We start from the raw sequence: 55048 nt of genomic DNA, 5'->3' as shown, positions 1-55048 counted from the left end.
GTCGAGCCGGATCTTGTCGTAGAGCGCGACCAGGTCGGCGGGCAGGTCGGCGGCCAGCGGGCCCCGGGCCGAGCTCTTGAACTCCTGTTCCTTGGTGATTTCCCCGTACGCCTCGTCGCGGCGGCGCTCGGCCTCGTCGCGGCGCCCGACGGCGGCGTTGATCCGCTGCTGCACCTCGGCCAGGGCCGCGTCGGCGGTCTCCTTCTGCTCCATCAGCTCGAGCTCGGCGTCCTCCAGCTCGGACTGCCGGCGGTTGAGCGTGGCCAGCTCGTGCTGCAGGCCCTCGATCTCGCGCAGCGCGCCACCCGCGTCGAGCCGGGCCTGGTCGCGGCTCTTGCGGAGGCGGACCTGCTCGATGTCCTTCTCGAAGCGGCTGATGTCGCGCTCCAGGTCGTCCACGGCGACCTGGGCCCGCGCCCGCTCGTCCTCGAGCGCGGAGATCTCCCGCGCGACCGCGTCGATCTCGGCCAGCTCGGGCAGCGACTTACGCCGGTGTGCGAGCTGGGCCAGGGCGGTGTCGACGGCTTGCAGGTCGAGCAGTCGGCTCTGGGCTTCCGGCGAGGCCTTCACGGCAGGGGCTCCTTCTTTTCGGGGTCTTCCCTGGCGTGCACGGTCCAGGGGTCCGTGTCCCGATCGGACACGATGGCTTCGGCGCCGAACTCCTCGCGCAGCCAGGCCGCGACGCCGTCGAGCCAGGGCCGTTCGGTGGCCCAGTGTGCGACGTCGAGCAGCGCCGGGCCGCTCTCGGCGAGATGCTCGCTGGCCGGGTGGTGGCGCAGATCGGCGCAGAGGTACGCGTCGACACCGGCCCGCGTCGCGTCGGCCAGGAATGAGTCGCCCGCGCCGCCGCAGACGGCCACCGTGCGCAGCACGCGGGACGGGTCGCCGGCCGCCCGGACCCCGGCCGCCGTCGCGGGCAGGCGGGTGGCCGCGAAGCCGGTGAACTCGGCCAGATCCATCGGCTCGGCCAGCTCGCCGATGCGGCCGATGCCCCGGCCCGCGCCCTCGGCGGCGCCGGTGGCCGGCACGAGGGGGCGCAGGTCGCGCAGGCCCAGGCGGGCGGCGAGGGCGTCGGACACGCCGGGATTGGCCACGTCCGCGTTCGTGTGGGCGGAGTAGAGCGCCACGTCGTTGCGGATCAAGCGGTGGATGATGCGGCCCTTGTAGGTGTCGGGGGCGATCGACGACACCGGCTTGAGCAGCAGCGGGTGGTGGGCCACGATCAGGTCGGCCCGCTCGTCGAGCGCCTCCTCGACCGTCTCGGGCACGCAGTCGACGACGCAGAGGACGCGCCGGACAGGGTGCTCGAAGTCGCCGAGCACCAGGCCGACGCGATCCCACGACTCCGCCCAGGCGCGCGGGTAACGCCGGTCGAGGGCGCTCACCACGTCGAGGACGGTGGGTGCGGCAGCAGTGTCGGTCACGGCCGCCAACTCTATCGGGCTTCCGCCGATCGATCGGCGGGACCGCCTACGCTCGTTCCACCGGGCCGCTGCTGCTCATGGTCACCGGGTTGCTGACCGCCTGGAGCGCGCGCCGCCAGGGGAACTGGGCTCGAAACCGGTCGGTCTGTCCGGGGCCTCCCAGCCGGCAGACGTCCTCGCCGTAGAGCACGTGCACACCCCAGTCGCGCAGCCGGGACAGGCTCTCGTGCAGCGCGGGGTGCAGGGCCATGACCTTGTTCGTGTACGGGACCACGGCCGTGGGCACGCCGTAGCCGTAGCCCTCGACCAGCAGGCCGAGGACGAGGGTGTCGGTGATCCCGGCTGCCCACTTGTTAACGGTGTTGACCGTGGCCGGCGCGACGATCATCGCGTCCGCCGCGGGCAGCATGTCGGGGTCGCCGGGGCTCTTGTAGTAGGTGCGTACCGGATGACCGGTCTGGGCCTGGAGCGCCGCCACGTCGACGAACTTGCGCCCGTCGGGTGTCGTGATCACGCAGACGTCCCAGCCCTCCGACTGGGCCAGGTCGACCAGGATGCCGACGTCGCGGGCCATGGGCGAGCCACAGACCAGGACGTACAGGACACCGGGCGCGGGGTTACCGGTCGTCACGTGCTAACCCACCTCATACACCGACTCCCATCTGCTCGGCCAGCTCCGCTATGGGAGCCGGCGGAGTGCCCCGCGTCCGGCGGAGCACGTCGGAAAGAACCTCGTGCGCGAGCGGGCGGCAGCGGATCTCGGACGGGGCGAGCCGGTCGCCCTCGAGCAGCATCTCGCTGGCCTTCTCGACGTTGCCGATCTGGGTGTAGCCGCGCGCGATGTCGAGGAAGTGGTGCGCCCGGCGCTCCGGCAGCATCGCGTTGAAGCCGATGACGTCGATCTTCTCGTGCGTCTCGACCGCAGTACGGCCGTCGCCCAGCTCGACCGCCGTGGCGCAGCGGTGCAGCTGCACGTTGGTCGGGCCGAAGCTGGTCCAGTAGTGGTTGAAGTCGCCGCCCAGCTCGAGCGAGGCCTGCTCGGCGCCGCACAGCAGGTCGCGCACGGTCGCGCTGTCGCCGATCCGGGCCGCCGCCATCGCCCCGTTGAGCAGCAGCATGCCGTAGACCGACAGGCGCTCGCCCTTGTGCGCCGGCTCGTACGACGGCGCCAGCCGGTTCGCGATGTTGACGTTGACCTCGAGCGCGGGCCGGACCCGGCCCAGCGCCAGCAGCGCGCTGCCCACCCGATAGCTCGCCAGCCCGGCCAGGAGCTGGTCGCCGGCCCGCTGCGAGACGGCGATCGAGCGGTCGGCGGCCAGCCACGACAGCTCGTGCTCGCCGACCTTGCGCAGCGCTGACGACGCGATCTGATAGACCTGCCCGAGCAGGTGCGCGGCGTCCTTGGCCTCGGTGCCGGTCGCGTACGCGCTGTCGGCCGCCTGGGCGTCCCGCAGCAGCTTGGGCAGCATGCGGGCCAGCACGCCGTATTTGGCATGCTGATAGGTCAGCCAGGCGTGGCTGACGGCCTTGCGCATCTCGGTGAGCGGCGGCGAATGTGGCACCGCCTGGAAAAACGCGCTCATCTGGTCATAGCGCTCCAGAGCGGCACGAATCTCCTCGACCTCGACCTGGTCGATGCAGTTCTGTGTCTCCGGCCGGCGTTCCACGTCCTTGCCCAGCAGCAGCTGGACGTCGACCTGGAGAACGTCGGCGATCTCGTAGACGACGGAGAACTTGTCGAGCCGGCGGACCCCCCGCTCCACCTTGTCGACCCAGCTCTTGGACTTCCCCAGCCGGTCAGCAAAGACCTGCTGGGACATCTTGCGTCGACCGCGCCAATAGGCGACGCGGCGGCCGATCGGCAGCTCGTCCACGGTGCCTCCCCCGGCTCACCGGCGACCCCCGCCGGCAAGCCCTTGTGTCATCTGCAGTCTGGAACGCGCACGTCCGCGTACGTCGCACAACGTGTGTGATCGCCTGCCCACCGATGCTCGTAGTTTTTGTTGCAACTTGCAAAGGGTGGATCTGCCGGAACCAACGAGGTGTGTCGCGCTTGGATACGGCGCACCTGGCTGATATAGCACCGGACCACCTAGATCGGGGGATATCGAGCCATGCAGTGGACCGCTCGCCGGCCGTTCGTACCGCCGTCGATCCTCGATCGGCTCCGGTTGCGCCGGGCGGCGCTCCGCTTCGCGGCGCACGGCTGGGCGGTCACCCCGGGCGCACGCCTGACCGGCCACCGCTTCGCCTGTGGACGGCCCGGCTGCCCGATCATGACCGGTCACCCGGCGCTCGAGTCGTGGGAGGACACCGCGAGCGCCGATCCGGCCCAGGTGCGGGCGTGGTGGCGGCACGAGCCGCACAGCGTGCTGCTGGTCACCGGGCGCCGCTTCGACGCGATCGAGGTGCCGGCCACGCTCGGCCTGCGGGTGCTCGGCACCGTACGGCTCAACCGGCGCGCCGACGCCTGCGGGCCCGTCGCCGTCACGGGCGCCGGCCGCTGGACGTTCCTGGTCGAGCCCGGGGTGCCCCTGCGGTCCGAACTGGATCATCGGCTGGACGTCGTGCGGCACGGGCTCGGCTCGTGGATCCCGGTGGCGCCGAGCCGCACGCCCGAGGGCCCGGTGCGCTGGGCCGTCTCGCCCGACCAGGCACAATGGCGGCTGCCCGGGAGCGCGGCGGTGCAGGCGCTGATGACCGACGCGCTCGGCACTGTGCGAGCACCCCAGCTCACTGTGCCCCGGCAGTTGTCGACCGCCCGCCGGGGTGGATGACGCCCTGTCTTTCAGCATGTCGACTGACAAGGTAGTGCCCCGCAGCGTGACGGTCGAGTCACTCAAACGGATGAAGTCTTCTTCGGACGCGCCCGCACGTGGATCCGGGCGCCCTGCGCATCGAAGATCGACAGGAACTCGACCGGCCTGCCCTCGGCGCTGCCGAACCAGTGCGGCACCCGGGTGTCGAACTCGGCGGCCTCGCCGGCCGGCAGCACCAGGTCGTGCTCGCCGAGCACCAGCCGCAGCCGGCCGCTGAGCACGTAGAGCCACTCGTAGCCCTCATGCGTCTTGGGGTCGGGCGTCTGCCGGTCCCCGGCCGCGATGACGTGCTTGAACGCCTGCGGGCCGCCCGGGTTGCGGGTCAGCGGCAGGATCGTCTGACCGAACCGCTGGATCGGGCGGGTGTACACCCGCGGGTCGCCGGTCGGAGGCGCGCCGACCAGCTCGTCGAGCGGCACCCGATAGGCCTGGGCCAGCGGCATCAGCAGCTCGAGGGTCGCCTTGCGCTGCCCCGACTCGAGCCGCGACAGGGTGCTGACCGAGATGCCGGTCGTGTCGGCCAGCGCGGTCAGCGTGATGCCCGCGTCCTTCCGCAGCGCGCGCAGGCGGGGACCGACCTCCTGGAGGAAGTCTTTTGCTGTCATGGCAAAGAAGTTTCCCCCTTTCCGGAGGTCCCGGCCACCATGGGGACATGACTTACGACGTGATGGTGATCGGGGGCGGACCGGCCGGGCTCAGCGGCGCGGTGGCCCTGGGACGGGCGTTGCGCTCGGTGCTGGTGATCGACTCCGGGCAGGGCCGCAACGCCCCCGCCGAGGGCATCCACAACTTCCTGACCCGCGACGGGATGACCCCGGCCGAGTTCCGCGCGGCCGGCCGGGCCGAGGTCGAGCGGTACGGCGGCACGGTGCTCGAGGGCGAGGTCGTCTCGGCCGGGCCCGGCTTCGAGGTGACCCTGGCCGACGGCGGCGTGCACCGGGCGCGGCGGCTGCTGGTCACGACCGGGCTGACCGACCAGCTGCCCGACGTGCCCGGGCTGGCCGAGCGCTGGGGCACGACCGTGCTGCACTGCCCCTACTGCCACGGCTGGGAGGTGCGGGGCAAGGCGATCGGCGTGCTCGGGACGCCGGGCGACGACATGACCGAGCACCGGCTGCGGCTGTGGCAGCAGTGGAGCCCCGACGTGCGCCTGCTGCCGCTCGCGGAGATCACGGCGGTCGAGGCGGACGGCGTACGGCTGAAGGACGGCACCCTGGTCGAGCGGGAATACCTGGTCGTGGGCACGCGGATGGAGGCGCGGGCCGGGTTCCTGGACTCACTCGGGCTCAAGGCCGTCGAGCACCCGATGGGCATCGGCACCCACGTGCCGGCGATCGACCCGACCGGGCGTACGGAGGTGCCCGGGGTCTGGGTGGCCGGCAACGTCACCGACCCGATGGCTCAGGTGATCTCGTCGGCGGCCGCCGGGATGACGGCCGGGGCGATGATCAACGCTGACCTGCTGGGGATTGCTCCGCCGGCTCCCTCCTCCAGCTCGCGATAGGCGGTGATCACGGCGGCCGTCCGGTCGGCCAGCTCGGGACCCGCCTCCGCGGCCGGGGCACCGGGCTCGCCGGACAGACCGGCCAGCACGAGCTCGGCCCGCCGCGCGGCCTCACCGATCTCGCGCTCGCGCAGGAACGACTCGCCCGCCAGGGCCGCCTGGTCGAGGCTGCGCAGGATGCGGTTGGCCTGCTCGCCGGTCTCGCGCCAGAGCTCGCCGGCCCGGTCGCGCTGAGCCGCCAGGGCGAGCACGGCCGGGCTGTCGGCGGGCACGTCCCGCTCGCCCACGCCGTCGAGCCCGGCCCGCAGCCGGCGCAGCTCCTGCCGCCGCACCAGCAGCGCGGCCAGGTCGTCGAGGGCCCGGGTCAGCGAGCGGTCGGCCGGCTCCGGGTCGATCATGCCGGGCAGACCGGGCCACGTACGGCGGATCCGGCGCGCGACCGCGGCGGCGCGCGCGAACACGGCCCGCTCCTCCGCGCTGACCAGCACGCGGCCGCCCGCGGCGGTGGGCCGCTCGAAGCGGGTGACCTGCGCGGCCCGGGCCTGACGGCGCCAGACGGTGGTGACGGTCGCGACCGAGGCCGCGAACGGCAGCCACCAGGGCACGCCGGCCGCGAAGAGCAGGGCCGAGACGAAGATCAGGGGGAGGCTGAGGCGGGCGGCGAACGCCACGCGGGCCTCGCGGGTCACACCCGTCGGGGTGACCGGGACGACCTCGGTGACGGAGCCGGAGCGGTGCCGCGTCGCGCGGCCGGTGCGCAGCCTGAGGGCGTACGGGGAAAGGACGGTCTTCTCGTCGTCCATGCCGATGTGCAGCTCCGACGGCATCTGCCCGCCCTCCGATTCCGTTCGTGATGCCGTCGGCAGGGCGGGCCCGATCGCCGGGGGGATGCCGACCGGGGCCCGCCCGCCGGTGGGACATCCCGCCGGCAACAGTAGGAATCGGTGATCGCCGGGCCGGGTTGAGGGACGCACGGTTGCAGCCCGGGTGTGCCTGGGTTCAGTCGAGGACCGTGAGGACGAACCGCTCGTCCCAGCCCTTGCCCGCGTCGCCGGCCTCGATCGTCTCGAGCGCCGCCACGAAGGCCCGGAACGCGTCGTCGCCCAGCGCCAGGCGCACTGTCGCCGCGTTGGTCAGCGTCAGCCGCAGCGGCCGCGGGTCACCCGCGGTCAGCCGGGCCCGCAGCGACTCCAGATCCGGCCGGTACGCCGGGCCGTAGCCGAACGCGCCGGCCAGGCGGCGGTGCAGATCCGCCTCGTCCAGCACGAACCGGCCGTCGATGATCACTCGCATCGACCCCACCTCTCCCCCGCCATGCTTCCCCGCGCCTTGCTTCCCCGCGCCTTGCTTCCCCGCGCCTTGCTTCCCCGCGCCTTGCTTCCCCGCGCCTTGCTTCCCCCCGCCTTGCTTCCCCTTTATTGAAACGAATCAGCGTGGGCCCCGGCCCGGGCCGTCCCTCGACGGGTTTACGTAGGCTGCTGCGGGTGGACGCCGTACGCAGGGCCATCGCCGGGGAACGCCGCCGGGTCGCCGACCTCGTCGAGTCGCTGAGCCCGGACCAGCTCGCCACGCCCAGCCTGTGCGCCGGCTGGACGGTGCGCCAGGTCGCCGGGCACCTGGTGGCCGCCGTCGACGCGCCGGGCCGCCTGACGCTCTCGGCGCTGCTCCGCAGTGGATTCCGGATCCATCGGGCCAACGCCCGGCTCGCCGCCGAGATCGCCCGGCGCCCCGCGGCCGACCTGGCGGGCAGCCTGCGCCGGCATGCCGAGAACCCGTTCCGGCCGCCCGTCGTCGGCTATCCGGGGCAGCTCGCCGACCTGCAGGTGCACGGGCAGGACATGCGCCGCCCGCTCGGGCTGCCGCACGGTCTCGCGCTCGACCACCTGCGCCTCTCGCTCGACTTCCTGACCGGGGGCCGGGCGGTCGGTTTCACCCCGCGCCGGCGACTGGCCGGGCTGCGCTTCGAGAGCACCGATCTGGACTGGGCGTACGGGGAAGGCGCCCTGGTCAGCGGGCCGGCTGAGGCGTTGATGATGGCGCTGACGGGCCGGGCGGCCGGGCTCGGGGAGATCGACGGCCCGGGCGTACGGATCCTGGCCGCGCGGCTCGGCTGAGGCGCTCGCCCGCCGGCGCCGAAAACTGTCAGAGGGTCGCCCTAGGTTCGCTCCCATGAATGACACCGCCCTCCAGTCCTCCCCGATCACCCTCGACCGCCGCCTGCTGCTCGGCGAGATCGACTATCAAGTGACCGCCTTCCCGACCGACGACCACCGCATCGATCTCTGCATCGTGAGCAGCGACAGCGACGGTCACGTGGTGAGCGAGATCAGCGGCGGCATCGCGCCGGCCGACCTGCCCGCGCTCACCGACGTGCTCACCTCCACCCTGGCCGGCCTGATCGCGATGACCCAGGCCCGGCCGTCCCCGGCCCCCGCCGGGTTGCCGCCCGACCGGCGCGACCGCCACCCCAACCAGGGCGTCCGCTGGGCCCCGGGTGACGACGAGCGCCTCGTCGAGCGCTATCGGGCCGGCGCCCGCCAGCGCGACCTGATGGCCGAGTTCGGGCGCAGCAACGGGGGCATCCGCGCCCGCCTCGAGTTCCTGGGCGAGCTTCCGCCCGGTGGCCGCTGGCGGCCCCCGGCCGGCGCCGCCGAGCAGCCGGCGGCCGATCCGTCGGGCCCGGCCACGGGCGGGCCCACCGGCTGACGACGGAGTGGGGCCGAGCGCGTCCCGTGCGCCCGGCCCCACGACATCGCCACCGCGCCGGGAGCGGCCGCCGGCCAACGGCCGTTCCCGGTGGTGACACGCCGGGGGCGGGCCCGGTCGCGGGCGGGCGTGGTGCCCGCGACCGGTGCTCGCCTCCGGCGCCGTCCTCTGCCGCCTTTACGGCTCTGCCGCCTTCACGGCTGCGCCGCCTCTACGGCTGTGCCGCCTTTACGGGTGCGCCGTCAGCAGGCTCTGGCGCGGGCCGGCCAGGCAGGCCTCGACCCGCAGGATCTGCCCGTGGGTGAACATGAACATCGCCGCGTCGTCGGTGTAGTCCATGTAGTTCATGAACATGTCGCCGTTCGGCGCGTTGTTGCAGGTGATCGACGGGAAGGAGGGCGTGCCGAAGTTCTGGCCGGCCTGGTTGGGGGTGTCCGCCACGAAGTCGGTGCCGCTGCAGCCGGTGCCGTCGTCGCCGCCGATGTGGAACAGGTTGAGCCAGTGGCCGATCTCGTGGGTCGTGGTGCGCCCGAGGTTGAACGGGGCGGCCGCCGTGCCCGTCGTGCCGAAACCGGTGTAGGTGATCACCACGCCGTCGGTCTCGGCCGGCCCGCCCGGGAACTGCGCGTAGCCCAGCAGCCCGCCGGAGAGCCGGCAGACCCAGATGTTCAGGTAACGGTCGGCCGGCCAGGCGTCGGTGCCGCCCTGGGCGCTGAACTTGACCGCGTCGTTGTCCGAGAAGGAGGCCTTGCTGGTCCGCCGCCGGGTGACCCCGGTGGTCGGGTTGCCGTCCGGGTCGACGCTCGCCCGGCGAAACTCCAGCCGCGAGTCGGCGACCAGGCCCTGCCACACCGGGGGCACGTTCTTGACGTCGGCGTTGGTGGCCCGGAAGTCCTCGTTGAGCACGGCGAGCTGACCGTCGATCTGCTCCTCGGAGAGGTCCTGCTCGTCGGTGGAGTGCACGATGTGGACGACCACGTCGATGGTGGCCACCTCGGCCCGGGCGGGCTGCTCCTCGCCGGTGGCGAAGGCGAAGGCGAGGTTCTCGATGGCGGCCCGGTTCAGCCGGTAGTTCAGGCTCTCGTTCAGCATGCGACGGTGCACGTCCTCGGTGCCGCAGCGGCGCCGGGCCGGGGTCTCGACGATGTCGGCGTTGTCCATCGGGCCTCTTCTCTCGCGCTATTTACGGATTTTCAGCACCTGCGCGTCGTGCGCGACGATCCGCAGCACCCGGCTCCCGGCGCCCGCCCGCACCCGCACGCCGTCACCCTCCGCGGCCTCCCAACTGCCCCGGCTCGGCACGGCCCGGTCGGCCGGCCCCGCGGCGTATTCGAGATAGCCGCCGCCCGGCCGGAACTCCAGGCTGGGCCGCGGCGCCCGGCTGGGCGGGAACGGGAAGTCGCCGGGGCGGTAGACGGCCTGATCGTCGGTGTCCTCCTCGAAGGAGCGATACCAGCGCCGGAAAAGATCCGGGGAGATGTCGGGCATCGGAGCCTCTCGAGCGCCTCGCAGGATGCTGAAATTCGTGGTGGTGCCACGCAGACTGGCAGCGTCGGCGCAGGTGGGGAGCCTTGCGTCCTCGATCCGACAGCCCCGCCCGCCGAACGTCCGATGACGCTTGCCTACACAGCCGCGCAGGCTCGCACGATGAGCCCGCAGTTCCTCCTCAAGCGGCGCACCGCGAGCCGGTTGGCCGCAATAGACGCATATCGCTTCCCGGCGGCCGCCCGCCAACGCGTGGCCACCGCGAACGGCAGCCTCACCACATCCGGCCTCGACCAGGTCGAAGCCGCCGCCCGCCAGTGGTTCCGCCTCGCGGCCCGCCACCCCCGAGCCAAAACCACCATGCCGTCCCTGATCACCGCCACCCTCTGGCACGAGCTGGCCGACCAGTCCACCGAGTACGCCCAGTTCTGCACAACCGCCTTCGGCCACGTGCTGCCCCCACCCGCGCCCTTGCCCGCGAGTCCCGCCGCAGGCACACGAGGGCCCGCCGGCGTGGGAGGGGCGGTGGACTTGGGAGCGCCCTCCTCCGGGCCCGCCGGCTGGGCCCGCGCCGAGGTCGGCGGTGGCCCTCCCGGCGTCCCACCGTCGGCCCTGGCCGAGACGTTCCGCCTGGCCCGGCAGGACGAGAACTGCGCCCCCGGCGCGCTCCCGCTGCTGTTCCGAATAGACCAGCAGCTCGCCATCCCCGGCGGCTACCGCTACTTGGCTGACTGCGGCGGCCGCGGCCTCTGCCACGACCTCCCCGGCACCCTCTGCCTGATGCATCTGCAGGGCAACGGTCGCCTGATCCGCCGCCGCCCGCCTTTCGGCGGCCCGACCCACGCCGGCGAGGGCGAGATCGGCCCCGTGTGCGGCGCCGGCTGCGGAAGCGGGAGCCAGTAGACACAACCGAGAGCCCACAGCACGCTGCGCGCCCACAAACCCGACGGCCGGAGGCCGTACGAGAACGAAGCGCAAGCAGGCCGCCTGGGGCGCCCACCGTAACGTCGGGTTTTCGGGGGCTCGGCCCCGGAGCAGGCATCACGCGGCGAGGGTTGTCATGCCGCGTGCGGCCGAAGGCCGTACGGGAAACGAAGCGCAAGCAAGCCGCCGAGCGCGCCCACCGTAACGTGGGGTTTCAGGGGGCTCGGCCCCCTGAGCAGGCATGACGAGTCGGTCAGGTCCGCGCTTCTCAGCGGACACACGACGCCTCGACTCGTGGGCGCGGTAGGTTTCGAACCTACGACCCCTCGCTTGTAAGGCGAGTGCTCTCCCACTGAGCTACGCGCCCGGTGTGAACCGGAGACGCCATCCTACCTAAAGGTCGGTCAGCGCCGCCCGCCAGGCCTTCTGGTCGCGGGCCTCGCCGGGGCCGGTCATCTCGGCGAAGCGGATCACGCCGTCGCGGTCGATGAGGTATGTGCCGCGGTTGGCCATGCCGCCGGCCTCGTTGAAGACGCCGTAGGCCTGGGCGACCGCCCCGTGCGGCCAGAAGTCGGCCAGCAGGGGGAAGTCGAAGCCTTCCTGCACGGACCAGACCTTGTGGGCGTAGACGGAGTCGACGCTGACCGCCAGCACCTGCACGGCGTCGTTCTGGTAGTCGGGCAGGTTGTCGCGGATCTCGGTGAGCTCGCCCTGGCAGGTGCCCGTGAAGGTGAACGGGTAGAAGACCAGCAGGACCGCTTTGCGGCCGTGGAAGTCGGCCAGGCGGACATCCTGGTTGTTCTGGTCTTTGAGGGAGAACTCGGGCGCGGTGGCCCCGACCGGGATAGTCATGCGGACAACCCTAACCGGACCGGCACCCGAGGGGACGCCGGTCGGTCGGGGAGCACAGCGAGCTACTTCTTCTTGGCACCCCTGGGGGAGACCAACCGGGCGCCGGTCCAGTCCTTGCCCGCGTTGACCGTCGAGGTCTGCTGCAGGCCCGCGGTGGGGGCCGACTCGCTGATCTCGCTCGGTTCGACGTGGTTGTCCCGACCGGCTTTGGGGGTCAGCAGCCACACCACGCCGTTGTCGGCGAGGGGGCCCAGGGCGTCGGTGAGGATCTCGAAAAGGTCACCGTCTCCGTCGCGATACCACAGCAGCACCGCGTCCACGACTTCATCGGTGTCTTCGTCGACCAACTCGCCGACGCGTTCGGTCAGGGTGTCACGGAGGTCCTCGTCGACATCGTCGTCGTAGCCCATCTCCATGACCACCATGTTCGGCTCGAAGCCGAACCGGTCCGCCAGGCTGCGTACGCCGTCGGCCTGACCAGCGGTCGCGCTCACTGTCTAAGTCCTCCTAGCCGTCAAATCAAGTAGAAACCTGCGGGTTAGTCCACACACTCAGGGCGCTCGGCGCAAGTGGCGCACCGGGTGTGTGGCAATTTACCGCGCCAGCAGGGCGCGGGCACCCTGTGTGATGGCATCCTCCCCCACCAGCACATGCTGTGCTGCCGGACCCAGCGGAATCAGTGAATCGGCCGAGGCGATTCGCCTGGCCGCGCCCACAAAACCGCCGTCCACCAGGGCCGCGAGCACGCCTTCGCCGACGCCGCCGGAGCGCCGGGTCTCGTCGACGATCAGCACCCGGCCGGTCGCGCCGGCCTCGCGGACCAGATCGTTGACGGGAAGCGGATTCAACCAGCGGAGGTCCACCACTCGGGATCCGTAGCCCTGCTCGGCCAGCTGGGCGGCGACCCGCAGCGACATCCGGAGCCCGTTCCCGTACGTGATGATCGTCAGGTCCTGGGCGTTGCCGAGCGGGTAGGTGCGGGCGCGGCCGATCGGCACGTGCTCGGTGGTCCAGGCGCCGGGCCCGCTGTACGGGGCGAGCCACTCGTTGTCGCCCTGCTGGTAGAGGTCGCGCGTGTGGTAGAGCGCGATCGGCTCCAGGAACACGCAGACACTGCCGTCGGAGGCCGCGGAGGCCAGGCAGGAGCGCAGCATGGGCGCGGCGTCGCTGGGCCGGCTGGGCACGGCCAGCACCAGGCCGGGGATGTCGCGCAGCACTGCGACCGAGTTGTCGTTGTGGAAGTGGCCGCCGAACGCCTGCTGGTAGGCGAGCCCGGCGACCCGTACGACCATGGGGTTGCGATAGGCCCCGGACGAGAAGAACGACATCGTGGCCGCCTCGCCCCGCAGCTGGTCCTCGGCGTTGTGCAGGTACGCCAGGTATTGGATCTCGGGCACCGGAAGCAGGCCGTCGAGGCCGGCGCCGAGCGCGAGCCCGAGGATCGTGGTCTCGTCGAGCAGGGTGTCGAAGACCCGCTCGTCGCCGAAGCGCTCCTGCAGGTGCTTGGTGACGCCGTAGACGCCGCCCTTGCGGCCCACGTCCTCGCCGAAGACGAGCGCGCCGGGCTCGTAGGCCAGCGCGTCGGTGAGGGTGGCGTTGATGGTCTGTGCGAGCGTGAGCGGGCCGGTCTGCTCGGGCAGCTTGCCGCCGAAGGCCCGGGAGCGGGCGGCCGCGCCGGGACCGAGGGCCCGGGTGGCGACCTCGGTGATCTTGTGGGCGGCGCGCAGCGGCCGGCGCGGGGCCAGCGGCGCCACGACCTCGGCCACGTTGGCCAGCTTGGGCTCGCCCAGCACCTCCTCGGCCACCTTGCGGACCTGCCAGCCGACCTCGTCGTAGCGGCCGATCACCTCTTCCGGCCCGAGCAGGCCCGCCTCGACCAGCAGCCGGGCGGTGGCGATCAGCGGGTCGCGCTCGAGGTCGCGGTTGATCTCGTCGGCCGTCCGATAGGCCACCTCGGCGTCGGCGCCCGCGTGACCCATCAGGCGTACGGTCGACAGGTGCAGCACGGCGGGCCGGCGCTCGCGGCGCACATAGCCCACGGCCTCGATCGCCGCGTCGTAGGTGGCGGTCAGGTCGCAGCCGTCGGCCGCCGAATAGCGCAGGCCGGGCCGGGAGCGGAGCATGGCCGCGAGCCAGCCGTCGGGCGTGGGCACGCTGATGCCGAGCCCGTTGTCCTCGCAGATCAGCAGCAACGGCAGTGGTACGCCGGTGTGCTCGAACCAGCCGGCCGAGTTGAGCGCGGCCGTGGCCGCCGCGTGGTTGGCCGAGGCGTCGCCGAAGGAGGCCACGGCGATCGCGTCGCGCGGCCACCGGCCGTCGGCGCCCGGGCGGGCCAGCGCGAAGGCCAGCCCCACGGCCCGAGGCAGGTGGGAGCCCACGGTCGAGGTCGTCGGGACGATGTTGAGGTCGGCGCTGCCGAAGACCTTGTGCCGGCCGCCGGCGATGGGCTCGTGGGCCGAGGCGACCACGCCGCGCAGCACGTCACGGGCGGCGTCGGGCAGGCTCTTGGCGCGGGCGCTGAAGAACGCGGCCGACCGGTAGTGCAGCAGGGCCGGGTCGGTCGGCAGCAGCGCCGCGGCCACGGCGGCGTTGCCCTCGTGGCCGGACGACCCGATGGTGTAGAAGCCCTCGTTGAAGCTGCGCAGCCAGCGGGCCGCGAGGTCGAGGTGGCGGCTGGCCAGCTGGGCGTCGAACAACTCGAGGGCACGGGCGCCGGTCAGGGTGGTTCCGTCGCGGACGGCGTCGCCGGGTGCGCGACGGCCCTCCGGGAGAGGCAGGGCCGACACAGCGTTTCGGAAGCGCTCGTCGAGATTCTGCGGGGTGGTCACCGGACCAGCATTACCGACATGAGCGAGCCTCGCCATGGGAGGAAAGTCGCCCACCGGGCGGGACCTGCGCAAGGGCTGGCAGACTCGGCTCATGCGCACCGAAGTGATCTCGATCCGGACCGGCTCGCGTCCCGTGGTGCGGGACATCACTCGCGAGGCGGAGCGGTTCGTGGAGTCCGAAGGGGACGGGCTCCTGCACGTCTTCGTGCCGCACGCGACGGCCGGGCTGGCGATCCTGGAGACCGGCGCGGGCTCGGACGACGACCTGCTGGCCGCGATCGACCAGCTCCTGCCGGCCGAGGACAGGTGGCGCCACCGGCACGGCTCGACGGGGCACGGACGCGATCACGTGCTGCCGGCCTGGATCCCCCCGTACGCGTCGCTGCCCGTGATCGGCGGCCGGATAGCGCTGGGCACCTGGCAGTCGATCTGTCTTGTGGACACCAACGGGGACAACCCGGAACGCCAAGTAAGGTTCAGCTTTCTACAAGGCTAACGAAGTTACTGCTCAGTACGTGTGTCGCGAATCGCGTACCCGCACGGTAGGCGTGACGATGCGCACGGCGAAGGGGCAGGATGGAGCTATACCCGAGCGGCTCACACAATGGGCGCCCGGTTCCGACACCCGACCAAGAGGAATGCCTGTGGCCACGGAGCGCAAGCGCCCGGTGATCAGCGACGGCCTGCCGAGCCAGCTTCCGGACATCGACCCCGAAGAAACCAATGAGTGGGTCGAGTCGCTCGACGGAGTCATCGACGAACGCGGCGCCAAGAGAGCCCGTTACGTTATGTTGCGCCTGCTCGAGCGGGCCCGGGAGCGACAGGTCGGCGTCCCGCCCCTGACCTCCACGGACTACATCAACACGATCCCGCCCGAGCAGGAACCCTGGTTCCCCGGCGACGAGTTCGTGGAGCGCCGGATCCGGGCGTACATCCGCTGGAACGCCGCGATGCTGGTGCACCGCGCGCAGCGCCCCGAGATCGGCGTGGGCGGTCACATCTCGACGTACGCGTCGAGCGCCAGCCTCTACGAGGTCGGCATGAACCACTTCTTCCGGGGCAAGGACCACCCGGGCGGCGGCGACCACATCTTCTACCAGGGTCACGCCTCCCCCGGCATGTACGCCCGGGCGTTCCTCGAGGGCCGGCTCAGCGAGAACGACCTCGACGGCTTCCGCCAGGAGCTCTCGCACCCGGGCGGCGGCCTCCCGTCGTACCCGCACCCGCGGCTCATGCCGAACTTCTGGGAGTTCCCGACGGTCAGCATGGGTCTCGGCCCGCTGAACGCGATCTACCAGGCGCGCTACAACCGCTACCTGCACAACCGGGGCATCAAGGACACCAGCCAGCAGCACGTCTGGGCGTTCCTGGGCGACGGCGAGATGGACGAGGTGGAGTCGCTCGGCGCGATCGGCCTGGCCGCCCGCGAGGAGCTCGACAACCTCACCTTCGTGATCAACTGCAACCTGCAGCGCCTGGACGGCCCCGTACGGGGCAATGGCAAGGTCATCCAGGAGCTCGAGGCCTTCTTCCGGGGCGCCGGCTGGAACGTCATCAAGGTCGTCTGGGGCCGCGAGTGGGACCCGCTGCTCGCTGCGGACACCGACGGCGCGCTGGTCAACCTGATGAACGTCACGCCCGACGGCGACTACCAGACCTACAAGGGCGAGTCGGGGGCGTACGTCCGGGAGAACTTCTTCGGCCGTGACCCGCGCACCCGCAAGCTGGTCGAGGGCATGAGCGACGACGAGGTCTGGAACCTCAAGCGCGGCGGCCACGACTACAAGAAGCTCTACGCGGCCTACAAGTCGGCCACCGAGCACACCGGCCAGCCGACCGTGATCCTGGCCAAGACCATCAAGGGCTGGACGCTGGGCTCGCACTTCGAGGCCCGCAACGCCACGCACCAGATGAAGAAGCTGACGCTGGACGACCTCAAGGGCTTCCGCGACCGGCTCTACCTCGACATCAGCGACAAGCAGCTCGAGGACAACCCGTACCTCCCGCCGTATTTCCACCCCGGCGAGAAGTCCGACGAGATGCAGTACATGCTCGAGCGCCGCCGTGAGCTGGGCGGGTCCATCCCGGCCCGGCGCACCAAGGCCAAGGCGCTCAAGATCCCGGAGTCGAAGCAGTTCGGCGACATCAAGCGGGGCAGCGGCAAGCAGAAGATCGCCACCACGATGGCGTTCGTCCGCCTGCTCAAGGACCTCATGAAGGACAAGGAGTTCGGCGCCCGCTGGGTCCCGATCATCCCCGACGAGGCCCGCACGTTCGGCATGGACTCGCTCTTCCCGACCAAGAAGATCTACTCGCCGCACGGCCAGACCTACACGTCGGTCGACCGCGAGCTCTTCCTGTCGTACAAGGAGGCGACCAACGGCCAGATCCTGCACGAGGGGATCAACGAGGCCGGGTCGACCGCGAGCTTCATCGCCGCCGGCACGTCGTACGCCACGCACGACGAGCCGATGATCCCGCTCTACATCTTCTACTCGATGTTCGGGTTCCAGCGCACGGCCGACGAGCTGTGGGCGGCGGCCGACCAGATGACCCGCGGCTTCCTGCTCGGGGCCACCGCCGGGCGCACCACGCTCAACGGCGAGGGCCTGCAGCACGAGGACGGCCACTCGCTGCTCATCGCGGCGACGAACCCGGCCGTGGTGGCGTACGACCCGGCGTTCGCGTTCGAGATCGCGCACATTGTCGAGGACGGCCTGCACCGCATGTACGGCGAGCAGCAGGAGAACGTCTTCTACTACCTCACCGTCTACAACGAGCCGGCCGTGCAGCCCGCCGAGCCCGAGAACGTCGACCGGGAGGGCCTGCTCAAGGGCATCTACCGGTACGCCGCGGCGCCCGAGGCCAACGGCCCGAAGGCGCAGCTGCTGGCCTCGGGCACGGGCATGGCCTGGGCCCTCAAGGCGCAGACGCTGCTGGCCCAGGACTGGGGTGTCGGCGCCGACGTCTGGTCGGTCACCTCGTGGACCGAGCTGCGCCGTGACGCGGTCGAGGCCGAGGAGCACAACCTGCTGCACGTCGGCGACCAGCCCCGCAAGCCCTACATCCAGCAGAAGCTGGAGGGCACCGAGGGCCCGGTCATCGCGGTCAGCGACTTCATGCGGGCCGTGCCCGACCTGATCTCGCGCTGGGTGCCGAACGCGTACACCTCGCTGGGCACCGACGGCTTCGGCATGAGCGACACCCGGCACGCGCTGCGGCGGCACTTCCACGTCGACGCCGAGTCGGTCGTCGTGGCCACGCTGCGCCAGCTCGCGCTGAGCGGCAAGGTGCCGTCGCACGTGCCGGCCGAGGCGGCCAAGAAGTACGCGATCGACGACGTGAACGCGGCGCCGGTCGGCGAGACCGGCGGCGACAGCTGATTCGCTGATCTCCACGCCGGATCCGCTCGAAACGGGCGGATCCGGCGTTTCGCGTCTCAGCCCGTCCCTAACCCGGCCGATAGGGGCTAGGTGGGACGCAGCAGCCGCGGCATGCAGATCAGTCACAAGCTCCTTGCTCTGGGCCTGGGCGGGGTGATCGGCACCGCCGCCGTCCTGGTGGTCGTGGGCGCCTGGGAGAGCGGCGACTTCGCCGCCGGGACCGAGCGCGAGGTGCTGGCCCAGAACGCCGCCAGCCTCGACCGCACCACGTCCGACGTGACCACCCTGGTGCAGTCGGTCGGCAACGAGGTGCAGAACAGCGTCAACGTCAGCATGCACGCGGCCGCGTCGCTGCTGGCCCAGCGGGGCGGCGCCCGCCTCGACGATCAGACGACCACGTGGACGGCCACCAACCAGGTCAGCCAGGCCAAGACCTCCGTACGGCTGCCGCGGCTGACGGTCGGCGGCACCTGGCTCGGCAAGAACACCGCTTTCGGCGTACGGACCCCGTTCGTCGACGACGCCGCGTCGCTGTCCAGCTCGACGATCACCGTGTTCCAGCGGATGAACGCCGCCGGTGACCTGTTGCGCGTGGGCACGACCGTCAAGGCCAAGACCGGCGCCCGGGCGATCGGCACGTACATCCCCGCGGTCGGGGCGGACGGCAAGCCGAACGCGGTCGCGGCCGCGATCAAGGCGGGCAAGCCGTACCGGGGCGTGGCCCAGGTGGTCGGCACCCCGTACGTCTCGGCCTATGACCCGATCAAGAACGCGTCGGGCCAGGTGATCGGCGCCCTCTACGCCGGTGTGCCGCAGGCCGAGGCGCTGAAGAACCTGACCGCCGCGGTCGAGGCGGGCGAGGTCGGCCAGAACGGCTGGCTCACCGTCTTCAGCACGGCGGCGGCGAACTCCGGGCAGATCGTGACGTCGAACATCGAGGGCGCGGCCGGCAGCGTGGACCTCACCTCGACCGACGCGAACGGCACCGAGTGGGTCAAGGAGCTCGTGACCAAGGCGCCCACGCTGAGCGAGGGGCAGACCTGGACCACGAAATACCAGCTGGCCGGCGCGGCCGGGGGCCCGGTCGGGCCGACCACCACCACGCTCGCCTTCTACGAGCCGTATTCCTGGGCCATCGCGATCGGCGGCTACGACAACGACGCGGCGGCCCCGGTCAACACGGTCCGCGACGGGCGTACGGAGATGCTGTGGACGCTGGTCGTGGCGGCGCTGCTGCTGGCGCTGATCGGCGGCGTCGTGGCCGGCCTGCTGGCCCGGCGGATCTCGCGACGCCTGGGCGGCCTGACCGCCGGACTGTCCCGGCTGGCCGAGCGCGACCTGACGGTGACAGTGCCGGTGACGGGCGCCGACGAGATCGCGACGGCGTCGGCCGCGCTGAACTCCGCGGCCGGCGAGCTGCGCACGGTGATGATCGAGGTGACCGGCGCCTCGCACGAGGTGACCTCGACGGCCGGGCAGGTGGCCGCGACCGGCGGCGAGCTGGCCGGCTCGGCCGAGGCCGCGGCGGGCCGGGCGGGCACGGTCAACCACGCCGCCGAGAGCGTCTCCTCCGTCGTGCAGACCGTGGCCGCGGGGGCCGAGGAGATGGGCGCCTCGATCCGCGAGATCTCGACCAACGCGCAGGACGCGGCGGAGGCCGGCCGGGACGGCGTGGGCCTGACCGCGGCGGCGGCCGGCGTGATCGGCGAGCTGCGCGACTCCACCACCAAGATCGCCGATGTGGTGCGGCTGATCGCGAGCATCGCCGAGCAGACCAACCTGCTGGCCCTGAACGCGACCATCGAGGCGGCCCGGGCCGGCGAGACCGGCAAGGGCTTCGCCGTGGTGGCCAACGAGGTCAAGGAGCTGGCCCAGGAGACCGCGCGGGCCACCGAGGACGTGACCGCGCGGGTCGCCGCGATCGAGAGCGACACCACCCGGGCGGTCGACGCGATCGAGGCCATCACGGCCCGGATCGCGCAGGTCAACGACTATCAGACGGCGATCGCGGCGGCGGTCGAGGAGCAGGCCGCGACCACCGCCGAGATGGCCCGCAACATCTCCGAGGTGGCCTCGGGCAGCCGGGACATCGCCGAGGGCATCGGGGTGGTCAGCGGCGCCGTGGAGGGCACCCGGGCCTCGGTCTCGGTGTCGCACCGGGCCGCCGACGAGCTCAACGCGACCGCCCGCAGACTGACCGGGCTGGTCAATCGGTTCACGGTGTAGGCACGTAGGTCACCACGTCGACGCCGGTCTTGGTCTGCCACGAGCCGGTCAGGGTCAGGGCGATCTTGGTGCCCTCGGCCCAGAGCTTGCGGCCCTCGCCCTGCACGACCGGGAAGACCATGATGCGGTACTCGTCGATCAGGTTGTGCCGGGTGAGGTAGTTGACCAGGTCGGCGCTGCCGTTGACGAGCAGCGCGGCCGGCCCGGCCTTGAGCTCGCGGACCGCGTCGGCCACGTCGCCCGGCAGGAACGTCGCGTTCCACTCGGGCTCGGTCAGCGTCGTGGTCGCCACATGCTTGGGCATGGAGTTCATCTTCACGCCGAAGTCGCCGGTCTGGGCCTCCATCTGCGGCCAGGCCGCCTTGAACCCCTCGTACGTCTTGCGGCCCAGCAGCAACGCGTCGGCCTCTCGCAGGTTTTCCGCCTGCCAGCCGCTCAGCTCGTCGTTGAAGTAGGGCCCGCTCCAGGACGGCTCCTCGAAGACCCCGTCGAGGGTCACATACTCCACCGCCACGATCTTGCCCATGCTCACTCCCTTGTCGAAGACCAGGCCGACCGTAGCGGACCGGAGGTGACAGCGCGGTCACGCACGTTAAGTGTTCGTTCGAACGCGTTCCGGAGTATGGACCGGTGGCGAGAGTTTTCCGTAAGCTGCCCCCGTGGGTGGCAATGGGGCCTTCCCGAGAGATCGGTGATCCTCTAATCTCCGAGGAAAATGAGCCCACGAGGAGGGCCCGGATGGCCGTCGCCCACGGAGTATCCGTCCTCGCCACGCCGGTCGAACCCGTTCGCCGGTCGTGGATCGGGTTGCTCTTCGCCGCCAATCTGGGCCTGTGGATGGCGTACTTCACGCCCATCCAGGTGCTGCTGCCCGAGCAGGTCGCCGAGATCACGCCGGACAGCAAAGAGCTCTGGCTGGGCATCGTCACCGGCATCGGGGCGATCGTCGCCATCGTCGTCAATCCGCTGGCGGGCGCGCTCTCCGACCGTACGAGGATCAAGCTCTTCGGCCGCCCGTACGGGCGCAGGCATGTCTGGACCCTGGCCGGCTGCATCCTCTCGGTGCTCTCGATCGCCGTGCTGGCCGAGGCCCGCAATCTGCTGACCGTGATCGTGGCCTGGTGCTTCGTGACGGTCGGGATCAACATCATGCTGGCCTCGCTGACCGCCGCCGTGCCCGACCGCGTGCCGGTGGCCCAGCGCGGCCTGGTGTCGGGCTGGATCGGCATGCCGCAGGCGCTCGGCCTGGTCATCGGGGCCGTCCTGGTCACGGCCGTGTTCACCGACATCGGCCCGGGTTACATCGCGCTCGGCCTCGGCCTGGTCGTCCTGGGGGTGCCGTTCGCGCTGCTCACGAAGGACGATCCGCTGCCGCCGGGCCACCAGGTGCGGTCGCACTGGAAGATCGACCTGCGTGGCCATCCCGACTACATGTGGGCCTGGGGCACCCGGTTCCTGGTGCAGCTGGGCAACGCGCTCGGCACGCTCTACCTGCTCTATTTCCTCGACGACGCGGTCGGGCTGGACGACCCGGACACCGGCCTGCTCTACATGATCCTGCTCTACACCGTCGGCATGATCAGCACCGCGATGATCGGCGGCTGGCTCTCCGACCGGCTCGGCCGCCGCAAGATCTTCGTGATCTGGTCGGGCGTGCTGATCGCGATCGCGGCCACCCTGCTGGCGATCTGGCCCACGTGGTCGATCTCGCTGGTCGCGGCGTTCCTGTTCGGCATGGGCTTCGGGGTCTATCTGGCGGTCGACACCGCGCTGATCACCCAGGTGCTGCCCAACGAGGCCGACCGGGCCAAGGATCTCGGCGTCATCAACATCGCCAGCGCCGCCCCGCAGGCGCTCGGCCCGCTGCTGGCCGCCCCGATCGTGACCAGCCTGGGCGGTTACCCCACGCTGTTCGCGCTCACCGCGCTGGTCAGCTTGGTCGGGGCCGTGGCCGTGGTGAAAATCCGTTCTGTCCCCTAGGTAGTCTGAGCGGGTGACTGTTCGCGTACGCTTCGCCCCCTCCCCGACCGGCATGTTCCACGTCGGCGGCGCCCGCACGGCGCTGCAGAACTGGATCTACGCCAAGCAGCACGACGGCGTCTTCGTGCTCCGGATCGAGGACACCGACGCCGCCCGCAACCGTCCCGAGTGGACCGAGGGCATCCTGCAGGCGCTCGACTGGATCGGGATCGAACGCGGGTCGTACGAGGGGCCGTACTACCAGTCCTCCTACGCGCCGGACCACGCCGCCGCCGTCACCCGGCTCTACGGCGAGGGCAAGGCGTATTACTGCGACTGCAAGCGCGAGGACGTCATCGCCCGCACCGGCAACCAGCACACCGGCTACGACGGCTTCTGCCGCGACCGGGGCCTCGGGCCGGGCGAGGGCCGCGCGCTGCGCTTCCGCACGCCCGACGAGGGCGAGACCGTGGTGGTCGACCTGGTGCGCGGCAAGCCCACCTTCGAGAACAAGCTGATCGAGGACTTCGTCATCGCCCGCAGCGACGGCTCCCCGCTGTTCCTGCTGGCCAACGTCATCGACGACATGACGATGGGCATCAACCACGTCATCCGGGCCGAGGAGCACCTGCCCAACACGCCGAAGCAGCAGCTGCTGTGGGAGGCGCTGGGCCAGACCCCGCCGGTCTGGGCGCACGTGCCGGTCATCGTCAACGAGAAGCGGCAGAAGCTGTCCAAGCGCCGCGACAAGGTGGCCCTGGAGAGCTACCGCGACGAGGGCTACCTGGCCGCGGCGATGAAGAACTACCTGATGCTGCTCGGCTGGGCGCCCAGCGACGACCGCGAGATCGTGCCCTGGGAGGTCATCGAGGAGGAGTTCCGCCTCGAGGACGTCAACCACGCCTCCGCGTTCTTCGACATCAAGAAGCTGCGCGCGTTCAACGGCGACTACATCCGAGCGCTCTCGGTCGAGGAGTTCATCCAGCTCTGCACGCCGTGGCTGAACGGCACCGACACCATCCCGGCTCCGCCGTGGTCGCAGGCCGCGTTCGACGCCGAGACGTTCACCGCGGTCGCGCCGCTCGCGCAGACCCGCATCGCCGTGCTGTCCGAGATCGTGGAGTACGTCGACTTCTTCTTCCTCGACGAGCCCGCGATCGACGAGGCGTCGTGGGCCAAGGCGATGAAGGAGGGCGCGGCCGACATCCTGGACGCCACGGTCGCCGCGTTCGACGCGCTCGACGAGTGGTCGGCCGAGCCGCTCAAGGGCGCGCTGGAGGCCGTGGGCCTGGCTCGCGAGCTCAAGCTGGGCAAGACCCAGGCCCCCGTACGGGTCGCGGTGACCGGCCGCTCGGTGGGGCTCCCGCTCTTCGAGTCGATCGAGGTGCTGGGCAAGGAGCGCACGCTGGCGCGGCTCCGGGCGGCTCGTGCCCGCCTTTGACCCTTCTACCGCATTTGGGGTCCGGTCGGCCATTCGCCCGCCGCCGTAACGGTGGTGAAATCCGCTGAGCGGGTGACCGGGCCCCTTTCGGGTTGCGGGGAGTCGGTACTATCTCGCCACTGATCAACGGCCGTCGTCGTCTCGAAAGTCATCCTCCGGATGACAACAATTCGTGCGGCCCGAGATGCGTCCGGGCCTCGGCTCGGGAAGGCTGAGGGTCTCGGTCGCGCCACGGCAGGTGCGCGGCTGATGGCTCGCGCAGCCATGTCCACCACGGGGCGGGGAGGCCGGACGATGGTTCGAGGGGCGATCACGCGGTTCGCGGCGGCGACCGGAGTGCTCGTGGCGACGGCCGCGATGGCGATCGGGCTCGCACCCGCCGCCGCCCACGCGGAGGGCGCGCCGAAGCCGGCACCGAAGCCGAACATCATCCAGATCACCGGCAAGGGCATCGACGACAAGATCGTCATCACCCAGGCCGAGAGCAAGCGGCTCTTCTCGAGCCTGCTGAGCGAGGTCAACTGGATGTTCTCGGCCCGGTCGCAGACGGCCGCGCTGCCCGCCGACAAGCTCGGCGCGAAATACACGCTCACCGTGCTGTCCGGCAAGACCGGCCTGCAGACGTACGAGGTGTTCCCCTCGGCGGCCGGCGGCCCGCGGGCGCACCGCCCGGCCAAGCAGCCGGGCGGCAAGAAGGCGGCCGAGGGCTGGTTCTACGGCCGGCTCACCATGCCCGAGACGCTGCGGGTCAGCGGCGTGCCGCTCAAGGCGAAGCCGGACGTGGTCGGCGGCGGCATCGGCGGTGGCGTCGGTCAGGATCTCGACGTCGACACCGAGGCGGCCGGGGGCGTCGACCAGGTGCTCGGCGACATCCGCCGGCTCTTCCTGCTCAACGGCGCGGTGCTGGTCGTCATCTTCGCCGGCCTGGCGGGCATCGCGTTCCTGATCCGCCGCCGGGTCTAGTCCTCGACCGGGGTGCTGAAATCGGGGCACCCCTTGCCGCAGGCCTCCTTGCGGCCGAAGGCGTCGAACACCCGCTCGTCGGTGGCGACCTGCTCGACCTGGGCGCCGGTGAGCCCCGGCTTGCCGCGCTGCGCCCCGGCGTCTCGCTCCCCGGCAGCCATCACGGCCACCGTACGGCCGTCGCCGAGCCGCCGGGCGATGGTCTGCCGCACCTGCCGGTCGGCGTCGCTGACGTCGTCGTAGCGGACGAACTCCAGGCCGGCCGCGCGGTCGGGGCGGGCGCACTCGTCCGGGTCCGCCGCCACGGGGAAACACCACTTCTTGCGTACGTCGAACACGGCGACCTCGACGGTGCCGCGGGACCGCCCGTCCACGTCGGCGATCTCGTACCGCCGCCAGCCGTTGCCCCGCTCGGCCGACCCCGCCACGATCCGCAGCTCACGCCCCTCGACCAGCGGCTCGATCACCTCGAGCACTGCGTCCGACGCCGCCGGGGCGGTTGCCGGGGCGCGGCTGAGCAGGGGCGGCGGCGTCACCGCGACGATGCCGGCCGTGGTCGGGACCGCCTCGAGCGTGGCCGGGCGGGGCGCCAGCAGGGTCGAGGTCAGCACGTAGCCGAGCGCGACGATGATGCCCGCGGTCACCGCGCCCAGACCCAGAATTCCCTGCGTACGGCGGCGGCGCAGCTTGTCGGCCCGGCGGAGGACGGCGTCGACCTCGTCGCCCACCGGCGGCTCGCCCTCGAGCACGTGCTCCAGCAGCTGGCTCAGCGGCGCGCTCATCCGGCCATCGCTGCCTCGGACTCGCTGAGCAGCTTCTCCAGGGCGGCCAGGCCGGCCCGCTCGTACGCGGAGACCTGCTCGTCGGCCAGGTCGAGCATCGCGCCCGTGGCGTCCACGTCGAAGCCGTCCCAGTAGCGCAGCACCAGCACGGCCCGGCAGCGCGGGGTGAGCTTGTGCAGGGCGTCCAGCAGCAGGATCGACTCGGCCTCGACGCCGGCCGCCCCGGCCGAGGCCACGAAGACGTGCTCGCGGCGCCGGTTGCGGCGGCGGCACGCCTCCATCAGCTCGGACCAGGCGAAGACGTCCGGGTCGGCCACCGCGCCGCGCCGGCTGTCGGCCACCAGGCGGGCCAGGGTCTCCCGGGTCAGCTCGGCGGCCATCTGCCAGTCGCCGCACATCAAAAAGGCCGTACGGCGCAGCTGGGGCAGGCGACTGGCCACGAACTCGCGCAGGGCCACGTCGTCGCTCTCGACAGATTTCTTGTCGCCGGACATAGGCCCTTTATAGGCGGGAAACGCCCCCGATCGGTGCCGAACGCCGATCACGCGACTCGAACGGCGACCTCCACCAGGCGTACGAGATCGGCCAGGTCGGCCTCGAACTCGTCGTCGCTGTCGGTCGCCACGGTGGTCGCACCGGTCACTTCGCCTGTCGCGTAGCCCAGCAGAAAGGCGAGGATCATGCGGGCCAGCCGCGGGATGTGCTCGTCGGGCACCCGCGCGTCGTGCAGGATCCCGCGCAGGGCGGCGGTCAGCCAGGAGGCCGAGGCGCCGGCGGGCCGGTTGAGCAGCAGCGGGAAGGCGCCCGGATGCCGCTTGGCCAGCCCCCGTACGGCCCGGCCGAGCGCTCGCAGCCGATGCCGCCAGTCGTCCGGCCGCTCGCCGCCCACGTCGTCGCCGAGCTCCAGGCCGAGCAGGTCGACCAACCCGTCGAGCAGGGCGTCCTTGCCACCCACGTACGGGTAGAGGGCCATCGACGTGAGCCCGACCCGCTCGGCCACGGCCCGCATCGACATGGCGGCGAGGCCACGCTCGTCGACCAGGGCCATCGCCTGGTCGAGAATCAGCCGTCTCTTGTCGTCCACCGGTTCACCGTTCCCGGCCCGGCGGGCCGTCGGCCGGGACGCGCCCACCAGCCCCCGCCCGGCTCACCCGGTCGGGTGAGCGGGCCCCGCGAGGCCGGTCAGCACCAGCGGCCCGGCGGGCGGCCGCGACCCGCGGCCCGGCGACGCGGACGCACCGCGCCGTGCAGGTGGGCGCCCGCCCAGCCCCGCAACTCGGTGCGGCAAGCGCCCCGGCTCGGACCCGGACCCACCTCGTCCTGGTCGGCCGGTAGCTCCTCGACTGCCGGCACGGCGACCGCCGGAAGGGCCGTGGCCGCCGTCTCCACGGCCGGCACGGTCTCGTTGTCCCGTTCCGTCATCTCGCCTCCCCTCAGCATGTTCGCGCTCAATGATCGGCAGCTCGCGGCCCGCTTTTACCCCCGGCGGCCGCAAGTCTGGCGACGCTAGGACGACACCATGCCAGGTCACCGACCGAAGTCGGGGCAGGGGCTCACCGCTACTCCGGACTATAGGCCTAAATCGGTACAAACCACGCAGACGCGACTCACGCCACTCCCACAGAAACCGCGCCAAAAGACCCCGCCTGTGGACAACCGCCACCCCGCCCATCGCCCCTGTGGACAACTCGGCCCGCCAATTTGACTTCGCCGCTAAGTTCCCCCGGAAGCCCCCCGGGTGGGTGGTCGGCGGCGGAGGGCCAAGTCAACGGTGAGCAGGAAGATCCAGACACGCTGGCACCGGGCTGTCACCGCGCCCGTGGCACCCTGGGGGCGTGTCCGAGACCGCACCCCCCAGGGGAGCCGCCAAACCGCCCCCCGCCGCCACCCTGCGGCGGATCGAGCGGCACGCCGGCGTGCTGGCCACCTCGGCCGTGGCGCGGATGGACGAGACGTTGCCCTGGTTCCGGGCCCTCCCGGCCGATCAGCGGTCGCAGGTCATGCTCGTGGCCCAGGCCGGTGTCCGCTCCCTGGTGGAGTGGCTGCGCTCGGGCGGCGTGGTCGCGGCGGCCACGCAGGAGATCTCCGACGAGGTGTTCGCCGCCGCGCCGCGGGCGCTGGCCCGGTCGATCACGCTGACCCAGACGGTGCAGCTGATCAAGGTCACGATCGACGTGGCCGAGGCCGAGGTGGCCGCGCTCGCCGCGCAGGGTGAGGAGGAGCCGCTGCTGCAGGCGATCCTCAAGTTCTCGCGCGAGATCGCCTTCTCCGCGGCCCGGGTCTACGCGCGCGCCGCCGAGTCGCGGGGGGCCTGGGACGCGCGGCTGCAGGCCCTGCTGGTCGACGCCCTGCTGCGTGGCGACTCCTCCGACGTGCTGGCCAGCCGGGCCGCCGCCCTCGGCTGGGCCGACGCCCCGCCGGTGGCCGTGGTCGTGGGGCGTTCGCCGGGCGGCGACATCACGGCAGTGCTGCACGCGGTCTATCGGGCCGCGCGCCGGGCCCGCATCGAGGTGATCGGCGGGGTGCACGGCGACCGGCTGGTCGTGGTGATGGGTGGCGCGACCGACCCGGTGGCCATCGCGGGCTCGCTGGCGGAGACGTTCGGCGAGGGCCCGATCGTGGTCGGCCCGGCCGTGCCGTCGCTCGACCAGGCCACCGAGTCGGCCCGGGCCGCCCTGGCCGGTTATCGCGCGGCCCCGGCCTGGCCCGGCGCGCCGAATCCGGTGGCCGCCGACGACCTCTTGCCCGAGCGGGCCCTGGCCGGCGACATGGAGGCGCGCCGCACGCTGCGTCACGACGCGTACGGAGCTTTGACCCGGGCCGGCAGCGGGCTGATCGAGACGCTGGACGCCTTCTTCGCCACCGGCGGGGTGCTCGAGAGCGCCGCCCGCGAGCTCTTCGTGCATCCGAACACCATCCGTTACCGCCTCAAACGGGTCACCGAGGTCACCGGCCTGTCGCCGCTGGACGGGCGGGACGCGTTCGCCCTGCGGATCGCGCTGGCCGTGGGGCGCCTCGATCCTGCGACGTAGCTCACCTCGGCGAACGCGCCGCTCGCAGGCCTTCAATTCCGGACAAAAAGGAGTGATTTCCGGGCACGTTTGTAGGGTTCCCACAACGGCAGTCGTAGGGTTTGGTAGACGCCGCCAGCCCCGCAACCGCGACCGATCCGGAAGAGTCGAAGACGTGCTCGCCGTTCTCTCCCCCGGCCAGGGTTCCCAGAAGCCCGGCTTCCTGACTCCGTGGCTCGACCTGCCCGGCGCCGACACCAAGCTGCGCTGGTGGTCCGCGCTCGCCGGGGTCGACCTGCTGCACCTCGGCACCGTCGCCGAGGCCGACGAGATCAAGGACACCGCCCGTACGCAGCCGCTGCTGGTCGCGGCCGCCCTGCTCGCCGCGGGCGAGTTGCCGCTGGAGCAGGTCGACGTGGTCGCCGGGCACAGCGTGGGCGAGCTGGGCGCGACGGCCCTCGCCGGCGTGCTCTCGGCCGAGGCCGCGATCGCCCTGGCCGGCGTACGGGGGAGGGAGATGGCCGCCGCCTGCGCGCTCGAGCCGACGGGGATGAGCGCCGTGCTCGGTGGTGACCCCGACGAGGTGCTGACCGCGCTCGAGAAGCACGGGCTGCACCCGGCCAACCGCAACGCCACCGGCCAGGTCGTCGCCGCGGGCTCGCTCGAAGGGCTGGCCCAGTTGGCCGCCGAGCCGCCCGAGAAGGCCCGCGTCCGTGCGCTCGAGGTCGCCGGCGCCTTCCACACGCCCTACATGGCCCCGGCCGAGGCCGCGCTGGCCGCCGTCGCCGGTGGCGTGACCGTCGCCGACCCGGCCCGCACGCTGCTCTCCGACCTCGACGGCACGGCCGTGACCGGGGGCCGCGAGATGGTCGAGCGCCTGGTCCGCCAGGTCACCGCGCCCGTCCGCTGGGATCTGGTGATGCGCACGCTGGCCGATCTCGGTGTCACCGGCGTGCTCGAGCTGCCGCCCGCCGGCACCCTGGCCGGGCTGGTCAAGCGCGAGCTCAAGGGCGAAGGGGCCCCTGAGATCGTCACCCTGAACACGCCGGACGACCTGCCCGCCGCGCGCGACCTGATCGCCCGGCACAGTGGGCACCAGATCGAAGGAGCAACACGATGACCGCCGGCACCCGCATCCTCGCGATGGGGCACTATCAGCCCTCGCGCATCGTCACCAACGACGACCTCGCGGCGACGATCGACACCAACGACGAGTGGATCAAGAGCCGGGTCGGCATCTCCGAGCGGCGCATCGCCGACGGCGAGACGGTCGCCGACATGGCCACCTTCGCGGCCGAGAAGGCGCTGGCCGCCTCGGGCCTGACCGCGGCCGACATCGACCTGGTCACCGTGGCCACCTGCTCCTCGATCGACCGCTGCCCCAACGTGGCGACCCGGGTCGCGGCGCGCCTCGGCATCAACGCCCCGGCGGCGTACGACCTCAACACCGCGTGCTCCGGCTTCTCGTACGCCCTGGGCACCGCCGACCACGCGATCCGGGCCGGCGCGTCGCGCAACGCCCTGGTGATCGGCGCCGAGAAGCTGTCGGACGTCACCGACTGGACCAACCGCACAACCGCCGTGCTCTTCGGCGACGGCGCGGGCGCCGCGATCGTGACCGGGGTCGCCGACGGCGAGCAGCCCGGCATCGGCCCGGTGCTGTGGGGCTCGGCCCCCGACAAGGGCGACGCGCTGCGGATCGAGGGCTGGCAGCCCTACATCGAGCAGGACGGCCAGACGGTGTTCCGCTGGGCCACCACCGCGCTCGCCCCGTTCGCGCTCGAGACCTGCCAGAAGGCCGGCATCGAGCCGTCCGAGCTGGCCGCCTTCGTGCCGCACCAGGCCAACACCCGCATCATCGACGGCATCGTCAAGCGGCTGGGTCTGGGCCCCGAGGTCGTCGTGGCCAAGGACATCGTGCACTCGGGCAACACCTCCGCGGCCAGTGTGCCGCTGGCCCTGTCGAAGCTGATCGAGAGCGGCGAGGTCGCCTCGGGCGCCCCGGTCCTGCTCTTCGGCTTCGGCGGCGGCCTCACCTACGCCGGCCAGGTCATTCGCTGTCCGTAAGCGTTGATCAACCGGAGCAGTCCCCACCATTTGAGAGGAAACACCTGACAATGGCTACTCGCGAAGAGATCACTTCGGGCCTCGCCGAGATCCTCGAGGAGGTCGCCGGCGTGAACCCGGACGACGTCGCCGAGGGCAAGTCCTTCACCGACGACCTGGACGTCGACTCGCTGTCCATGGTCGAGGTCGTGGTGGCCGCCGAGGAGAAGTTCGGCGTCAAGATCCCCGACAACGAGGTCCAGAACCTCAAGACCGTCGGTGACGCCGTGAGCTACATCGAGGCGAACCACTGACATGAGCAACGTAGACGTCGTCGTCACCGGGCTCGGCGCGACCACCCCGTTGGGCGGGGACGTCGCGTCCACCTGGGACGCCATGCTCGCCGGCCGCTCCGGGGTGGGTCGCCTCACCCTGGAGTGGGCCGATCAGCTCACCGTCAAGATCGGGGCCCAGCTCAAGGTCGACCCGTCCGAGGTCATCGACCGGGTCCGGATGCGCCGCCTCGACCGTTCCGAGGCGATCGCCCTGATCGCGGCCAAGCAGGCCTGGGCCGACGCCGGTCTCGAGGAGGCCGGCCTCGACAAGGAGCGCCTGGCCGTCAGCTTCGGCAGCGGGATAGGGGGTGCCCTCACCCTGCTCAACCAGGACGACATCCTGGAGGAGTCCGGGCAGCGCAAGGTCAGCCCGCACACCGTCCCGATGCTGATGCCGAACGGCCCGGCCGCCTGGGTCGGCATCGAGTTGCAGGCCCGGGCCGGCGTCCACGCCATGGCCAGCGCCTGCGCGACCGGCGCCGAGGCCATGTCGCTGGGCCTCGACATCATCCGGTCGGGCCGGGCCGACGTGGTCGTGGCCGGCGGCACCGAGGCGGTCATCCACCCGCTGCCGTACGCCGGGTTCGCCAACATGCGGGCCATGTCGACCCGCAACGACGAGCCGGAGAAGGCCTCCCGCCCGTGGGACAAGGGCCGCGACGGGTTCGTCTTCGGCGAGGGCGCGGGCGCCCTGGTGCTCGAGCGGGCCGACCACGCGCGGGCGCGCGGCGCGAAGATCTACGCGCGGCTGGCCGGCGCGGGCATCACCTCGGACGGCTTCGACATCGTGCAGCCCGACCCGGAGTGCAAGGGCGGCGCCCGCGCGATGGGCAAGGCGCTGCTCGACGCGGGCCTCACCGGCGCCGACATCGTGCACGTCAACGCCCACGCCACCTCGACCCCGGCCGGCGACATGGGCGAGATCCTCGGCATCAAGGCCGCGGTGGGCACCCACCCGGTGATCACCTCGACCAAGTCGATGTCCGGCCACCTGCTGGGCGCAGCGGGAGCGCTCGAGTCGATCGCCACCATCCTGGCCATCCGGGACAGCGTGGTTCCCCCCACGATCAACCTGGACGACCCGGACGACAAGCTCGACCTCGACGTGGCGGCGCACAAGGCCCGTCAGCTCGACATCCCCGCCGCCATGAACAACTCGTTCGGCTTCGGCGGTCACAACGTGGCGCTGGTCTTCACCCGCGCCTGATCGTTCCCCGAGGGGCCCGGCCGCTGCGGCCGGGCCCTTTCAGCAGGCCGGGCCCTTTTCAGCAGGCCGTACGTTTCAAACCGGGCACCGCCACGGGTGACTTGCCGGGGGCCTTGGCCTTGCCCGCCACCACGGCGGCCAGGGCGGTCAGCGACAGCTTGCTCGACGAATACGTGGCCACGAGGATCGGCGACCTGGCCGCGGCCAGCAGATACGGCGTGTCCATCATGACCGTGACCCGCGCCGACGGGCTGAGGTCGGTGGTCTTGTCGCCGTAGCCGACGAGGTGGATCACCGTGCCGCCCGCCGCCTGCACCTTGAAGCCCTGAGCCTGCAGAGCCCGTACGAGGGTGACCCGCGCCACCTCACGGTCGCTCGTCGACGTGACCGTGACCGGGCCGCTCATCAGGGCCCCGGCGCAGGGCCCGCGCAGCACCGTGATCGAGGCCGCGTCGAGCGCGCCGACCGCCTGCTCGTGGGCCGGGGAGGCGACGACCGACAGGTCCGGCTGCTTCTTCTCCGCCGTGCGGAACTTGAGCGTCAGGATGCGGGTGACCGCCTCGGTCAGGCGCTCCTTCTTGAGCGAGCCGTCCTTGAGCCCGGCCAGGATGCCGTCGCGGGCCTGCGCGATGTTCGGCGGCATCAGCAACATGTCGTTGCCGGCGTTGAGAGCCCGTACGGCGGCCTGGCCGGGCGGCCACTTCATCGCGGGCGGCATGTTCATGGCGTCGGTGACCGCGACCCCGGTGAACTTGAGCTGCCCGCGCAGCACGTCGGTCATGAGCTTCTTGGAGAACGTGGCCGGCACGCCCTTGTCGAACGCCTGCAGGTCGAGGTGGCCGGACATGACCACGCCCGCGCCGGCGTCCACGCCCGACTTGAAGGGCGGCAGGTCCTGAGCCGTCCAGGCGGCCTTGCTCTGGGTCACCACGGGCAGGCCCTCGTGACTGTCGCCGCTGGTGTGGCCGTGCCCCGGGAAGTGCTTGAGCCCGGCCGCCACCCCGGCCCCTTCCAGACCCCGTACGGCTGCGGCGACCTGCAGGGCGTTGGCCTTGGCGTCGGCGCCGAACGAACGGGAGCCGATCACCGTGTTGGCCGGGGGCCCGAGCGTGTCGGCGACCGGGGCGAAGTCGACGGTGATGCCCATGGCGGCCAGCTCCTCGCCGGCCGCGCGCCAGGCCCCCTCGGTGAGCTTGGGCTGCCCGGCCGCGCCCGCGCCCATGGCCGAGGGCAGCATCGTGACGCCCTGGGTGACGCGGGTGACGATCCCGTACTCCTGGTCGGTGCCGATCATCAGCGGGGCCCCGCCGGGCAGCTGCCGCGCGGCCGCCTGCAGCCCGTCGGTCAGCTTGCGGACCTGCTGCGGGTTCTCGACGTTCGTCGTCGGGTTTGTGGCGCCGGTCGGGTCCTTCGCGGTGAAGCCGACCAGGATCAGGCCGCCCAGGTGGAACTTGGCGATCATCTCGGCGGGCGTGTTCACCCCGGCCAATTGCTGATTGCCCGCGGCCGAGCCCTGATCCACCGTCGTCGCGTCACTGCCGTAGGCGTACGGCATGAGGACCTGCCCGGCCAGGTCGGTGTCGCTCATCGCGGCCACGGCGGCGGCCGCCCGCGTCGCCGGGTCGCCGGTCGGCGCCGAGGCCGGGGTGGAGGGCAGCACCGAGGGCGCGACCGGTGGCGCCGAGACCGTGGCCTGGGGCGCCGGGGCGTCGTCGGAGCCGCACGCCGTGGCGGCCAGCACGAGCGGGAGGAGCAGGGCGGCGCGGACGATCCTCATACCAGCATCGAATCAGGGAGCCATCCGGACGTAACGCGCGGGTCAGCCCACCCGGGTCAGCAGCGTGACGGGGGCGCCGTCACCGGCGTACCGGTAGGGCTCGAGCTCGGCGTCCCAGGCGGAGCCGAGCGCCTTCTCCAGGGCATGCGAAAGGGCCTCCGGCGCTCGCGCGGAGGCCATGATTGCGCGCAGCCGGTCCTCGCCGATCTGGATGTCGCCCGACGCGCCCATGATCCCGTGAAAGAGGCCGCGACCCGGGACGTGCATGAAACGCTCGCCGTCCACACCCGGGCTCGGTTCCTCGGTCACCTCGAAACGGATCATGGGCCACTGCCGGAGGGCAGCAGCCAGCTCGGCGCCAGTACCGGCACGACCGGTCCAGCTGCACTCGGCGCGCCGCATGCCGGGATCGACCGGCTGCGGCGTCCAGTGCAGCGTGACCGGCGCTGTCAGTACGCGCGCGATCGCCCACTCGACGTGTTGGCACACGGCGAGTGGGGTCGAGTGGACGTATACGACGCCACACGTTGGCACGGTGACCTCCCGAAGACCGAGGTGCGTCTTCCCCTACGACCTCGACCGCGGTTGATCGTGTCCCATGATGCCGGTTGGTACGGATGGTGCGCCAGAGAATCGGCAACATCGACATCGGATCGGCCGTAGTGGCACATCCTGCTCAACGCCTCAACCTGCTCGGACGGCACGGTCCCCGGAGGATCGTGTAGAGTTGGCAAGGCCTTTTTTCTGCTTTCTCCAAGGAGTGCCGCCGTGGCGAGCAACACCTCAAAGACCGCCCGCGCATCAGTCCGCGCCGGCCAGGGCGCCGGTGGCGCCCTCAGCGTGCTCGGTGAGTACAAGTACGTCATCCCGCTCGCCAACGGCCGCTTCGCGTATGTGCGGAACCTGACCAACGGCAAGACCGCGCACCTCAAGACCGACTCCGACGCTTTCGTCGAGGAGATCCGGGCGCTCTCGGCCGCCGGTCACGGCGCCAAGATCCGGGCCGAGCTCGGCGCGCTCGAGGAGGCGAACCCGAGCCACGGCTGGGGCGCCACCGAGAAGCGTCTGGTCGACGCGGGTGTGTTCGAGGGCTGAGCCCCTCACCGCTGAAGCGCGAAGGCGCCTGACGGCTACGGCCGACAGGCGCCTTTTCGCACCCCTTGAAGATCAACCCACCGCGATCATGAGGGCAGGATCTCGACAAAAGGGACGTCAGGGCAGCAGCTCGACGACGCCCGTGTCGAGGTCGTAGACCGCGCCCACCACGTCGACCCGGCCCGAGGCCACGGCGTCGGCCACCACGTCGACCGTGCCCATCCGCCGGACCGTGCGGCCCACGTGCGCCCGCATCGCCTTCTCGGCGGCGTCGGGATCGTCGACGCCGACCGCGCGCACGGCCGGGGCGATCTCGTCGACCAGATAGCCGATCTCCCCCGCCGGGATCTCGCCGGCCCGCAGCGCGGCCACCGACGCCATCACCGCGCCGCACCGCTTGTGGCCCAGCACCATGATCAGCGGGACGCCCAGCTCGGCCACCGCGAAGCCGACCGAGCCCAGCACCGCGCGGTCGACCACGTGCCCGCCGGAGCGCACCACGCAGATCGACCCGAAGGTCTGGTCGAAGATCGCCTCGAGCGGCACCCGGGAGTCGATGCAGCCCAGCACCACCGCGTGCGGCTGCTGCCGGCCCGAGGAGGCGGCGGCCGCCGAGACCCGGTGCCCGTGCTCGGGGCGGGCGCTGACGAACCGCTTGTTGCCCGCGACCAGCTCGGCCAGGGCTTCCGCGGCGTTGGTGATCGGAACGGCGGGCCCCGCCGACGGGTCGGTCGTCATACGAGTGATTCTGGCCCAGTTCGGCCGCATGAACAGGGAGTGCGAGCGAACTCACGTTCCGCTCGGGACTTTCGGCCCTGGTGCGCCGAATCGGCAGTGGCATTTCGGGTGATCGCGAGTGATGCTTATTACCCGCGGGTATAGCCGGGGGCATGCGGATCGCGGAGGTGCCCATGTCCGAGCGCTCGGAGCTGACGCTCCCGGACGGCGTGCGGCTGCACGTCGAGGCGTACGGGCCGGCCGACGCCCCGCTCACCGTGGTGCTGGCGCACGGCTGGTGCCAGGACAGACGCACGTGGAAGCACCAGATCGCCGCCCTGCGGGTGCTCGGCGCCCGGCGCCCGCGCGTGATCGCCTACGACACCCGGGGCCACGGCCGCTCCGGCGCCACCGGGGTCGGCGGGGCCACGCTGGGCCAGCTGGGCGACGACCTCGCCGAGGTGCTGCGCCGCTACGCCCCGACCGGCCCGGTCGTGCTCGGCGGCCACTCCATGGGCGGCATGACGATCATGGAGTTCGCCCACGCTCACCCGGACGTGTTCGCCGAGCGGGTGGCCGGGCTGCTGTTCGTCTCGACCACCGCCGAGGGCCACACCCACACCCAGTACGGGCTGCCGGCCCGGATCGCGGCGCTGATGCGCGCGGGCGAGACGATCGGCGCCGGCGTGCTGGCCCGCTCCGGCCCGTGGCGCCCGCACCGCGCCCTGCTGCCCGCGCTGCGCCCGGCCGTGCGCTGGCTGCTGTTCGGCGACGACTGCGATGAGGCCGCGCTCGACCTGGCCATGCGCAGCTTCGGCCGGGCCTCGCTGCGCTCGATCGGCGCCTTCCGCCCCTCGATCGGCGCCCAGCAACGCCTCGACACACTGACCGCCCTGGCCGACGTGCCGGCCGCGGTGCTGGTCGGCGAGCGCGACCGGCTGACCCCGCCCGCCTGCGCCCGCTCGATTGCCGAGGCGCTGCCCTTCGCCGACCTGCGGGTGGTGCCCGGGGCCGGCCACATGCTGCCGCTGGAGCGCCCGCACGAGGTGTCGGCCGCCCTGACCGCGATCGTCGAGCGCGCCACCCCGGCCCGCCGCCCGCGCCGTGCTCGCCGGTCGGCTAGCACACTGAAGAAGGCCGCTTAGGGTTTTCCACAATTCCGCGCTGTCCACAGCCGAGAATTGCGACGCCCTCCAAGATCGCCCCCACTCGATAAAATGGGCGAGGGTGGGGGTCCCCCGGTTGGGGTGGGCCCCCTGTTCGAGCCGTGATCTTGGGGTGGCTCCACGCCGCGGGACGTTCGGCCAGCGGTGATGAGGGCCGGGTGAGACGCGGCGGGCCCCCACGGAGTAAGTTCGAACGCCCCCTTATGCGAGCACGCTGCCCGGACGCGTGCATCGGGGTGCCGGAAAGTGAGATTCACCGTTTTGAGCGACGCCACCGTTCTTCAACAGGAGATCGCGGTCGAGCAGAAGCACGTCGACCGCGTCTATGCCCGGCTCGCCGAGCTCCGCCGCGACGCCTCACGGGCCGAGAAGGAGGGCTATCAGCTCGCCGGGGTGGGCACGTTCGGCGCGCTGGTCGAGCGGGACGCGATGGTCTTTCACGCCGCCCGCCGCCGGCACGCGCTCGACACCGAGCACGAGGGGCTGGTCTTCGGCCGCCTCGACCTCGGCACCGGGGCCACCCACTACGTCGGCCGCATGGGCATCCGCGACGACACCTCGCAGCCGCTGGTGGTCGACTGGCGGGCGCCCGCCGCCGCCGCGTTCTATCGGGCCACCCCGGCCGAGCCGCTGGGCGTCGTCCGCCGCCGCATGATCCAGTCGACCCGCGAGCGGGTCACCGGCATCGAGGACGACCTGCTCGACCCCGAGGCCGCGCCGGCCGACATGCGCGTGGTCGGCGACGGCGCGCTGCTGGCCAGCCTGTCCAAGGCCACCGGCCGGGGCATGCGCGACATCGTCGCCACCATCCAGCGCGAGCAGGACGACGCGATCCGCTCCCCCGCCTCGGGCGTGACGATCGTGACCGGCGGCCCCGGCACCGGCAAGACCGCCGTGGCCCTGCACCGCGCGGCCTACCTGCTCTATTCGGACCGCAACCGGTTCGCCGGCGGCGGCATCCTGGTCGTCGGCCCGTCCGGCGTCTTCGTCGACTACATCGCCACAGTGCTGCCCTCGCTGGGCGAGGACACGGCGACCCTGCGCTCGCTGGGCACGCTCGTGCCGGGTTATGACGCGTCGCGGGTCGACCCCAGCGACGTCGCCGCGATCAAGGGCTCGCTGCGCATGCGCCGGGTGCTCGAGCGGGCCTCGCACGACGCCGTGCCCGGCGGCCCGGCCGAGCTGCGCCTGCTCTATCGGGGCACGCTGCTGCGGCTCGACGCGCGGGAGCTCGACCGCATCCGCCGCTCGGCGCTGCCCCGCGGGGCCCGGCGCAACGAGGTGCGCGGCACGGGCTTCGACCGGGTCTTCGACGCGCTGTGGGCGCAGGCCCGCCAGCAGAAGGTGTCCGGCCTGCCCGAGAAGCCGGATTTCGAGGCCGAGCTGGCCGACCGGCCCGACTTCCGCGAGTTCCTCAAGGCGTGGTGGCCGCGGTTCACGCCGATGCGTGTGCTGCGCTGGCTGGCCGATCCGGGCCGCCTCCGGTCGTACGCGCACGGTCTGCTCTCGCGGGAGGAGATCGGCCGCCTGCAGGGCTCGTTCGACGCGCTCGACGCCGAGGGCCCGACGATCGCCGACGTGGCGCTGCTCGACGAGCTGGACGAGCTGATGGGCCGCCCGCGCAAGCCCCAGCGCAAGACGAAGAACCCGTTCCACGTGCGTGACGGCATCCAGGAGCTGAGCACGGCCAACGAGCGGCAGGCGGCGGCCCGCGCCCAGCAGGTGCAGCGCGACGAGGACTACCGGGAGTACGCCCACGTGGTGGTCGACGAGTCGCAGGACGTCTCGCCGATGCAGTGGCGCATGATCGGCCGCCGCGGGTCGTTCGCGTCGTGGACCATCGTGGGCGACCCGGCCCAGACGGCGTGGTCGGGCGACGTGGACGAGCTCGACCGCTCCCGCGACAAGGCGCTGGGCTCGCGCAAGCGCAACAGCTACGCGCTGACCACGAACTACCGGAACTCGTCGGAGATCTTCGCGGTGGCCGCCTCGGTGATCCGCCGGATCATGCCCGACCTGCCGCTGCCGACCGCGGTCCGCAGCACGGGGGTCGACCCGGTCGACGTGGTGACCGACGCCGCGCGGCTGGCCGAGCGGGTCCGCGAGGTGACCGAGAAGCAGCTGGCCGACGTCGACGGGACGATCGGCGTGATCACCCCGGTGCCGCGCCGCGACGAGATGGCGGCCTGGGTCGCCGGCCTGCCGGAGCGGGTCCAGGTGGTCACGGCGCTGGAGGCCAAGGGCATGGAGTACGACGCGGTGGTGCTGGTCGAGCCGGGCTCCCTCACGAAGGATCCGGCCGGCCTGCGCACCCTCTACGTCGCCCTGTCCCGGGCCACCCAGCGCCTGACCACGATCGGGACCGACCCCGGCTGGCGCGGCTAGGACCTACGGAACGGGCACGGCCACGGCGTCGTACGTCGTGGTCGGCTCGGCCGGGGTCGTGAAGCGGGCGTTGGGCAGGTAGAACCGCTTGCCGTACTCGGCGATCGTGGTCGGCACGTCGAACGAGGCGCTGCCCGTACGGGAGACGACCTGGCCCTTGGTGGCCCGCTTGTCCAGCGAGACCTTGGCGATCACGTTGAGCCGGTTCTGCACGACGTAGAGGTGGTGGCCGCGCAGCCACAGGCCGTCGCCGTTGACAACCGTCTCGGTGCCGTTCAGCTTGATCTCGGTGCTGCGGCCGTCGTAGCCGACCTTGAAAAGCTTGCCGACGTTGGACTGGACGACGATCAGGGCGCGGCCGTCCGGCGTACGGGAGATGCCGTTCGCGTTGTTGCCCGTCGTGTACTGGATGTCGCCGGTGAGCGGGACGGCCACGGGCGCCGACTTGAGGTTGAGCGGCACCTTCCACAGCACCGGGTTGGCCGAGTCGGTGAACCAGGCGGCGTCGCGGGTGAGCACGACGTCGTTGATGAACCAGGCAGTGCTGCCCGGGGTCTTGAGCGTGTAGGACTTGAGCACCTGCCCGCTGCGCAGGTCGACTACGCGGGCGCTGCCGGCGCTGCCCCCGGCCACGAAGAGCCGGTTCCGGTCGCCGATCTTGAGGCCGAGCGACGGGTTGCCCGCCCCGGGGCCCTCACTGAAAACCGACCCCTTCCCCGTACGCAGGCTGACCCGGTAAATGTCGCCGTCGACCCGCGAGCCGAAGTACGCGTACGGCTTGTCGCCTATCGCGACGCCCTCGGGCTGGAACCCGGCGGGCAGCGCCAGCGTGCTGGGCCACTTCGACGAGGGCGATGAGGAGTGCGCTGCGGCCGGTGTCGCGCCGGCCACCACGGCGAGCACCGTGGAGATGACAATCGCGAGGGTACGTCTGGACACGGATATCCCTTTCCAGGCGGAACTTGCTGTCATCGCGTACATACCCCGGCCGCCGCCCGATGGTTCGACAGCCCTATGGCGATCATCACATCCCAGGGTGCACGATCTTCGTACCGGTCACCGCGATGTGCCGACCTTCGGACCCACCCCCGGCATCCTCTCTACGCTTGGTGACCATGTCATCACGGGAGGACAGCATCATGGCCACGGTCATTCACCAGCCCCGGGTCGCGTGGGACGGCGCCCGCGCGTTCGTCCAGGCGGCGGGCAGCCCGCAATCCGAGGGGTTCGCCGCGCGCGTGCTGAGCCGGCTCGGCAGCGAGATGTACGGCCACTTCGCCGACACCCGGCAGCGGCTGCTCACGGCGCTGGTCGAGACCGGCGGCGACCGGTTCGCGGCCGACGTCGAGGCCGGCAAGTGGCGCGTACGGCTGGAGGACCTGCTCCGCGAGCGTCCCGAGCTGACCGATTCCGTGCTCGAGCTGACCGGTGCGGGATTCGAGCTCTGACGCTTTTGCCGTAATCCGCCCGAAGCGCCCCAACTAGGGGCAAGAATGCCCGTATGGGTGACGCTCGGGTGATGGTCTTCGCGCCGGCACCGCAGTTGACGGTGACCATCGAACAGCAACACAACCAGCCGGAGCTGCACGTCCATCCGGGTGGTCAGGGCATCTGGCAGGCCCGCATGATCACCTCGCTCGGCGCCGAGGTGACGCTCTGCACGGCGGTCGGCGGCGAGGTGGGCCGCGTGCTCAAGCCGCTGCTCGACTTCAAGGGCGTGCAGCTGCGCACGGTTCCGCGCGAGAGCGGCAGCGGCTGGTACGTGCACGACCGCCGCAACGGCAAGCGCCAGGAGCTCGCCGAGCAGCCCGGCGCGCCGTTCACCCGGCACGAGCTGGACGAGCTCTACAACCTCGCGCTGGCCGAGGGCCTGCGGGCCGGCAACGCGATCCTGAGCGGGCCGGCCCACCCCTCGGTGATCCGGCCCGACGTCTACGGCCGCCTCGCCCACGACCTCAAGGCCCACGGCTGCCGGGTGATCGCCGACCTGTCCGGCGACCACCTCAAGGCCGTGCTCGAGGCGGGCCTGCACGTGGTCAAGGTCAGCCACGAGGAGTTGCTCCGGGACGGCATGATCAAGGACGCGACCGAGAAGTCGCTCACCGATGCGCTGGTCAAGCTGCACGAGGACGGCGCCGAGGCGGCCCTGCTGTCGCGGGCCGACGCGGGCGCGCTGGCCCTGTTCAACGAGCAGATCTACAAGGTCGGCATCCCCAAGCTGTCGATCGCCGACCACCGCGGCGCCGGCGACTCGATGACCGCCGGGGTCGCCGCCGTGCTGGCCAAGGGCGGCGAGATGACCCAGGCCGTCCGCACCGGGGCGGCCGCCGGCGCCCTCAACGTCACCCGGCACGGGCTCGGCACCGGGCATCTGGACGCCGTCCAGGTGCTCACCGAACGAGTCAAGATCACCCCTCTCAAGAAGGCGACATGACGAGAATCCTGGTCACCAACGACGACGGCATCGACGCGCCCGGGCTGCGCTGGCTGGCGCGGGCGGCGGCCCGGGAGGGGCACGACGTCACTGTCGCGGCGCCGGTCACCGAGGCCAGCGGCAGCAGCGCGGCGATGACGGCCGTCGAGGAGCACGGCAAGATCATTCTGCACAAGCGTGAGCTGCCCCACGCCAAGCACATTCCCGCGTACGCGGTGGCCGCCTCGCCGGCGTACATCGTGCTGCTCGCCCTGCGGGAGGCCTTCGGCGAGGTGCCCGAGATGATCCTGTCGGGCATCAACCGGGGCGCCAACGCGGGCGCCGCGGTCGTGCACTCGGGCACGGTCGGGGCCACCCTGACCGGCTCGTACGCGGGTCTGCACGGCCTCGCCGTCTCGCTCGACGTGCTCTCGCCCCGGGCCTCCTCCGCGCGCAGCGGGGGCGCGGCCCTGGCCGCCCTCGACCACGAGGAGGACGAGAAGCGGCACTGGGACAGCGCGGCCGAGCTCGCCGTGCGCCTGCTGCCGACGCTGACGCACACGCCGCCCGGCACGATCTTCAACCTGAACGTGCCCGACCTGCACCTGGACGGGATCCGCGGGCTCCGGCGGGCGTCGCTGGCCCAGTTCGGGCAGGTGCAGGTGAGCATCGCCGAGGCCGGTGAGGGCTTTGTGCGCACGGCGGTGCAGGCCGCGGACGACACCCTGGAGCCGCACACCGACCTGGCCGCCCTGGCCGAGCACTTCGCCGTGGTCACGCCGATCCGGCCGCCGCACGAGATGACCGAGGTCAAGATCAACCTCGAGGCGGTTCCGGTGCACGCGCCGGCTCTGTGAGAGCAGACACACAAAAAGGCCGGCTCCCCGCGTGGGGAGCCGGCCTTTTCGGTGAGCTCAGATGCCGGACACCGCCGGCTGCGCCGCGTCGGCCTCCCCGAACGGCTGCGGATTGCCGAAGAGACCGAGCAACCCCGTCACCCACAGCTGGCGATGAGCGAAGCGGCTGGGCCGCGTGACGATCAGCTTGACCTCACTGACCTGCGCGAGCTGGAAAGCGGCGACGAGCGCGCTGATGCCCACGGAGTCGATGAAGGTCACATTTTGAAGATTGAGCTCGATGCGAGCGAGATGCCCGGCGGCCAACTGCCCCGCCACCGCCTCGCGGATCTCGTACGCGTTCTCGACGTCGATCTCGCCGCTGGGCGAGACCTCCACCACGTCGTCGGCAAGCGTCGACGTCATTATCGACAGCGTCACGCCAATTCCCTCCACCCGCCCGGGACTTCCGAGCGTCGTTCCTCCTGCTTGAGCCACTTCCGAGCGGTCCCAGTCCGCCCGGTGCGTCCCACGCATCGGGGGCGGTCGAGACTACCCCCACAAGGTTCGGTGAAACTGACCGAAAGGTTAGGACCCGAACCTGTCAGGCACCTGAGTGCCTGGTGTGAACCGGGTCAAGAGTACCGGCCGACGGCAAGTCGTTTCCGAAACGTGACGGCGTCCACACCGGACACGTTTGCTGAACGGCGGCCATGGGCAGGGTTAAGGGCGAACGGCGAGCGGGAGGTAACAACGATGTTCTCCAGCAAGAGCAAGACCGAACGGACGGCCGCGCAGGCCTGGGAGTATCTGTCGGCGGCCATGGCGGCCGCGGGCGATACGGCCAAGGACACCGGCGACAAGGCGACCAAGCTGGCCGGCAAGGCCAGTGACCAGGGTCACAAGCTCGCCGGCAAGGGCTACCGGAAGAGCCAGAAGCTGGCCGGCAAGGCCAGCGGCAAGGCGGACATCGCCTGGCATCGTGCCAACGCGGCGGCGGGCGCCCTGGCCGGCCGCAAGCCGGCCCGGCCGTGGGGCTTGATCATCGGCGTCGGCCTGCTCGGCGCGGCGGTGGGTTACGCGGTCGCGCAGTCGGCCCGGGCCGCCCTCGAGCGCCAGGCCGAGCAGGAAGAGCTCGAGCTGGCCGAGACGGCGGTCGTGGTCACCCCGACGTACGACAACTGAACCCGGCGACATCTCCCCCGGGCGGCGCACCTTCGCCGCCCGGGGCATCGTCGTACCCGAGCGGCCGAAAGGTGCCCCCTCTGACCCCCCGCTGAGACCGTGAGCCGGTTACAGTTTCGCCGTCTCTCCGCTGTGGCTCCGCCACCCGATTAGATAAGGTCCGTTGGTGCTCACTGCCGGCCACCTCCTCGGCAACCGATACCGGTTGGACGAGCGCATCGCCACAGGCGGGATGGGTGACGTCTGGCGCGGCACCGATGTCGTGCTGGGCCGGGTCATCGCCGTCAAGGTGCTGCGTTCGAACATGATGGCCGACCCCGAGTTCGCCGCCCGGTTCTACGGCGAGGCCCGGATGATGGCGGCCTTCCGCCACCCCGGGGTGGTCGAGGTCTACGACTACGCGAGCGCCACCGAGTCCGGCGGCGAGGAGGGCATGGCCTACCTGGTCATGGCCTACGTCGAGGGCGAGCCGCTCTCGACCCGGGTCAAGCAGGGCCCGATGCCGGTGACCGAGGTCATGTCGATCGTGGCGCAGGCGGCCGACGCGCTGCACGCCGCCCACGAGAACGGCACGGTGCATCGCGACGTCAAGCCGGGCAACCTGATCGTCAAGCCCAACGGCACGGTCGTCCTGGTCGACTTCGGGGTGGCCCGCTCGGCCGCGGTGACCAGCGTGACGGCGGTCAACGCGATCGTCGGCACGGCTCTCTACATGGCGCCCGAGCAGGTCGCCAAGGGCAACGTCTCGGCCGCCACCGACATCTACGCGCTCGGCGCCGTGGCCTATCACTGCATCGCCGGCGAGCCGCCCTTCGACGGCGACAACGCGCTGCAGGTGGCCCTGCGCCACCTGGAGGACGAGCCCGAGCCGCTGCCCGAGCACGTGCCGGTCGAGGTGCGCGAGCTCATCCAGAGGGCGATGGCCAAGCAGCCCGCCGACCGGTTCCAGACCGCGGCCGAGTTCGCCGAGGCCGCCTTCGCCGCGGCCGGCCCGCTCGACTGGAAGCGCCTGACCGGCACGTCGATGGTGGCCCCGCTCAGCCCGGCCGCGCCGACCCGGGCCGTGCCGCTGCCCCGCGACCTGCCCCCGTCGACGCCGCCGCCCCCGCCGGCCGGACCGTCCCTGACCTCGACGGGCATGACCCCCCGGCGCCCGCCGCGCAGCCAGACGGCCCTGCTCGTGGGCGTGATCGCCCTGCTCGTGCTGGCCGGCGGCCTCGCCTTCGCGATCGCATTGCGGCCCGACAAGGGTGCGCAGAAGCAGCCGGTCGACAACACGGTGCCCGGCGGCGTGTCGTCCCAGCAGGCCGACGACCGGACCACCGACGCCACCGATCCGGCGAGCCAGGAGCCGACCAACCGCCCGACGACGACGCGGGGCAACTCGCCGCAGCGCACGCAGACCCCGACGCCGACGCCCACCCCGACCCCGACGGCCACGCCGACCTCGCGGCCGTCAACCAGCCGGCCGACCACCCCGCCGCCCACCACCCCGACGACGACGACCCCGCCACCGGCCACCACGCCACCACCGGCCACCACCCCGCCCACGACCACCGATCCGGGCGACGGCGGAGCGGCTGCGGGAGCCAACCCGTAGCGCCGCTTGACTCTCACACCGTGTCAGGGCGGAAGGTGATCCCATGTTCAGCATCGGAGAGTTCGCCGGTCTGGGACGCGTGTCCGTGCGCATGCTGCGGCACTACGACGCGATCGGGCTGCTCAGGCCCGCCCACGTCGATCCGCACAGCGGCTATCGCTTCTACACCGCCGCGCAGTTGCGCCTGCTCAACAGGGTGACCGCCCTCAAAGATCTCGGGTTCAGCCTGCATCAGGTGCAGACCCTGATCGACGAGAAGGTCGACACCGGCGAGCTCTGGGGCATGCTGCGCCTGCGGCGGGCCGAGCTCGCGGCCCAGATGGCCCACGACACCGCACGCCTCGCCCAGGTCGACGCCCGCCTCCGCATGATCGAGAGTGAGGGGCACATGGACACCGGAGACGTCGTTCTCAAGAAGATCCCGGCCACCCGGTACGCGATGCTGTGGGGCACCGCGACCAGCTACGACCACCCGACGTCGATCAGCGAGAACCTGACGCCGCTCTATCCGCGGCTGATGGAGCTCATGGAGCAGCACAAGGTCCCGATGTCCGCGGCGCCGATCGCCTACTACCGGCCGGCGCCGGCCGAGCCCGGCGACGAGACGATCACGGTGCACGCGGCGTTCCCGATCGGCGACGCCGAGGTCCCGCCCGGCGCCGGCTTCGAGGTGGTGACCCTGCCCGAGATCGAGGAGGCGGCGACCGCGCTGCACCACGGCTCGATGTCCGAGGCGTTCCGCACGGGGCAGAAGATCGCCAACTGGATCGACGACAACGGCTACCGCGCGATCGAGCCGGGCTTCGCCGTCGAGGTCTATCTCGACTGCCCGCCCGGCGAGTTCGACAAGTGGGTCACCGAGATGCAGGTGCCGATCAGAACCGCACCCGAAAACTAACCTCAGGTTTTCTGGGGGCCCGCCGATGGGGCCGGGCGGCACGGAATAGCAACCGGGCCGCTACCGAAAGGCCCCGAACCATGACAACCCCGCTCCCGTACGCCGAGTATCCGACGACGCCGCCCTGGGCCGCCGCGGCGACGCCGGCCGCCCCGGAGGCCCCGCCCGCTCCCCCGCCGCCCGCGGCCCGGCCCCGGCTGTTCGTCCGGTTCCCGGAGGAGATGGCTCGCGCCGCCCGGCCGCAGGCGCCGTCGTGGCTGCCGGTGGTGTTCTGGACGCTGCTGCTCGGGGTGCCGGGGGCGGTCTCGGCGGTCCGCCGCGGTTCCGCCGCCCGGCAGGGTGGGCACGAGCGGTATCCGTACTGGCTGGCCTTCGGCACGGTGCTCGCGGTGGCCGCCGCGACGTCGACGTTCCTGGCCTAGCTCACATCTCGTCGGGGACGGGCAGGCCGAGCAGGTCGAGGCCGAGCCGCAGGGTCTCGCCCGTGCGGGCGGTGAGAGCCAGGCGGCTCGGCGAGCCGAGGATCGGGCGGCACTTCTCGTAGAACGTGGTGAAGGCGACCGCCAGCTCGTGCAGGTGGACGGCCAGCCGGTGCGGCTCGCGGTGCTCGATCGCGGCGGCCGCGGCCGGCTCGAAGGCGAGCAGGGTCAGGGCCAGCCGCCGCTCGGCCGGGTCGGCCAGCACGACCGGTCCCGGCTCGTGCGCGGCCTTGGCCAGCAGCGAGCGGATCCGGGCCAGGGCGTACTGCAGGTAGGGCCCGGTGTTGCCGGTCGCGGCCAGCATCCGGTCCCAGTCGAAGACGTAGTCGCTGCGCCGGTCGTTGGCCAGGTCGGCGTACTTGACGGCCCCGATCCCGACGGCCGGCGACGTGGCCCGCTCGTCCGCCTCGTCCAGCAGGTCGGCCAGTTTGATCGTGTCGCCGGACCGGGTCTTGAGCATCTTGCCGTCCGGCCCCAGCACCGAGCCGAAGTTGACGTGCTCGGCGGTGACCCCGCCGGGCAGCCAGCCGGCGTCCCGCCCGACCGCGAAGACCATCGCGAAGTGGTTGCTCTGCGGGGTGCCGACCACGTAGAGCAGGCGGGTCGCGGCCAGGTCCCGGGTGCGGTGCCGCAGGGCGGCGAGGTCCGTGGCCGCGTACCCGAAACCGCCGTCGCTCTTGCGGACGATGAGCGGGAGCGGCTCCCCGTCGCGGCCGGTGAACCCGGCGGGGAACGCGCAGAGCGCGCCCTCGCTCTCGACCAGCAGCCCCTTGGCCGTCAGCTCGTCGACCACCGAGGCCAGCTGATCCTGATAGGAGCTCTCGCCGCTGAAGTCGGCCATCGTCAGCGTGATGCCGAGCCGCTCGTAGTCGGCCACGAACGACCGCTCCGACTGCTCGACCAGTTTGTGCCACATCGCCCGGGTTGTCGCGTCGCCGTTCTGCAGCGACACCACCCGCAGCCGGGCCCGGGTCCGGAAGTCGGGGTCGCTGTCGAACCTGACCCGCGCCCGCCGATAGAAGGCGGTCAGGTCGCTCAGCGAGTAGCTGCCGTCGAGGTCGGACATCTGCTCGATCAGCATGCCGAACTGCGTGCCCCAGTCGCCGAGGTGGTTGACCCGTACGACGTCGTGCCCGGCCCACGTGAACAGCCGGGCCAGCGCGTCCCCGATGATCGTCGACCGCAGGTGGCCGACGTGCAGCTCCTTGGCCACGTTGGGACCCGAGTAGTCGAGGACGATCCGTTCCTTGGCGCCCGGCGGCGGGTCGAGCGGGTGCGGCGCCGCGAGCACCGCGTCGTCGACGGTCAGGTTGAGGAAGCCGGGGCCGGAGATCTCGGCCGTGGCCAGCCCGGCCAGGTCGGAGCGGGCCAGCACCTCGGCCGCGACCTCGCGCGGGGCCCGGCCCAGCCGGCGGGCCAGGGCGAGGGCGGCCCCGGACTGGAAATCGGCGTGCTGGGAGACCCGGACGAGGGGATCGACCGGCTCACCGGCGACCGCCTCGAACGCGACCGCCAGCCGAGCGGCGAGAAGAGCTTCGAGATTCATGACGCACCCATCGACGTACGCGAAAGCGGGTCGACCGGGTCACGCGAGGGGAGCACCGGCGGGATCGACCCGCCGGGGACAGCAAAGACTCAGCGGCGGTCGTCGGAACGCCGGCGTCGCTCGCTGAAGGTCTGCATGGGCACACCGTAGCTCATCCGGGACCGGTTGCCGTAGCAAGATGTGTCCCGTGAGTTGGGTGGCCGGCGAGACCGGAGTGATGCGACTGCCGTCGGGGCGGCTCGTGCGGGGACGGGGACTGCGGGAGCCGATGCCGTCGGGGCACCCGCCGGTCTTCGGGGCCTACCTGCTGGGCTCGGCGCCGCCCGAGTTCGGCTGGGCTAGCCGGTGGATCCGGTGGCCCGACTTCCGGCTTCCCGCCGACCCGGCGTACGCGGGAAAGGTCTTGCGGGAAGTGTGGGAGCGGGCGGCCGGGGAGCGGGTGGAAGTGGCGTGCGGGGGTGGACGGGGACGCACGGGAACCGCGCTGGCCTGCGTGGCCGTCATCGACGGGGTCCCGGCAGACGAGGCGGTGGCCTATGTGCGGGAGCACTACCATCCGCGGGCCGTCGAGACGCCCTGGCAGCGAAAATTCGTGCGTTCCTTCACCCGTTAGGAAACCCGCCCCATGATCAGAAACGGCCATTAGTCTTGGAGCGGCATGTCGACGCCTGGGGGGACTCATGATCGTCGTGGAGCGCAGCCTGGCCGTGAACGCCGCCCCGCCGCTGGCGCTCGGCTACCTGACCGACTTCGGCAACACCGCGGTGTGGGATCCGGTGGTCCGCCAGTCGATCCGGCACGGCGCCGGGCCGATCGTGCCGGGTGTCAGCTGGCGGCAGGTGTGCCGGCTGCTCGGCATCACCACCGAGCTGACCTACACGCTGGTCGCCTCCGAGCCCGGGCGGCTGCTGTTCCACGGGCGCAACGAGGGGGCCACCTGCGTCGACACGGTGGTCGTGCGGGCGGCCCCGTCGGGCTGCGAGGTCACCTATCGGGTCGAGCTCGAGATGCATGGGCTGGCCAAGCTGGCCTCGCGACTGATCAAGATGGAGTTCGAGAAGGTCGGCAACCTGGGCGCGGCCGCGCTGACCCAGGCGCTGAACAGCCTGACCCCCGCCGCGCCTTAGGCCCGGGTCGCCACGATCCGCAGGTAGGCCGACGGGATGCGGGCCGTGCCGTCGGTCGCCGTGTTGTAACGGCCGGCCAGGGCGACCAGGTCGTCGTAGAGCGGCTTGCCGCCGTCGGGGCCCAGCGCCTCGAACGCCTTGAGCGTCGGGCCGTAATACTCGCGGAAATAGTCGGCGAAGTGCTCGGGTGAGGTGAACCGGAACACGAACTCGCGGCGGACCGTGCGCAGGTCGGTGACCCGGTCACCGAACAGCTCGCGGACGCGGGCCTCGCTGCCCCACTCGACCGGCCCGCGGATGCCGGGCGGCGGCGGGACCCGGCGGCCCACGGTGCGGAACATCTCGCCGATGAAGCCGTCAGGCGTCCAGTTGGCCATCGCGATCGTGCCCCCGCGGCGGCACACCCGGGTCAGCTCGGCCGCGGTGCGCTCCTGGTCGGGGGCGAACATCGCACCGACCACCGAGAGCACGGCGTCGAAACGGCCCGCCGCGTACGGCAGATGCTCGGCGTCGGCGATCTCGGTCGTCAGCGGCAGGCGCTCGGCGTCGGCGCGCTCCCGGGCCCGGGCCAGCAGCCCCGGCACGTAGTCGGAAGCGGTCACCCGGCAGCCGCACCGGGCCGCGGCCAGGGCGGCGTTGCCGGTGCCGGCCGCCACGTCCAGCACCTCCGCCCCCGGCGTGAGATCGGCCGCCTGCACCGTCTCCTCGGCCATCGGGTGGATCAGGGTGGCCACCGCGCCGTAATCGCCACTGGCCCAGGTCTTCTGCTGCTTGGCCTTGAGTCCTTCGAGAATCAGCTCTGTCATGCCATCGACGCTAGAAATCGGCGGCCCCCGGCACATGGGGAAGGCTCCCTATGTTGGGCGGATCAGTTCCCCAGAGCGCGCGCGAATCGCCGGCGCATCGGCGGCACGGCCGAGACCCGGCCCACCTCCAGCTCGCCCTCTTCGGCGCGGCCCTGGCCCCGACGCTGCCGGCGAGCTTCGCCGGGGACTTCACCGGCCTGCCGGCATGTCAGAACCGTGCCATGAGCGTCGCGACTCCTCGTGGAGGTGGCAGAACTTTGACATCGCCGCTCCGTTGATCTCCGCGTAAATGCAGGAGTTCTGCGCCGGGGCGGCTCGTCGGCTACAGAGTTGGAACAGTCGAGAAATGTCAAAGTAATGACTCCGGGCCAGTCTGCTCTCACTAGCGGCAGCCGGAACGGAGTCTCCTCTATGTCCTCCACCAGTAAGCGGAAGCGCGCGCTCGTAGCCACGGGTGCCATCGCGACGACCATGGCCCTGCTCGCCGGTTGTGGTGCCCGGGCCGGTGACGAAGCGGCCGGTGCCGGGTCGTCCGCGGCGGCCAGCTGCGTCGACACGTCCGGCGACAGCGTCAAGCTCGGCTTCCTCAACTCCCTTACCGGCGGCATGGCGATCTCCGAGAAGACCGTCTCCAACGTGCTGCACATGGCCGCCGACGAGATCAACGCCGGTGGCGGCATCCTCGGCAAGAAGATCGAGTACGTCCAGGAGGACGGCGCCACCGACTGGCCGACCTTCGCGGAGAAGACCGAGAAGCTGCTCACCCAGGACTGCGTCGCCGCGATCTTCGGGGGCTGGACCTCATCCTCGCGCAAGGCCGTGAAGCCGGTCGTCGAGAAGAACAACGGCCTCTTCTTCTACCCGGTGCAGTACGAGGGTCTCGAGTCGTCGCCGAACATCTACTACACCGGCGCGACCACCAACCAGCAGATCATCCCGGCGATGGACTTCCTCGCCGCCCAGGGGGTGAAGCGGCTGTTCCTCGCGGGCAGCGACTACGTCTTCCCGCGCACCGCGAACGCGATCATCAAGCTGTACGCGGCCAAGCTCGGCATCCAGATCGTCGGCGAGGAGTACGTGCCCCTCGACAAGGACGACTGGACCAGCCAGGTGGCGAAGATCGTGGCGGCCAAGCCCGACTTCATCTTCAACACCATCAACGGCTCGTCGAACGTCGGCTTCATCAAGGCGTACTACGACGCCGGCCTCAAGGCCGCGACGACGCCGATCATCTCGGTGTCGATCGCCGAGGAGGAGGCGCCGGCGATGGGCCACGAGGTCACCGGGCAGTACGCGTCCTGGAACTACTTCCAGTCACTGAAGACCGGCACCAACCCGAAGTTCATCGAGAGCTGGAAGGCCTACCCCAACAGCAGCGGTGTCACCTCCGACCCGATGGAGGCCGCCTACATCTCGATGTACCTGTACAAGGCGCTCGTCGAGGCGGCCGGCTCGTTCGATGTGGACGCGGTCAACGCCGCGGCGAAGGCGAAGCCCATCACGTTCGACGCGCCGGAGGGCAAGGTCACGCTCGACGGCGACAACCACCACATCGCCAAGCCGGGGCACATCGGCAAAATCAACTCCAGCAACCAGTTCGACATCGTCTGGGCCTCCGACGCGTTCATCGAGCCCGACCCCTACCTCGAGGGCTACGACTGGTTCCCGGCCGACATCCGCAAGCAGCTCACTGACGCGGCGGGCTGATCGCACGTGGACGCACTGATCGCACCACTGCTGAACGGCAGCGCCCAAGGCGCGCTGCTCCTGCTCGCCGCGCTGGGCCTCTCGCTCACCTTCGGCCAGATGGGCGTGATCAACATGGCCCACGGCGAGTTCCTCATGATCGGCGCCTTCGCCGCCTACCTCGTCCAGCAGGTCATCACGGCCAGCAACCTGTCGATCCCGGTCGCGCTGCCGGTCGCCTTCGTCGTCGCCGGCCTGTTCGGCCTCCTGCTGGAGGTCACCATCATCCGCTGGATGTACCGCCGGCCCCTCGACACCCTGCTCGTCACGGTCGGCGTCGGCCTGATCCTGCAGCAGGCGGCATTGCAGATCTTCCCGTCCCAGGGCGTGCCGGTGGAGAAGCCCGGCTGGCTCGACGGGCAGCTGACCGTCCTCGGCTACGGCTGGCCGCTGCGGCAGCTGTTCACCATCCTGCTCGCGACCGTCTGCGTCGCCGCGCTGTCGGCCTGGCTCAAGTACACCCCGTTCGGCCGCCGCATCCGGGCGACCGTCGCCAACCGGGACCTCGCCGAGACCACGGGCATTTCCACCCGCGGCATCGACCGCCTCACCTTCTTCGTCGGGTCGGGCCTGGCCGGGGTGGCCGGCGTGGCCGCGTCGCTCATCGGCGGCACGAACTCGCAGATGGGCGCGCAATACATCATCCCGGCCTTCCTCGTCGTCGCCGCCGGTGGCATCGGCCAGCTCAAGGGCACCATCGTCGCCGCCTGGGCGGTGGGCGTCGCCCTCGCGTTCTTCGCCTACTGGACGACCGGCAGCCTGGCGCAGGTGCTCGCCTTCATCCTCGTGATCGTCTTCCTGCAACTGCGCCCGCAGGGCCTGTTCACGGTGCGAACCAGGAGTCTGGCATGACCAAACCTCGTACGACCGGGCTGAAGCCATGGTTCTCCCTCGGCGGCATCGCGGTGTTCGCCGTCCTGCTCCTCGCGATCGCTCCCCTCGTGCTCACCGATCACTGGCTCAACAACCTCGGCAAATACTGCTGCTGGGCCATCGCCGCCGTCGGCATCGGCCTGGCCTGGGGCCGGGGCGGGATGCTGGCCATGGGGCAGGGGGTGTTCTTCGCCCTCGGCGCCTACGCGATGGCCATGCACCTCACCCTGGAGACCGCCGGTGACCGGGTCCCCGGGTTCATGGTGCTCTACGATCCGCTCGCGCCGCTGCCGGTGTTCTGGGAGCCGTTCCGCAGTGCGGGGTTCACCCTGCTGGCGATCGTGCTGCTGCCGGTGGTCGTGGCCGGCGCCCTCGGCTACGCGCTGTTCAAGCGCCGGGTGAAGGGTGCGTACTTCGCGATCCTGACGCAGGCGCTCGCCGTCGCGCTGGCCACGCTGATCAGCTCCACGATCCGCGAGACCGGCGGCGACACCGGGCTCAGCGACTTCAAGTACTTCTTCGGTTTCGTGCTCAACGACCCGGCGAACCGGCTGATGGTCTACCTCATCGCGGCCGCGCTGCTCATCGTGTGCCTGCTCGCGGTGTGGCAGCTCTATCGCAGCCGCTTCGGTGAGCTGCTGGTCGCCACCCGGGACGCCGAGGAACGGGTGCGCTTCCTCGGCTACGACCCGGCCAACGTCAAGCTCGTCGCCTTCGTCGTCTCGGCGCTGATGGCCAGCATCGGCGGAGCGATGTTCGTGCCCATCGTCGGCATCATCACCCCGGCCGAGATCGGCGCCGCCGCCTCGATCCTCATGATCGCGGGCGTCGCCCTGGGTGGCCGCGCGTCGCTCTTCGGCCCCGCACTCGGCGCGATGGCGGTCGGCTGGGGACAGTCGAGCCTCGGCTCGACCTGGCCCGACGGCTGGACCTACCTGCTCGGTCTGCTGTTCGTCGTCGTCATCCTCTTCCTGCCGAACGGGCTGTCGTCGCTGCCGGCCAAGTTGATGAGGCGGGCGCGCCGGAGCCCGGCCGAGCGGCCCGCCCCGGCGATCGCCCCCGCACAGCTGGAAGAGGTGCGATCGTGACCGACGCACTCGTTGTCACGGATCTGCATGTCGAGTTCTCGGGCTTCGTCGCGGTCGGGGGCGTCTCCTTCGACGCGCACCCCGGCGAGGTCCGGTTCCTCATCGGCCCGAACGGCGCCGGCAAGACGACCTGCATCGACGCCATCACGGGGCTGACCAGGGGCACCGGCTCGGCGCGGCTCGGCGACCAGGAGTTGCTCGGCCGCCCGGTCCACAAGATCGTCCGGCTCGGGGTCGGCCGCACGTTCCAGACCGCGAGCGTCTTCGACGAGCTCACCGTGCTGCAGAACCTCGACATCGCCGCCGGACGCCACCGCCGTTCGGCCTCGCTGCTGCGGGCCCGGCGTGGCGTCGGGGCGTCGATCGAGCACGCGCTGGCGGAGACCGGCCTCACCGGCGAGCTCGCCACGCCCGCCGGCATCCTGTCGCACGGCCAGAAGCAGTGGCTGGAGATCGCGATGCTGCTCGTGCAGGACGCGCGGGTGCTGCTGCTCGACGAGCCCGTCGCCGGCATGAGCCAGGACGAGCGCACCGCGACCGGCGAGCTGCTCCAACGCATCGCGGCCAAGCGCATCGTGCTCGTGGTCGAGCACGACATGGACTTCATGCGCCGCTTCGCCACGCGGGTGACGGTGCTGCACCAGGGCCAGGTGCTCTCGCAGGGCACGGTGGCCGAGGTGCAGGCCGATCCGAAGGTGCAGGAGGTCTACCTCGGCACCGCGGGCGCCGCCACCACTGCCGCCATGGCAGTCGTGCTCGAAAGGGAGGACTGACATGCTCGAGCTCACCGATATCGAGGCGGGCTACGGACGCACGCAGGTGCTGCACGGCGTGACGGTGCCGACCGGCAAGGTGGTGGCCGTGCTGGGCCACAACGGCGCCGGCAAGACGACCCTGCTGCGTCTCGCGATCGGCCTCATCAAGCCGTCGAGGGGCCGCGTGGTGTTCGACGGCGAGAACATCGCGTCGCTCGCTCCCCACCAGCGCGTCGCCCGCGGCATGGCCTACGTGCCGCAGGGTCAGCAGGCGTTCGGCCAGCTCACGACCATGGAGAATCTGCAGCTCGTGGCCGACGGGCGCCGGCGCGGCAAGGCCCTGATCGACGCGCAGCTGGCCCGCTTCCCCGCCCTGGAGAAGTTCGCCACCCGCAAGGCGGGCCTGCTCTCGGGCGGGCAGCGCCAGCAGCTCGCGATCGCCCGCGCCCTCATCACCGAGCCCAAGCTGCTCATCCTCGACGAGCCGACCGAGGGCATCCAGCCCACGATCGTCGCCGAGATCGAGCACACCATCATGCAGCTGGCCGGCGAGGGCATCCACGTGCTGCTCGTCGAGCAGCACATCGGCTTCGCCCTCGAGGCCGCCGAGCACTACGTCGTGCTCGCCTCGGGCTTCGTCGCGCAGACCGGCGAGGGCGGT

General features: G+C 71.5%; 57 protein-coding genes and 1 tRNA gene (2 of these 58 only partly in view). 33 read left to right on the top strand and 25 right to left on the bottom strand.

The window, feature by feature from the left end:
• From JKJ07_RS18730 to JKJ07_RS18715, 4 genes are all read right to left on the bottom strand, one after another.
• Positions 1-570: the 5' portion of a zinc ribbon domain-containing protein gene (locus JKJ07_RS18730; protein WP_202992877.1), read on the bottom strand. 165 nt of this gene lie to the left of the window's left edge; 570 of the gene's 735 nt are visible here — the first part of the coding sequence; the start codon lies at positions 568-570; the stop codon falls past the left edge of the window.
• Positions 567-1424, bottom strand: coding sequence for a Nif3-like dinuclear metal center hexameric protein (locus JKJ07_RS18725; protein ID WP_202992876.1), 858 nt, complete (start codon positions 1422-1424; stop codon positions 567-569). Before JKJ07_RS18725 ends, JKJ07_RS18730 begins: the two co-directional genes overlap by 4 nt.
• Before the next feature lie 46 nt (positions 1425-1470).
• On the bottom strand, positions 1471-1998 hold the full coding sequence (locus JKJ07_RS18720) for a flavoprotein (RefSeq protein WP_236029476.1): 528 nt from the start codon (positions 1996-1998) through the stop codon (positions 1471-1473).
• A 70-nt stretch (positions 1999-2068) separates the two neighbouring features.
• Complete coding sequence (locus tag JKJ07_RS18715; RefSeq protein ID WP_202992874.1) at positions 2069-3298, bottom strand: helix-turn-helix domain-containing protein; 1230 nt, start codon at positions 3296-3298, stop codon at positions 2069-2071.
• A gap of 240 nt (positions 3299-3538) precedes the next feature.
• On the opposite strand from JKJ07_RS18715, the gene JKJ07_RS18710 reads away from it, so the two are divergent.
• Positions 3539-4201, top strand: coding sequence for a bifunctional DNA primase/polymerase (locus tag JKJ07_RS18710; RefSeq protein ID WP_202992873.1), 663 nt, complete (start codon positions 3539-3541; stop codon positions 4199-4201).
• A gap of 62 nt (positions 4202-4263) precedes the next feature.
• Here JKJ07_RS18710 and JKJ07_RS18705 read toward each other — a convergent pair whose 3' ends face one another.
• Positions 4264-4848 (bottom strand): helix-turn-helix domain-containing protein, encoded by a 585-nt coding sequence (locus JKJ07_RS18705; protein WP_202992872.1) that lies wholly within the window; start codon positions 4846-4848, stop codon positions 4264-4266.
• Positions 4849-4895: 47 nt separating this feature from the next.
• On the opposite strand from JKJ07_RS18705, the gene JKJ07_RS18700 reads away from it, so the two are divergent.
• Positions 4896-5747: an NAD(P)/FAD-dependent oxidoreductase gene (locus JKJ07_RS18700; protein ID WP_202992871.1), complete on the top strand. Its 852-nt coding sequence runs from the start codon at positions 4896-4898 to the stop codon at positions 5745-5747.
• Here the strand turns inward: JKJ07_RS18700 and JKJ07_RS18695 are convergent.
• Together JKJ07_RS18695 and JKJ07_RS18690 are read right to left on the bottom strand one after the other, a co-directional pair.
• Positions 5645-6574 carry a hypothetical protein gene (locus JKJ07_RS18695; protein ID WP_202992870.1) on the bottom strand — a complete coding sequence of 310 codons (930 nt, stop codon included), beginning with the start codon at positions 6572-6574 and terminating at the stop codon, positions 5645-5647. The two genes, JKJ07_RS18700 and JKJ07_RS18695, sit on opposite strands and share 103 nt — an antisense overlap.
• A 172-nt stretch (positions 6575-6746) precedes the next feature.
• Positions 6747-7040, bottom strand: a complete 294-nt coding sequence (locus JKJ07_RS18690; RefSeq protein WP_202992869.1) for a barstar family protein — start codon at positions 7038-7040, stop codon at positions 6747-6749.
• Between the two features lie 191 nt (positions 7041-7231).
• On the opposite strand from JKJ07_RS18690, the gene JKJ07_RS18685 reads away from it, so the two are divergent.
• Both JKJ07_RS18685 and JKJ07_RS18680 read left to right on the top strand, forming a co-directional pair.
• A complete protein-coding gene (locus JKJ07_RS18685; RefSeq protein ID WP_202992868.1) occupies positions 7232-7861 on the top strand; it encodes a maleylpyruvate isomerase family mycothiol-dependent enzyme in 630 nt (209 codons plus the stop codon).
• A gap of 55 nt (positions 7862-7916) precedes the next feature.
• Positions 7917-8453 (top strand): hypothetical protein, encoded by a 537-nt coding sequence (locus JKJ07_RS18680; RefSeq protein ID WP_202992867.1) that lies wholly within the window; start codon positions 7917-7919, stop codon positions 8451-8453.
• Positions 8454-8681: 228 nt separating this feature from the next.
• Here the strand turns inward: JKJ07_RS18680 and JKJ07_RS18675 are convergent, their stop codons facing one another.
• The gene (locus JKJ07_RS18675) at positions 8682-9614 is read right to left on the bottom strand and encodes a zinc metalloprotease (protein ID WP_202992866.1); all 933 of its coding nucleotides are present in this window, start codon (positions 9612-9614) and stop codon (positions 8682-8684) included.
• Between the two features lie 18 nt (positions 9615-9632).
• Positions 9633-9941 (bottom strand): hypothetical protein, encoded by a 309-nt coding sequence (locus JKJ07_RS18670; protein ID WP_202992865.1) that lies wholly within the window; start codon positions 9939-9941, stop codon positions 9633-9635.
• Positions 9942-10100: 159 nt separating this feature from the next.
• Between JKJ07_RS18670 and JKJ07_RS18665 the strand changes: the two genes are divergently transcribed.
• Positions 10101-10841, top strand: a complete 741-nt coding sequence (locus JKJ07_RS18665; RefSeq protein ID WP_202992864.1) for a UCP032817 domain-containing protein — start codon at positions 10101-10103, stop codon at positions 10839-10841.
• 316 nt (positions 10842-11157) lie between these two features.
• On the opposite strand, the gene JKJ07_RS18660 is transcribed toward JKJ07_RS18665, so the two are convergent.
• The 4 genes from JKJ07_RS18660 to JKJ07_RS18645 all read right to left on the bottom strand — a co-directional run bounded on the left by JKJ07_RS18660 (position 11158) and on the right by JKJ07_RS18645 (position 14578).
• A tRNA-Val gene (locus JKJ07_RS18660) sits at positions 11158-11229 on the bottom strand.
• Positions 11230-11255: 26 nt separating this feature from the next.
• On the bottom strand, positions 11256-11714 hold the full coding sequence (locus JKJ07_RS18655; RefSeq protein WP_202992863.1) for a peroxiredoxin: 459 nt from the start codon (positions 11712-11714) through the stop codon (positions 11256-11258).
• 62 nt (positions 11715-11776) lie between these two features.
• Positions 11777-12208 carry a DUF3052 domain-containing protein gene (locus tag JKJ07_RS18650; protein ID WP_202992862.1) on the bottom strand — a complete coding sequence of 144 codons (432 nt, stop codon included), beginning with the start codon at positions 12206-12208 and terminating at the stop codon, positions 11777-11779.
• A 99-nt stretch (positions 12209-12307) separates the two neighbouring features.
• Entirely contained in the window at positions 12308-14578 is a 2271-nt protein-coding gene (locus JKJ07_RS18645) for a thiamine pyrophosphate-dependent enzyme (protein ID WP_202992861.1), read from the bottom strand.
• 55 nt (positions 14579-14633) lie between these two features.
• Here JKJ07_RS18645 and JKJ07_RS18640 point away from each other — a divergent pair, with 55 nt between their 5' ends.
• The 3 genes from JKJ07_RS18640 to JKJ07_RS18630 all read left to right on the top strand — a co-directional run bounded on the left by JKJ07_RS18640 (position 14634) and on the right by JKJ07_RS18630 (position 20151).
• Positions 14634-15038 carry a YjbQ family protein gene (locus tag JKJ07_RS18640; protein ID WP_202992860.1) on the top strand — a complete coding sequence of 135 codons (405 nt, stop codon included), beginning with the start codon at positions 14634-14636 and terminating at the stop codon, positions 15036-15038.
• A 148-nt stretch (positions 15039-15186) separates the two neighbouring features.
• Positions 15187-17925: a pyruvate dehydrogenase (acetyl-transferring), homodimeric type gene (gene aceE, locus JKJ07_RS18635; RefSeq protein WP_202992859.1), complete on the top strand. Its 2739-nt coding sequence runs from the start codon at positions 15187-15189 to the stop codon at positions 17923-17925.
• A 111-nt stretch (positions 17926-18036) separates the two neighbouring features.
• Positions 18037-20151 (top strand): methyl-accepting chemotaxis protein, encoded by a 2115-nt coding sequence (locus tag JKJ07_RS18630; RefSeq protein ID WP_202992858.1) that lies wholly within the window; start codon positions 18037-18039, stop codon positions 20149-20151.
• On the opposite strand, the gene JKJ07_RS18625 is transcribed toward JKJ07_RS18630, so the two are convergent.
• Entirely contained in the window at positions 20141-20677 is a 537-nt protein-coding gene (locus JKJ07_RS18625) for a dihydrofolate reductase family protein (RefSeq protein ID WP_202992857.1), read from the bottom strand. The two genes, JKJ07_RS18630 and JKJ07_RS18625, sit on opposite strands and share 11 nt — an antisense overlap.
• A 212-nt stretch (positions 20678-20889) precedes the next feature.
• Here JKJ07_RS18625 and JKJ07_RS18620 point away from each other — a divergent pair, with 212 nt between their 5' ends.
• The 3 genes from JKJ07_RS18620 to JKJ07_RS18610 all read left to right on the top strand — a co-directional run bounded on the left by JKJ07_RS18620 (position 20890) and on the right by JKJ07_RS18610 (position 24514).
• Positions 20890-22131 (top strand): MFS transporter, encoded by a 1242-nt coding sequence (locus JKJ07_RS18620; RefSeq protein ID WP_202992856.1) that lies wholly within the window; start codon positions 20890-20892, stop codon positions 22129-22131.
• A 13-nt stretch (positions 22132-22144) separates the two neighbouring features.
• Entirely contained in the window at positions 22145-23551 is a 1407-nt protein-coding gene (gene gltX, locus JKJ07_RS18615) for a glutamate--tRNA ligase (RefSeq protein WP_202992855.1), read from the top strand.
• Between the two features lie 294 nt (positions 23552-23845).
• Positions 23846-24514: a hypothetical protein gene (locus JKJ07_RS18610; RefSeq protein ID WP_202992854.1), complete on the top strand. Its 669-nt coding sequence runs from the start codon at positions 23846-23848 to the stop codon at positions 24512-24514.
• Here JKJ07_RS18610 and JKJ07_RS18605 read toward each other — a convergent pair.
• From JKJ07_RS18605 to JKJ07_RS18590, 4 genes are all read right to left on the bottom strand, one after another.
• On the bottom strand, positions 24511-25296 hold the full coding sequence (locus JKJ07_RS18605; RefSeq protein ID WP_202992853.1) for a hypothetical protein: 786 nt from the start codon (positions 25294-25296) through the stop codon (positions 24511-24513). The two genes, JKJ07_RS18610 and JKJ07_RS18605, sit on opposite strands and share 4 nt — an antisense overlap.
• Positions 25293-25790: an RNA polymerase sigma factor gene (locus JKJ07_RS18600; RefSeq protein WP_202992852.1), complete on the bottom strand. Its 498-nt coding sequence runs from the start codon at positions 25788-25790 to the stop codon at positions 25293-25295. The genes JKJ07_RS18605 and JKJ07_RS18600 overlap by 4 nt, the downstream gene beginning before the upstream one ends.
• A gap of 47 nt (positions 25791-25837) precedes the next feature.
• Positions 25838-26380 (bottom strand): TetR/AcrR family transcriptional regulator, encoded by a 543-nt coding sequence (locus tag JKJ07_RS18595; protein ID WP_202992851.1) that lies wholly within the window; start codon positions 26378-26380, stop codon positions 25838-25840.
• Positions 26381-26478: 98 nt separating this feature from the next.
• Positions 26479-26718, bottom strand: coding sequence for a hypothetical protein (locus JKJ07_RS18590; RefSeq protein WP_438871419.1), 240 nt, complete (start codon positions 26716-26718; stop codon positions 26479-26481).
• A gap of 521 nt (positions 26719-27239) precedes the next feature.
• On the opposite strand from JKJ07_RS18590, the gene JKJ07_RS18585 reads away from it, so the two are divergent.
• The 5 genes from JKJ07_RS18585 (at position 27240) to fabF (ending at position 31895) form a co-directional block, all read left to right on the top strand.
• On the top strand, positions 27240-28328 hold the full coding sequence (locus tag JKJ07_RS18585) for a PucR family transcriptional regulator (protein WP_438871426.1): 1089 nt from the start codon (positions 27240-27242) through the stop codon (positions 28326-28328).
• A gap of 154 nt (positions 28329-28482) precedes the next feature.
• On the top strand, positions 28483-29427 hold the full coding sequence (locus JKJ07_RS18580) for an ACP S-malonyltransferase (RefSeq protein ID WP_202992848.1): 945 nt from the start codon (positions 28483-28485) through the stop codon (positions 29425-29427).
• Positions 29424-30374: a beta-ketoacyl-ACP synthase III gene (locus tag JKJ07_RS18575; protein WP_202992847.1), complete on the top strand. Its 951-nt coding sequence runs from the start codon at positions 29424-29426 to the stop codon at positions 30372-30374. Before JKJ07_RS18580 ends, JKJ07_RS18575 begins: the two co-directional genes overlap by 4 nt.
• Before the next feature lie 50 nt (positions 30375-30424).
• Positions 30425-30667 (top strand): acyl carrier protein, encoded by a 243-nt coding sequence (locus JKJ07_RS18570; protein WP_184953034.1) that lies wholly within the window; start codon positions 30425-30427, stop codon positions 30665-30667.
• Between the two features lies 1 nt (position 30668).
• Complete coding sequence (gene fabF / locus JKJ07_RS18565) at positions 30669-31895, top strand: beta-ketoacyl-ACP synthase II (RefSeq protein WP_202992846.1); 1227 nt, start codon at positions 30669-30671, stop codon at positions 31893-31895.
• 58 nt (positions 31896-31953) lie between these two features.
• Here the strand turns inward: fabF and JKJ07_RS18560 are convergent, their stop codons facing one another.
• Both JKJ07_RS18560 and JKJ07_RS18555 read right to left on the bottom strand, forming a co-directional pair.
• The gene (locus tag JKJ07_RS18560; RefSeq protein WP_202992845.1) at positions 31954-33672 is read right to left on the bottom strand and encodes a glycoside hydrolase family 3 protein; all 1719 of its coding nucleotides are present in this window, start codon (positions 33670-33672) and stop codon (positions 31954-31956) included.
• A 42-nt stretch (positions 33673-33714) separates the two neighbouring features.
• Complete coding sequence (locus tag JKJ07_RS18555) at positions 33715-34206, bottom strand: DUF3145 domain-containing protein (RefSeq protein ID WP_202992844.1); 492 nt, start codon at positions 34204-34206, stop codon at positions 33715-33717.
• 234 nt (positions 34207-34440) lie between these two features.
• On the opposite strand from JKJ07_RS18555, the gene JKJ07_RS18550 reads away from it, so the two are divergent.
• Complete coding sequence (locus JKJ07_RS18550) at positions 34441-34767, top strand: hypothetical protein (protein WP_202992843.1); 327 nt, start codon at positions 34441-34443, stop codon at positions 34765-34767.
• Positions 34768-34884: 117 nt separating this feature from the next.
• Here the strand turns inward: JKJ07_RS18550 and JKJ07_RS18545 are convergent, their stop codons facing one another.
• Positions 34885-35505, bottom strand: a complete 621-nt coding sequence (locus JKJ07_RS18545) for a carbonic anhydrase (RefSeq protein WP_202992842.1) — start codon at positions 35503-35505, stop codon at positions 34885-34887.
• A gap of 173 nt (positions 35506-35678) precedes the next feature.
• On the opposite strand from JKJ07_RS18545, the gene JKJ07_RS18540 reads away from it, so the two are divergent.
• Both JKJ07_RS18540 and JKJ07_RS18535 read left to right on the top strand, forming a co-directional pair.
• Positions 35679-36629, top strand: coding sequence for an alpha/beta fold hydrolase (locus tag JKJ07_RS18540; protein ID WP_202993303.1), 951 nt, complete (start codon positions 35679-35681; stop codon positions 36627-36629).
• A 282-nt stretch (positions 36630-36911) separates the two neighbouring features.
• Positions 36912-39035: a HelD family protein gene (locus JKJ07_RS18535; RefSeq protein WP_202993302.1), complete on the top strand. Its 2124-nt coding sequence runs from the start codon at positions 36912-36914 to the stop codon at positions 39033-39035.
• Positions 39036-39038: 3 nt separating this feature from the next.
• On the opposite strand, the gene JKJ07_RS18530 is transcribed toward JKJ07_RS18535, so the two are convergent.
• Positions 39039-39974 carry an SMP-30/gluconolactonase/LRE family protein gene (locus tag JKJ07_RS18530; RefSeq protein ID WP_202992841.1) on the bottom strand — a complete coding sequence of 312 codons (936 nt, stop codon included), beginning with the start codon at positions 39972-39974 and terminating at the stop codon, positions 39039-39041.
• A 176-nt stretch (positions 39975-40150) separates the two neighbouring features.
• Between JKJ07_RS18530 and JKJ07_RS18525 the strand changes: the two genes are divergently transcribed.
• From JKJ07_RS18525 to surE, 3 genes are read left to right on the top strand one after another with little or no spacing between them, the layout of a single operon-like run.
• Positions 40151-40483 (top strand): hypothetical protein, encoded by a 333-nt coding sequence (locus JKJ07_RS18525; RefSeq protein ID WP_236029315.1) that lies wholly within the window; start codon positions 40151-40153, stop codon positions 40481-40483.
• Between the two features lie 53 nt (positions 40484-40536).
• Positions 40537-41469, top strand: coding sequence for a 1-phosphofructokinase family hexose kinase (locus JKJ07_RS18520; RefSeq protein ID WP_236029313.1), 933 nt, complete (start codon positions 40537-40539; stop codon positions 41467-41469).
• A complete protein-coding gene (surE, locus tag JKJ07_RS18515) occupies positions 41466-42305 on the top strand; it encodes a 5'/3'-nucleotidase SurE (protein WP_202992840.1) in 840 nt (279 codons plus the stop codon). The genes JKJ07_RS18520 and surE overlap by 4 nt, the downstream gene beginning before the upstream one ends.
• 57 nt (positions 42306-42362) lie before the next feature.
• Here surE and JKJ07_RS18510 read toward each other — a convergent pair whose 3' ends face one another.
• On the bottom strand, positions 42363-42725 hold the full coding sequence (locus JKJ07_RS18510) for an STAS domain-containing protein (protein ID WP_202993299.1): 363 nt from the start codon (positions 42723-42725) through the stop codon (positions 42363-42365).
• A gap of 315 nt (positions 42726-43040) precedes the next feature.
• On the opposite strand from JKJ07_RS18510, the gene JKJ07_RS18505 reads away from it, so the two are divergent.
• The 4 genes from JKJ07_RS18505 to JKJ07_RS18490 all read left to right on the top strand — a co-directional run bounded on the left by JKJ07_RS18505 (position 43041) and on the right by JKJ07_RS18490 (position 46389).
• A complete protein-coding gene (locus JKJ07_RS18505) occupies positions 43041-43469 on the top strand; it encodes a hypothetical protein (protein WP_202992839.1) in 429 nt (142 codons plus the stop codon).
• 166 nt (positions 43470-43635) lie between these two features.
• Entirely contained in the window at positions 43636-45069 is a 1434-nt protein-coding gene (locus JKJ07_RS18500; RefSeq protein ID WP_202992838.1) for a serine/threonine-protein kinase, read from the top strand.
• Positions 45070-45112: 43 nt separating this feature from the next.
• The gene (locus tag JKJ07_RS18495) at positions 45113-45967 is read left to right on the top strand and encodes a MerR family transcriptional regulator (RefSeq protein WP_202992837.1); all 855 of its coding nucleotides are present in this window, start codon (positions 45113-45115) and stop codon (positions 45965-45967) included.
• Between the two features lie 80 nt (positions 45968-46047).
• Positions 46048-46389: a hypothetical protein gene (locus tag JKJ07_RS18490; RefSeq protein WP_202992836.1), complete on the top strand. Its 342-nt coding sequence runs from the start codon at positions 46048-46050 to the stop codon at positions 46387-46389.
• A 1-nt stretch (position 46390) separates the two neighbouring features.
• Here the strand turns inward: JKJ07_RS18490 and argS are convergent, their stop codons facing one another.
• Positions 46391-47992: an arginine--tRNA ligase gene (gene argS, locus JKJ07_RS18485; RefSeq protein WP_202992835.1), complete on the bottom strand. Its 1602-nt coding sequence runs from the start codon at positions 47990-47992 to the stop codon at positions 46391-46393.
• Positions 47993-48209: 217 nt separating this feature from the next.
• Between argS and JKJ07_RS18480 the strand changes: the two genes are divergently transcribed.
• On the top strand, positions 48210-48605 hold the full coding sequence (locus JKJ07_RS18480; RefSeq protein WP_236029457.1) for a protein-tyrosine phosphatase family protein: 396 nt from the start codon (positions 48210-48212) through the stop codon (positions 48603-48605).
• A gap of 67 nt (positions 48606-48672) precedes the next feature.
• The gene (locus JKJ07_RS18475; RefSeq protein WP_202992833.1) at positions 48673-49119 is read left to right on the top strand and encodes an SRPBCC family protein; all 447 of its coding nucleotides are present in this window, start codon (positions 48673-48675) and stop codon (positions 49117-49119) included.
• Here JKJ07_RS18475 and JKJ07_RS18470 read toward each other — a convergent pair.
• Complete coding sequence (locus tag JKJ07_RS18470; RefSeq protein ID WP_202992832.1) at positions 49116-49925, bottom strand: class I SAM-dependent methyltransferase; 810 nt, start codon at positions 49923-49925, stop codon at positions 49116-49118. The genes JKJ07_RS18475 and JKJ07_RS18470 overlap by 4 nt on opposite strands.
• A 411-nt stretch (positions 49926-50336) precedes the next feature.
• Here JKJ07_RS18470 and urtA point away from each other — a divergent pair, with 411 nt between their 5' ends.
• The 5 genes in view from urtA to JKJ07_RS18445 are tightly spaced (at most 6 nt apart) and all read left to right on the top strand, a layout consistent with a single transcriptional unit that may run on beyond the window.
• On the top strand, positions 50337-51632 hold the full coding sequence (urtA, locus tag JKJ07_RS18465; protein ID WP_202992831.1) for an urea ABC transporter substrate-binding protein: 1296 nt from the start codon (positions 50337-50339) through the stop codon (positions 51630-51632).
• Positions 51633-51638: 6 nt separating this feature from the next.
• Positions 51639-52523 (top strand): urea ABC transporter permease subunit UrtB, encoded by an 885-nt coding sequence (gene urtB, locus JKJ07_RS18460; RefSeq protein ID WP_202992830.1) that lies wholly within the window; start codon positions 51639-51641, stop codon positions 52521-52523.
• Positions 52520-53632 carry an urea ABC transporter permease subunit UrtC gene (gene urtC, locus JKJ07_RS18455; protein WP_202992829.1) on the top strand — a complete coding sequence of 371 codons (1113 nt, stop codon included), beginning with the start codon at positions 52520-52522 and terminating at the stop codon, positions 53630-53632. Before urtB ends, urtC begins: the two co-directional genes overlap by 4 nt.
• Positions 53629-54405 (top strand): urea ABC transporter ATP-binding protein UrtD, encoded by a 777-nt coding sequence (gene urtD, locus JKJ07_RS18450; RefSeq protein WP_307834318.1) that lies wholly within the window; start codon positions 53629-53631, stop codon positions 54403-54405. Before urtC ends, urtD begins: the two co-directional genes overlap by 4 nt.
• 1 nt (position 54406) lies before the next feature.
• On the top strand, positions 54407-55048 hold the 5' portion of the coding sequence (locus JKJ07_RS18445; protein ID WP_202992828.1) for an ATP-binding cassette domain-containing protein. Its footprint extends 42 nt past the window's final position; 642 of the gene's 684 nt are visible here — the first part of the coding sequence; its start codon is at positions 54407-54409; its stop codon lies off the right edge, out of view.

Source organism: Paractinoplanes lichenicola (genome assembly GCF_016785085.1).
In the GTDB taxonomy this organism is placed as follows: domain Bacteria; phylum Actinomycetota; class Actinomycetes; order Mycobacteriales; family Micromonosporaceae; genus Actinoplanes; species Actinoplanes lichenicola.
This window is presented reverse-complemented; position numbering and strand designations above follow the sequence as displayed.

Excerpts from the sequence above, each read along its gene's own strand:
- JKJ07_RS18610 (WP_202992854.1), top strand. The coding sequence starts at position 23,846 with ATGGTTCGAGGGGCGATCACGCGGTTCGCGGCGGCGACCGGAGTGCTC.
- JKJ07_RS18625 (WP_202992857.1), bottom strand. The coding sequence starts at position 20,677 with ATGGGCAAGATCGTGGCGGTGGAGTATGTGACCCTCGACGGGGTCTTC.
- JKJ07_RS18540 (WP_202993303.1), top strand. The coding sequence starts at position 35,679 with ATGTCCGAGCGCTCGGAGCTGACGCTCCCGGACGGCGTGCGGCTGCAC.
- JKJ07_RS18560 (WP_202992845.1), bottom strand. The coding sequence starts at position 33,672 with ATGAGGATCGTCCGCGCCGCCCTGCTCCTCCCGCTCGTGCTGGCCGCC.
- JKJ07_RS18475 (WP_202992833.1), top strand. The coding sequence starts at position 48,673 with ATGATCGTCGTGGAGCGCAGCCTGGCCGTGAACGCCGCCCCGCCGCTG.
- JKJ07_RS18700 (WP_202992871.1), top strand. The coding sequence starts at position 4,896 with ATGACTTACGACGTGATGGTGATCGGGGGCGGACCGGCCGGGCTCAGC.
- JKJ07_RS18495 (WP_202992837.1), top strand. The coding sequence starts at position 45,113 with ATGTTCAGCATCGGAGAGTTCGCCGGTCTGGGACGCGTGTCCGTGCGC.
- urtA (WP_202992831.1), top strand. The coding sequence starts at position 50,337 with ATGTCCTCCACCAGTAAGCGGAAGCGCGCGCTCGTAGCCACGGGTGCC.
- JKJ07_RS18545 (WP_202992842.1), bottom strand. The coding sequence starts at position 35,505 with ATGACGACCGACCCGTCGGCGGGGCCCGCCGTTCCGATCACCAACGCC.
- JKJ07_RS18525 (WP_236029315.1), top strand. The coding sequence starts at position 40,151 with ATGTCATCACGGGAGGACAGCATCATGGCCACGGTCATTCACCAGCCC.
- JKJ07_RS18490 (WP_202992836.1), top strand. The coding sequence starts at position 46,048 with ATGACAACCCCGCTCCCGTACGCCGAGTATCCGACGACGCCGCCCTGG.
- JKJ07_RS18695 (WP_202992870.1), bottom strand. The coding sequence starts at position 6,574 with ATGCCGTCGGAGCTGCACATCGGCATGGACGACGAGAAGACCGTCCTT.
- JKJ07_RS18605 (WP_202992853.1), bottom strand. The coding sequence starts at position 25,296 with ATGAGCGCGCCGCTGAGCCAGCTGCTGGAGCACGTGCTCGAGGGCGAG.
- JKJ07_RS18665 (WP_202992864.1), top strand. The coding sequence starts at position 10,101 with ATGAGCCCGCAGTTCCTCCTCAAGCGGCGCACCGCGAGCCGGTTGGCC.
- JKJ07_RS18690 (WP_202992869.1), bottom strand. The coding sequence starts at position 7,040 with ATGCGAGTGATCATCGACGGCCGGTTCGTGCTGGACGAGGCGGATCTG.
- JKJ07_RS18705 (WP_202992872.1), bottom strand. The coding sequence starts at position 4,848 with ATGACAGCAAAAGACTTCCTCCAGGAGGTCGGTCCCCGCCTGCGCGCG.
- fabF (WP_202992846.1), top strand. The coding sequence starts at position 30,669 with ATGAGCAACGTAGACGTCGTCGTCACCGGGCTCGGCGCGACCACCCCG.
- JKJ07_RS18600 (WP_202992852.1), bottom strand. The coding sequence starts at position 25,790 with ATGTCCGGCGACAAGAAATCTGTCGAGAGCGACGACGTGGCCCTGCGC.
- JKJ07_RS18720 (WP_236029476.1), bottom strand. The coding sequence starts at position 1,998 with ATGGCCCGCGACGTCGGCATCCTGGTCGACCTGGCCCAGTCGGAGGGC.
- JKJ07_RS18585 (WP_438871426.1), top strand. The coding sequence starts at position 27,240 with ATGGACGAGACGTTGCCCTGGTTCCGGGCCCTCCCGGCCGATCAGCGG.
- JKJ07_RS18575 (WP_202992847.1), top strand. The coding sequence starts at position 29,424 with ATGACCGCCGGCACCCGCATCCTCGCGATGGGGCACTATCAGCCCTCG.
- argS (WP_202992835.1), bottom strand. The coding sequence starts at position 47,992 with ATGAATCTCGAAGCTCTTCTCGCCGCTCGGCTGGCGGTCGCGTTCGAG.
- JKJ07_RS18570 (WP_184953034.1), top strand. The coding sequence starts at position 30,425 with ATGGCTACTCGCGAAGAGATCACTTCGGGCCTCGCCGAGATCCTCGAG.
- JKJ07_RS18670 (WP_202992865.1), bottom strand. The coding sequence starts at position 9,941 with ATGCCCGACATCTCCCCGGATCTTTTCCGGCGCTGGTATCGCTCCTTC.
- JKJ07_RS18590 (WP_438871419.1), bottom strand. The coding sequence starts at position 26,718 with ATGACGGAACGGGACAACGAGACCGTGCCGGCCGTGGAGACGGCGGCC.
- JKJ07_RS18505 (WP_202992839.1), top strand. The coding sequence starts at position 43,041 with ATGTTCTCCAGCAAGAGCAAGACCGAACGGACGGCCGCGCAGGCCTGG.
- JKJ07_RS18640 (WP_202992860.1), top strand. The coding sequence starts at position 14,634 with ATGCGCACCGAAGTGATCTCGATCCGGACCGGCTCGCGTCCCGTGGTG.
- urtC (WP_202992829.1), top strand. The coding sequence starts at position 52,520 with ATGACCAAACCTCGTACGACCGGGCTGAAGCCATGGTTCTCCCTCGGC.
- JKJ07_RS18630 (WP_202992858.1), top strand. The coding sequence starts at position 18,037 with ATGCAGATCAGTCACAAGCTCCTTGCTCTGGGCCTGGGCGGGGTGATC.
- JKJ07_RS18620 (WP_202992856.1), top strand. The coding sequence starts at position 20,890 with ATGGCCGTCGCCCACGGAGTATCCGTCCTCGCCACGCCGGTCGAACCC.
- JKJ07_RS18470 (WP_202992832.1), bottom strand. The coding sequence starts at position 49,925 with ATGACAGAGCTGATTCTCGAAGGACTCAAGGCCAAGCAGCAGAAGACC.
- JKJ07_RS18520 (WP_236029313.1), top strand. The coding sequence starts at position 40,537 with ATGGGTGACGCTCGGGTGATGGTCTTCGCGCCGGCACCGCAGTTGACG.
- JKJ07_RS18480 (WP_236029457.1), top strand. The coding sequence starts at position 48,210 with ATGCGACTGCCGTCGGGGCGGCTCGTGCGGGGACGGGGACTGCGGGAG.
- JKJ07_RS18655 (WP_202992863.1), bottom strand. The coding sequence starts at position 11,714 with ATGACTATCCCGGTCGGGGCCACCGCGCCCGAGTTCTCCCTCAAAGAC.
- JKJ07_RS18645 (WP_202992861.1), bottom strand. The coding sequence starts at position 14,578 with ATGGCGAGGCTCGCTCATGTCGGTAATGCTGGTCCGGTGACCACCCCG.
- JKJ07_RS18680 (WP_202992867.1), top strand. The coding sequence starts at position 7,917 with ATGAATGACACCGCCCTCCAGTCCTCCCCGATCACCCTCGACCGCCGC.
- surE (WP_202992840.1), top strand. The coding sequence starts at position 41,466 with ATGACGAGAATCCTGGTCACCAACGACGACGGCATCGACGCGCCCGGG.
- JKJ07_RS18675 (WP_202992866.1), bottom strand. The coding sequence starts at position 9,614 with ATGGACAACGCCGACATCGTCGAGACCCCGGCCCGGCGCCGCTGCGGC.
- JKJ07_RS18710 (WP_202992873.1), top strand. The coding sequence starts at position 3,539 with ATGCAGTGGACCGCTCGCCGGCCGTTCGTACCGCCGTCGATCCTCGAT.